Origin of the sequence: Streptococcus penaeicida, assembly GCF_002887775.1 — a bacterium.
Lineage (GTDB): Bacteria > Bacillota > Bacilli > Lactobacillales > Streptococcaceae > Streptococcus > Streptococcus penaeicida.
In genome coordinates, this window is sequence record NZ_LOCM01000023.1 from 1 (window position 1) to 57671 (window position 57671).

At 38.1% G+C, this 57671-nt stretch carries 50 protein-coding genes, 1 tRNA gene and 4 pseudogenes (1 of these 55 running past the window's edge); 12 read left to right on the forward strand and 43 right to left on the reverse strand.

What is annotated here, in order from left to right; all coding sequences use genetic code 11:
• The coding region (locus AT575_RS05730; RefSeq protein ID WP_165778650.1) for a transposase at nt 1–441 on the forward strand (441 nt) is incomplete at its 5' end.
• Between the two features lie 89 nt (nt 442–530).
• On the opposite strand, the gene AT575_RS05735 is transcribed toward AT575_RS05730, so the two are convergent.
• The 10 genes and pseudogenes from AT575_RS05735 to AT575_RS05775 form a co-directional block, all read right to left on the reverse strand.
• Nucleotides 531–1235, reverse strand: coding sequence for a B3/B4 domain-containing protein (locus AT575_RS05735; RefSeq protein WP_102777541.1), 705 nt, complete (start codon nt 1233–1235; stop codon nt 531–533).
• A 30-nt stretch (nt 1236–1265) separates the two neighbouring features.
• Nucleotides 1266–2342, reverse strand: coding sequence for an MmcQ/YjbR family DNA-binding protein (locus AT575_RS05740; protein ID WP_102777542.1), 1077 nt, complete (start codon nt 2340–2342; stop codon nt 1266–1268).
• Between the two features lie 64 nt (nt 2343–2406).
• Nucleotides 2407–3162, reverse strand: coding sequence for a magnesium transporter CorA family protein (locus tag AT575_RS05745; protein ID WP_245871478.1), 756 nt, complete (start codon nt 3160–3162; stop codon nt 2407–2409).
• Between the two features lie 314 nt (nt 3163–3476).
• Nucleotides 3477–4442 carry a Gfo/Idh/MocA family protein gene (locus AT575_RS05750; protein ID WP_102777543.1) on the reverse strand — a complete coding sequence of 322 codons (966 nt, stop codon included), beginning with the start codon at nt 4440–4442 and terminating at the stop codon, nt 3477–3479.
• A gap of 144 nt (nt 4443–4586) precedes the next feature.
• On the reverse strand, nt 4587–4736 hold the full coding sequence (locus AT575_RS10625) for a hypothetical protein (RefSeq protein WP_165778651.1): 150 nt from the start codon (nt 4734–4736) through the stop codon (nt 4587–4589).
• Between the two features lie 150 nt (nt 4737–4886).
• Nucleotides 4887–6550, reverse strand: a pseudogene (locus tag AT575_RS05755) (ABC transporter permease).
• A complete protein-coding gene (locus tag AT575_RS05760; protein WP_102777544.1) occupies nt 6551–7630 on the reverse strand; it encodes an ABC transporter ATP-binding protein in 1080 nt (359 codons plus the stop codon).
• A gap of 9 nt (nt 7631–7639) precedes the next feature.
• Nucleotides 7640–8674, reverse strand: coding sequence for an ABC transporter substrate-binding protein (locus tag AT575_RS05765; protein ID WP_102777545.1), 1035 nt, complete (start codon nt 8672–8674; stop codon nt 7640–7642).
• Between the two features lie 75 nt (nt 8675–8749).
• Entirely contained in the window at nt 8750–9505 is a 756-nt protein-coding gene (locus AT575_RS05770; RefSeq protein ID WP_102777546.1) for a helix-turn-helix domain-containing protein, read from the reverse strand.
• Nucleotides 9493–11163, reverse strand: a complete 1671-nt coding sequence (locus AT575_RS05775) for a sensor histidine kinase (protein WP_102777547.1) — start codon at nt 11161–11163, stop codon at nt 9493–9495. Before AT575_RS05775 ends, AT575_RS05770 begins: the two co-directional genes overlap by 13 nt.
• A 162-nt stretch (nt 11164–11325) precedes the next feature.
• On the opposite strand from AT575_RS05775, the gene AT575_RS05780 reads away from it, so the two are divergent.
• A complete protein-coding gene (locus AT575_RS05780; RefSeq protein WP_102777548.1) occupies nt 11326–11718 on the forward strand; it encodes a (deoxy)nucleoside triphosphate pyrophosphohydrolase in 393 nt (130 codons plus the stop codon).
• A gap of 24 nt (nt 11719–11742) precedes the next feature.
• Here the strand turns inward: AT575_RS05780 and AT575_RS05785 are convergent, their stop codons facing one another.
• Complete coding sequence (locus AT575_RS05785) at nt 11743–14610, reverse strand: DUF3427 domain-containing protein (protein ID WP_102777549.1); 2868 nt, start codon at nt 14608–14610, stop codon at nt 11743–11745.
• Nucleotides 14611–14755: 145 nt separating this feature from the next.
• Here AT575_RS05785 and AT575_RS05790 point away from each other — a divergent pair, with 145 nt between their 5' ends.
• Nucleotides 14756–15271 carry a YcxB family protein gene (locus tag AT575_RS05790; RefSeq protein ID WP_102777550.1) on the forward strand — a complete coding sequence of 172 codons (516 nt, stop codon included), beginning with the start codon at nt 14756–14758 and terminating at the stop codon, nt 15269–15271.
• A gap of 175 nt (nt 15272–15446) precedes the next feature.
• Here the strand turns inward: AT575_RS05790 and AT575_RS05795 are convergent, their stop codons facing one another.
• The 9 genes from AT575_RS05795 to AT575_RS05835 form a co-directional block, all read right to left on the reverse strand.
• Entirely contained in the window at nt 15447–16652 is a 1206-nt protein-coding gene (locus AT575_RS05795; RefSeq protein WP_102777551.1) for an ATP-binding protein, read from the reverse strand.
• Nucleotides 16653–16848: 196 nt separating this feature from the next.
• Nucleotides 16849–17460, reverse strand: coding sequence for a DUF3862 domain-containing protein (locus tag AT575_RS05800; RefSeq protein WP_071792642.1), 612 nt, complete (start codon nt 17458–17460; stop codon nt 16849–16851).
• 334 nt (nt 17461–17794) lie between these two features.
• Nucleotides 17795–20446 (reverse strand): valine--tRNA ligase, encoded by a 2652-nt coding sequence (locus tag AT575_RS05805; RefSeq protein ID WP_102777552.1) that lies wholly within the window; start codon nt 20444–20446, stop codon nt 17795–17797.
• Nucleotides 20447–20664: 218 nt separating this feature from the next.
• Nucleotides 20665–21225, reverse strand: coding sequence for an AAA family ATPase (locus tag AT575_RS05810; protein ID WP_102777553.1), 561 nt, complete (start codon nt 21223–21225; stop codon nt 20665–20667).
• Nucleotides 21222–21839: a DUF1349 domain-containing protein gene (locus AT575_RS05815; protein WP_102777554.1), complete on the reverse strand. Its 618-nt coding sequence runs from the start codon at nt 21837–21839 to the stop codon at nt 21222–21224. The genes AT575_RS05810 and AT575_RS05815 overlap by 4 nt, the downstream gene beginning before the upstream one ends.
• Nucleotides 21826–22416, reverse strand: coding sequence for a GNAT family N-acetyltransferase (locus tag AT575_RS05820; RefSeq protein WP_102777555.1), 591 nt, complete (start codon nt 22414–22416; stop codon nt 21826–21828). The genes AT575_RS05815 and AT575_RS05820 overlap by 14 nt, the downstream gene beginning before the upstream one ends.
• A gap of 8 nt (nt 22417–22424) precedes the next feature.
• Entirely contained in the window at nt 22425–22955 is a 531-nt protein-coding gene (locus AT575_RS05825) for a DapH/DapD/GlmU-related protein (RefSeq protein ID WP_102777556.1), read from the reverse strand.
• A 262-nt stretch (nt 22956–23217) separates the two neighbouring features.
• Complete coding sequence (locus AT575_RS05830; protein ID WP_102777557.1) at nt 23218–23766, reverse strand: helix-hairpin-helix domain-containing protein; 549 nt, start codon at nt 23764–23766, stop codon at nt 23218–23220.
• Between the two features lie 21 nt (nt 23767–23787).
• Entirely contained in the window at nt 23788–24042 is a 255-nt protein-coding gene (locus AT575_RS05835; RefSeq protein ID WP_037593334.1) for a DUF1912 family protein, read from the reverse strand.
• Nucleotides 24043–24295: 253 nt separating this feature from the next.
• On the opposite strand from AT575_RS05835, the gene AT575_RS05840 reads away from it, so the two are divergent.
• Nucleotides 24296–24721, forward strand: coding sequence for a MarR family winged helix-turn-helix transcriptional regulator (locus AT575_RS05840; protein WP_165778652.1), 426 nt, complete (start codon nt 24296–24298; stop codon nt 24719–24721).
• A gap of 15 nt (nt 24722–24736) precedes the next feature.
• Nucleotides 24737–26106 (forward strand): annotated as a pseudogene (locus AT575_RS05845) (MATE family efflux transporter).
• A gap of 90 nt (nt 26107–26196) precedes the next feature.
• Here the strand turns inward: AT575_RS05845 and AT575_RS05850 are convergent.
• Genes AT575_RS05850 through AT575_RS05855 form a run of 3 tightly spaced genes read right to left on the reverse strand, consistent with a single transcriptional unit; the run spans nt 26197 to nt 28235 of the window.
• Nucleotides 26197–27012: an MBL fold metallo-hydrolase gene (locus AT575_RS05850; RefSeq protein WP_102777559.1), complete on the reverse strand. Its 816-nt coding sequence runs from the start codon at nt 27010–27012 to the stop codon at nt 26197–26199.
• A gap of 12 nt (nt 27013–27024) precedes the next feature.
• Nucleotides 27025–27330, reverse strand: a complete 306-nt coding sequence (locus AT575_RS10820) for an MFS transporter (RefSeq protein ID WP_245871480.1) — start codon at nt 27328–27330, stop codon at nt 27025–27027.
• Between the two features lie 14 nt (nt 27331–27344).
• Nucleotides 27345–28235 carry an MFS transporter gene (locus AT575_RS05855; protein ID WP_245871481.1) on the reverse strand — a complete coding sequence of 297 codons (891 nt, stop codon included), beginning with the start codon at nt 28233–28235 and terminating at the stop codon, nt 27345–27347.
• Nucleotides 28236–28472: 237 nt separating this feature from the next.
• On the opposite strand from AT575_RS05855, the gene AT575_RS05860 reads away from it, so the two are divergent.
• Nucleotides 28473–28543 (forward strand) — tRNA-Thr (locus tag AT575_RS05860).
• Nucleotides 28544–28633: 90 nt separating this feature from the next.
• On the opposite strand, the gene AT575_RS05865 is transcribed toward AT575_RS05860, so the two are convergent.
• Together AT575_RS05865 and AT575_RS05870 are read right to left on the reverse strand one after the other, a co-directional pair.
• A complete protein-coding gene (locus AT575_RS05865; protein ID WP_102777560.1) occupies nt 28634–29374 on the reverse strand; it encodes a helix-turn-helix domain-containing protein in 741 nt (246 codons plus the stop codon).
• 259 nt (nt 29375–29633) lie between these two features.
• Nucleotides 29634–30563, reverse strand: a complete 930-nt coding sequence (locus AT575_RS05870; protein ID WP_102777561.1) for an AEC family transporter — start codon at nt 30561–30563, stop codon at nt 29634–29636.
• A gap of 140 nt (nt 30564–30703) precedes the next feature.
• Between AT575_RS05870 and AT575_RS05875 the strand changes: the two genes are divergently transcribed.
• A complete protein-coding gene (locus AT575_RS05875) occupies nt 30704–31150 on the forward strand; it encodes a MerR family transcriptional regulator (protein ID WP_102777562.1) in 447 nt (148 codons plus the stop codon).
• A gap of 62 nt (nt 31151–31212) precedes the next feature.
• Nucleotides 31213–31707, forward strand: a complete 495-nt coding sequence (locus AT575_RS05880) for a GNAT family N-acetyltransferase (RefSeq protein ID WP_102777563.1) — start codon at nt 31213–31215, stop codon at nt 31705–31707.
• Nucleotides 31708–31856: 149 nt separating this feature from the next.
• Here the strand turns inward: AT575_RS05880 and AT575_RS05885 are convergent, their stop codons facing one another.
• The gene (locus AT575_RS05885) at nt 31857–32594 is read right to left on the reverse strand and encodes an HAD-IIB family hydrolase (protein ID WP_102777564.1); all 738 of its coding nucleotides are present in this window, start codon (nt 32592–32594) and stop codon (nt 31857–31859) included.
• Nucleotides 32595–32605: 11 nt separating this feature from the next.
• Nucleotides 32606–33094 carry a prolyl-tRNA synthetase associated domain-containing protein gene (locus tag AT575_RS05890; protein ID WP_102777565.1) on the reverse strand — a complete coding sequence of 163 codons (489 nt, stop codon included), beginning with the start codon at nt 33092–33094 and terminating at the stop codon, nt 32606–32608.
• A 162-nt stretch (nt 33095–33256) separates the two neighbouring features.
• Between AT575_RS05890 and AT575_RS05895 the strand changes: the two genes are divergently transcribed.
• Together AT575_RS05895 and AT575_RS05900 are read left to right on the forward strand one after the other, a co-directional pair.
• The gene (locus AT575_RS05895; RefSeq protein ID WP_102777566.1) at nt 33257–34150 is read left to right on the forward strand and encodes an ABC transporter ATP-binding protein; all 894 of its coding nucleotides are present in this window, start codon (nt 33257–33259) and stop codon (nt 34148–34150) included.
• Entirely contained in the window at nt 34147–35364 is a 1218-nt protein-coding gene (locus AT575_RS05900) for an ABC transporter permease (RefSeq protein WP_102777567.1), read from the forward strand. Before AT575_RS05895 ends, AT575_RS05900 begins: the two co-directional genes overlap by 4 nt.
• Nucleotides 35365–35442: 78 nt before the next feature.
• Here AT575_RS05900 and AT575_RS05905 read toward each other — a convergent pair whose 3' ends face one another.
• The 9 genes and pseudogenes from AT575_RS05905 to AT575_RS05945 form a co-directional block, all read right to left on the reverse strand.
• Nucleotides 35443–36051: a VTT domain-containing protein gene (locus AT575_RS05905; protein ID WP_102777568.1), complete on the reverse strand. Its 609-nt coding sequence runs from the start codon at nt 36049–36051 to the stop codon at nt 35443–35445.
• A gap of 244 nt (nt 36052–36295) precedes the next feature.
• A complete protein-coding gene (locus tag AT575_RS05910; RefSeq protein WP_102777569.1) occupies nt 36296–37204 on the reverse strand; it encodes an AEC family transporter in 909 nt (302 codons plus the stop codon).
• 108 nt (nt 37205–37312) lie between these two features.
• Nucleotides 37313–40219: an NADH-dependent flavin oxidoreductase gene (locus tag AT575_RS05915; RefSeq protein ID WP_102777570.1), complete on the reverse strand. Its 2907-nt coding sequence runs from the start codon at nt 40217–40219 to the stop codon at nt 37313–37315.
• Nucleotides 40220–40233: 14 nt separating this feature from the next.
• On the reverse strand, nt 40234–40989 hold the full coding sequence (gene aroD, locus AT575_RS05920) for a type I 3-dehydroquinate dehydratase (protein WP_102777571.1): 756 nt from the start codon (nt 40987–40989) through the stop codon (nt 40234–40236).
• Nucleotides 40990–41222: 233 nt separating this feature from the next.
• Nucleotides 41223–42106, reverse strand: a pseudogene (locus AT575_RS05925) (shikimate dehydrogenase).
• 12 nt (nt 42107–42118) lie between these two features.
• On the reverse strand, nt 42119–43354 hold the full coding sequence (locus AT575_RS05930; protein ID WP_102777572.1) for an MFS transporter: 1236 nt from the start codon (nt 43352–43354) through the stop codon (nt 42119–42121).
• A 41-nt stretch (nt 43355–43395) separates the two neighbouring features.
• Nucleotides 43396–44673, reverse strand: coding sequence for an MFS transporter (locus AT575_RS05935; RefSeq protein ID WP_102777573.1), 1278 nt, complete (start codon nt 44671–44673; stop codon nt 43396–43398).
• A 39-nt stretch (nt 44674–44712) separates the two neighbouring features.
• Nucleotides 44713–45570 (reverse strand): SDR family NAD(P)-dependent oxidoreductase, encoded by an 858-nt coding sequence (locus tag AT575_RS05940; RefSeq protein ID WP_102777574.1) that lies wholly within the window; start codon nt 45568–45570, stop codon nt 44713–44715.
• A 54-nt stretch (nt 45571–45624) separates the two neighbouring features.
• Nucleotides 45625–46461: a sugar phosphate isomerase/epimerase family protein gene (locus tag AT575_RS05945; protein WP_102777575.1), complete on the reverse strand. Its 837-nt coding sequence runs from the start codon at nt 46459–46461 to the stop codon at nt 45625–45627.
• A 157-nt stretch (nt 46462–46618) separates the two neighbouring features.
• Here AT575_RS05945 and AT575_RS05950 point away from each other — a divergent pair, with 157 nt between their 5' ends.
• Nucleotides 46619–47365 carry a LysR family transcriptional regulator gene (locus AT575_RS05950; protein WP_245871483.1) on the forward strand — a complete coding sequence of 249 codons (747 nt, stop codon included), beginning with the start codon at nt 46619–46621 and terminating at the stop codon, nt 47363–47365.
• A gap of 227 nt (nt 47366–47592) precedes the next feature.
• On the opposite strand, the gene AT575_RS10825 is transcribed toward AT575_RS05950, so the two are convergent.
• From AT575_RS10825 to rlmD, 7 genes and pseudogenes are all read right to left on the reverse strand, one after another.
• Nucleotides 47593–48543, reverse strand: coding sequence for a GDSL-type esterase/lipase family protein (locus AT575_RS10825; RefSeq protein WP_245871485.1), 951 nt, complete (start codon nt 48541–48543; stop codon nt 47593–47595).
• Nucleotides 48527–49099 carry a GNAT family N-acetyltransferase gene (locus tag AT575_RS05965; protein WP_102777576.1) on the reverse strand — a complete coding sequence of 191 codons (573 nt, stop codon included), beginning with the start codon at nt 49097–49099 and terminating at the stop codon, nt 48527–48529. Before AT575_RS05965 ends, AT575_RS10825 begins: the two co-directional genes overlap by 17 nt.
• Nucleotides 49100–49207: 108 nt before the next feature.
• Nucleotides 49208–49879 carry a putative quinol monooxygenase gene (locus tag AT575_RS05970; protein ID WP_102777577.1) on the reverse strand — a complete coding sequence of 224 codons (672 nt, stop codon included), beginning with the start codon at nt 49877–49879 and terminating at the stop codon, nt 49208–49210.
• Nucleotides 49876–50790: an amidohydrolase family protein gene (locus AT575_RS05975; protein ID WP_102777578.1), complete on the reverse strand. Its 915-nt coding sequence runs from the start codon at nt 50788–50790 to the stop codon at nt 49876–49878. Before AT575_RS05975 ends, AT575_RS05970 begins: the two co-directional genes overlap by 4 nt.
• Before the next feature lie 188 nt (nt 50791–50978).
• Nucleotides 50979–54182: a zinc carboxypeptidase gene (locus AT575_RS05980; protein ID WP_102777579.1), complete on the reverse strand. Its 3204-nt coding sequence runs from the start codon at nt 54180–54182 to the stop codon at nt 50979–50981.
• Nucleotides 54183–55126: 944 nt separating this feature from the next.
• Nucleotides 55127–55645, reverse strand: coding sequence for a DinB family protein (locus tag AT575_RS05985; protein WP_165778653.1), 519 nt, complete (start codon nt 55643–55645; stop codon nt 55127–55129).
• 377 nt (nt 55646–56022) lie between these two features.
• A pseudogene (rlmD, locus tag AT575_RS05990) lies at nt 56023–57377 on the reverse strand (23S rRNA (uracil(1939)-C(5))-methyltransferase RlmD).
• A gap of 91 nt (nt 57378–57468) precedes the next feature.
• On the opposite strand from rlmD, the gene recX reads away from it, so the two are divergent.
• Nucleotides 57469–57671: the 5' end (the start) of a recombination regulator RecX gene (gene recX / locus AT575_RS05995; protein ID WP_102777581.1), read on the forward strand. The gene runs 574 nt beyond the window's last position; only the first 203 of its 777 coding nucleotides appear in the window; it begins with the start codon at nt 57469–57471; its stop codon lies off the right edge, out of view.

Genomic DNA, 57671 nt, shown 5'->3' on the forward strand with positions numbered 1-57671 from the left:
CAGAAAAGAAAGCAGAAACAGTCTACAAAGAATCTAGATAATTGGTTTTACGATGAGGTTAGTGATACCTACACGCATCCGGATGGTTGGGATTATCATTTTGACTATATCAAAGAGACTAGAACATCTACTGGATTCCAACAAGAGATCAGAGTTTATAAGGCAGAATATCCTGATTTAGCCCCTCAGAAAGGTCTTTATGTGAATCAGAGATACCAAGAGTTAAAAAGAAAAGAGAGTCAAGCGCTTTTATCTGAAGAAGGCAGTCACATCTTTGCAAAACGAAAGATTGATGTAGAACCTGTCTTTGGTCAGATAAAGGCTTGTTTAGGTTACAAACGTTGTAACCTGAGAGGAAAAGGGAAAGTAAAAATTGATATGGGATTGGTCCTCATGGCCAATAATCTACTGAAATACAATAAGAGAATGATAAGAAATTAAAAACAGAGACTCACATCAAACGTGACTCTCTGTTTTTATTAGTTATGAAGACTTTTGTCCCAGCCTCTTTTTTGATTTCCTATAAATTTTTATAAATCAATACAAGCATTTTCTTGTGTCAGGACAAATTTCTCTGTTTCAGCCCCTAACTGCATCTTAGCATGACCCTCAATGAAATCCAAGGCTTCGACCAGCTGATCAGCTTTACTCGGGTCCAATAATTCTATAATGAGGAAAGCATTTTGGGTATTAGCTGTAATCATGGTCCGTTCTCCATCACGCCAGTTGAGGCAACGACAAACAGCACCAGCATCATCCTTGTAACAAAGTTCATTAGCCAAAGTTGGTGAATTATTCTCATCACCAATCAGATAAAATGGATCATCACCGTCTGTAATTGTTAAGCGCAAATCACCCACAAAGGAATCTAAATCTTCAGCTCCAACAGGTAAAGCATAACGTAGACTAGCAGCATTATAAATGTCCACCAAAGGGTTGATGGAGGGAATCTCATTACCATTAGAAACACGTTTCAAAAGTGCTTCAATACTAGAACGGGCACCCTTTTTGGTCTTAAACTGTTGAAAAGCTTTTCGATAGGTCTGGATAACCTCATTCTCCGCGAAATTATCTTCAGTCAGATATTTTTCCGCTATGGAGTGGCTTTCTTTCAGTAAATCTTTAATCTCTTCAGGCGATTCCCCCGAAGACTGATAATTGCGCAAAAGGACAACTCCTAATTGAGCATCCGGAAACAAATCCCAAAAGGATTGATCAGCTAAAAAACGTGCCATTTGGCTACCTCCTTCATGTAACTACCATTACTACTCTTTAAAATACCCTTTTTCCTGCAAAAATGCAACCAATTGAGGCGGCAAACGCCTTGGTCCCCGAACCGACTTAAGCCCTTGTTCCTGCAATAAGGCCAAAGGTAAGAGCTGGTCCTCATAGTGGTGCATCAACTGCAACTTCATCAAGGTCTCAATCCCATCACGATCCCGATAACCCTGATTGGGAATATTGGCCTCCAGCACCCGACAAGCGTAGCGTAAAGCCTTAGTCGGCGCCGTAATATAAATAAAAACAAAATCTCCAGCCTTAATCGAAGCCTTCTGGGTCCACAAAATCTCCGGATTCGCCGCAAACTCACTGTCAATATCGTAGAACTTGAGATTGGCCGGAATGACCCAATAATCTGACCCATTTGGATTTGGGAGAATAGCTGGCGCGACAAGGGCCCTGCTCCCAAGCAAGAGTTCCCAGATGGCCGAATCAGACAAAGAATCATCCAGAATTAGCGTGACCCAGGATTTTTTCGACATGTGATAAGCCTGGTAAACGCCCTCCAAATCTAGCAAGGCATCCAGCTGCGCAGGCTTAACTTTCAAGTTAACCACCTCAGCCCTCTGCCCCTTGTATTTGTCCCCAATCCCTTCCAACTTGTCTAAGTCCAAAGGGTAAATCAAAGCGTACCACTTGCCCGCAACCCGATAAGATTGGTAGTCAGGGTGCTTGTCAAAAGGCTGATCAAGCAAATCCCCAAACTCCCCTTGCAAGCGGGCGTGTAGGCGATTCATCTGGTCAGAAAGAAAGGGCAGATGGCTGAAACAAGCCACCGCAATCTCTTCCAGCACCTGCCGGTAAGCAGCCTGAACCTGCCGCACATAGGAAGAAGCCGTATTCTCCAAATGGATAGCCAGGTAGTCCTCATCCATGTCCAAATCAAGGACACGGCTGGACAAGTTGCCCCCAGCATCTATAGTCACCTGAACCAGAAAACTGTCATCCATGATTTTAGTCTGATAAACATAAGACTGGTCAGACTTTTTAAGAAAGCCGAAACTTTCTAATTTATCTTTCTCTAAAACTTTTTGTTTAAAAACACTCTCTTCAATCGACATGCACTAACTTTCTAAAGCTTTTTATGGCCACCATTGACAAAACGACGCAAGAAATGCATAGCAATCAAGCAATCACCGTCGTAATGACCAGTATAATCAGCCAAACAATATCCACCTTGGCAAAAGGCAACTTGACATTCATACCGTAAAAACTGGTAACCGTCGTAATTATGGTTAAACCAATGGTTAAAATGGTTAGAGAAGTCACATTATCATTAAGGCGATTACTCAAAACGTTATTATAAGAAGAAGCCATCTGTTCCAAAATCCGCTGGTGCAAGGAACAATTGTTGGACAACTGCTTGACCTCAATCATGGTATCCCGCAAAAGCTCCTTAACCCGGTCACTATAGTTCTCATAACCCGGCAAGTCCTGCCAATCAGCCAACATCTCCCCGTTTTGTTGCGACCCCATCATGACATAAACCGAGCCACTCTGCAGATTAGCCAAGCCCGTCAAACTTTTCTTGGTCGGGCGCTGGCGTAGTTGATTCATCAGATTGTCGCGTTCTTGCCCCATGCCCTCAACCACTTTAAAGTAGCCCTTGGTAAACAAGGTTAAGAGCTGCAAGAGCATTTCCTTTGGATCCTCAGCTGGACTGACCTTGTCCATTGCTTTAGCTAATAGCTGAGCAGTGGCATCCGTATGCAAAATCAGCAACTTATTTTCTCCAGCCACAAAAGTCATTGGCATGATTCTGGGAATGCTGCCGTCACTCAGAGAAACAAGCTTGTCCTCCAATAATTGATAAACCAAAATCAGCCGGCCATCGTCCTCTTTGACGAAGGCCGTTTCGTTGTCATCCTGGGCATAATCCAAAATCTCCTGCCAGATGGGCCAAGCTGCGATAGATTTTCCTGATCATCAGCCGATAAGTGATCGACATTGATAATGGAAATCTTTTTCTTTAAATTCTTATCACTTTCCATAAGCTGACTCCTTCTAGACATTTTCTATATTATCAACTAAATCAGAAAAATGTACAAGTTAAAAGTGTAAGAATATGTCATTTTGCATTAAAGATGTAAAAATATACATTTTTTACAAATACCATTTTATAGAGAAGAATCTCAACTTTTCATAAAAAAATAACCCAAAAGAGTTTAGCTAGGCTAAACTCTTTTATATTATCATTAAATACCTTTCCCCCATGACCGGTAAAGTTCTTCAATAATCTTAATGGTCAAAAGGGTAATCTCTGGTTTCATAATGGGGCTAACCGTCGCCCCTTCTTGAATCATCTGGCTGACATGGTAGGCTTCGGAAGCAAAATCGCTGTCCATCGGAGCCTCCAGCAACTTGCGACTACCGTCCTCATGAATGAGCGTTGCCATAGTCGTCTTCCAAAAGCTCGGAATCTCTAGCGTCCCTTTGGTCCCACGGATAGTCATCTTATGCTTCAACTTCAGTTTAGTCGTCAAGAAAATATCTACCATGACACCATTCTCCAACTGAAGAAGAATCTTGGACTGGCAATCACTCTTTCCTTCAGGAAAGTTAGCCATACCACCAGCTTTTTCAATAGGGCAATCGAAAAGATACTGAAGGTAGGAGAAAGCGTAAGGTGCCATGAAGTGGGCCGTCCCACCACCAGCATCGAGATCAGTGAACCACTCAATATGGTCGATATTGGGATAAGCAGTCGTCGAGCTGATCGAAAGAATTTCCCCCAACTCCCCCTTTTGAATAGTTTTCTTAATGACATCGGTCAAAGGAATGAAAACCGATTTCTGAGCTTCCATCAAGAAACACTCTTTACGGTAGGCCAAATTAAAGAGCTCACGCGCCTCTCCATAAGTCAACGTAAAAGGCTTCTCAACCAAAACATGTTTACCCGCCAAAAGGGCTTTCTTAGCACAATTATAATGATCTTTATTAATAGTCGGCACATAAATGACATCAATATCCGGATCCGCCAACATCTCAGATAACTTACCATAAGCCCTAGGAATTCTATATTTAGAGGCAAAAACACGCGCCTTATCAATCGAACGACTAGAAACAGCAACCACTTCACCATTGCCAGCTAACCGAACCCCTTCAATAAATCGCGGCGCCACCTGCGCAGTTGACACTATCCCATACTTGACCTTTTCCATAGACTTGCCCCATTTCTCGCTATTATAATTTCATTATAGCATTTTGAGCAAAAAATGGCAGAAACTAAGGGCAAAAGTGACCAGAAAAATTCACAAAGTTTTAGACAATTTGAGGCAGTTGAATAATGGAGAAAGAAAAAATAGTTACCCAATAGGATATTCTTTGATACAATTCAATTTTTCTTCCAAAACTTGACGAATAAACTGCGATTTCGTCATACCTAACTGATTTGACCAATAAGACAACTCAGCATCAAGTTCTTCTTCAAAATGAATAACTAAAAAATGAGCCATAAATTCCTCCAAGAATGAAATGTTTTATTAATTAGTTTACAATAACAAATTTAAAGGAACAATGACAAGTTTGTCCACATTAAAGAACAATACTTAAAACATTAAGAAATAACAAAAAAACTTAGCCATTTTATGACTAAGTTTTTCAATTTACATGGTAATACTATCACTCTTAGAGACTTTCATAAAGAGCAAGAGAGACAAGACTGTGAATGCTGTTAAAAGAGTTGATAGGGCTGCAGCAATGCCATAATTACCCCGTAGTACTTCTGTATAGATGGCGACAGTCATCGTTTTAGTATTAATGTTATACAAAAGTATTGAGGTGGATAATTCAGAAATCATAGTGATCCATGAAAGAATAGCTCCGGAAACAATCCCAGATAACATCATTGGAATTGTTATTTTAACAAAAGTATTAAGTCGAGAACTACCTAAACTAGAAGCAGCCTCTTCGATGCTTGGTGATATCTGATGAAGGGATGCTACTGATGAACGAATGGTGTAAGGTAATCTTCTCACAGCTAATGAAATCACCATAATCAATGAGGTCCCAATAATTGCTAAAAAGCCACTTCCACCAATTCCTGTATTAAAAGCTGTAATAAAAGCAATACCCATAACAGTACCCGGTACTATATATGGAATCATACTCATACTGTCAATCAGTGAGGTAAATGGATTACGTTTACGAACACTGAGGTATGAAATAAAGGTTGCAAAGACTAGTACTAAACATAGAGCCATTATGGGAATGCGAAGAGTATTTAAGATACTGTTTCCCATACGGTCAAATGCTTGTTGGTAACTATTAAGTGAGTATCCCGGAACAAAAATCATACCTGACGTTTTTAAGAAGGAAGTATAAATTAAGTAGGTCTGTGGTAAGACTGACAAACCAATAATCCCGTACACCCAAAGATAAACTACTACTTTTTGCCATCCCTTGATTGACTTAGCTTCAATTGGGTGTAAAGAACTCATGCTAAAGCTGTGCTTTTGGGATAAATATTTTTGCACTAAGAAAATCACTAAGGCAATGGTTATCGCAATAATGGCTAGTGCTGATGCAAAAGCAGAGTTCCCCCCAACTTCACTTATAAATTGGGAGTAGACCAAAACTGGAAAGGTGCGATAGCCTTCACCAATAAGCATTGGGGTTCCAAAATCAGAAAATGCTCTCATAAAGACAAGCAAGGCAGCAGCTAAGAGAGTTGGTACCAATAATGGTAATACAATCTTTGTTAATCTTTTACTACCTTTGACCCCCATACTTTCAGCTGCTTCTAGTAAGGAATTATCCATACTCTTTAATGCCCCACTAACATATAAGAATACAAGTGGAAAAAGTTGCAAAGTAAAAACAAGAACAATTCCTGAAAAGCCGTAAATATCTAGTTTGGGTAAACCAAAAGTCATTTGTAGCCATTTAGTAATCACACCATTTCGACCTAGCAAGAGATCCATGAATAGGCTCCGACAAATGGTGCAGACATTGAGGCAATAATAACCAAAATTTGTAAATATTTTTTCCCTTTAAAACGGAACATGGCAAAGCAATATGCTAAAAGTGTTCCAACCACGAGTGAAAGTATCGTCGCTGCGACAGATACTTTAAAACTGTTTAAAAGCGTGTCAAAATAATAGTCTTTAGCGAAGAAGGTCATAAAATTCTGGATAGAAAGGTGACCATCAACAAATAAAGCTTGTTTAAGGATAGTAATAATAGGATAGATCAAAAAGAGCAAGTAGGAAATAAAAATGATAATCGAAGACACAATCCAAATATTCATTTTTTGAAGGTTTTTTATCATCTACTTCACCTCCAGTAAATTCACCTTACCATCAGCTGAGAAGACGTTAATTTTTTGGACATTAATTGCTAAACGGATTGTATCACCGGAACCAAAGTCTTCATCTAAAGTGGATTCTTCAGTCACTTGTAAACGACTGGCAAATGGTGTTTCTACAATATACTCTGTATTTAAACCTAGATAGGTACTATCTTTAATGGTGGCTTCAATCGGTCCATCACTTTGACGTATGAATTCTTCTGGACGGATACTCACTCGTACATCTTGAGCTTCTATATCATTTAAAGGTGGATAGGAGATTGTATACCCATCTTCAAATTGTAGAATGGCTTGACCATCTTGATGTCCTAATTTGGCAGGTACAATATTGGTTCGACCAATAAAAGTAGCCACAAATTCATTACTTGGACGATGATAAAGCTCTTTGGGTTTCCCAATCTGTTGAATGTCACCTAAATTCATAACTGCAATTTGGTCTGAAATAGCCATTGCTTCTTCTTGGTCATGTGTAACATAGACAGTTGTAATCCCAACTTCTTTTTGAATTTCTTTGATGGCTTGACGCATATCAATACGTAACTTTGCATCTAGATTACTCAAAGGTTCATCCATTAATAAGACATCTGGACTAATAGCTAGGGCACGAGCTAATGCTACCCGCTGTTGTTGACCACCACTAAGGTTTTCAGGCTTTCTATCTTTAAACTGATCAATTTGCATCAATTTAAGGTATTTATCAACGGCCTGCTCCATTTTTTCTTTACTAAGTTTTCGCTGTTTTAAACCAAAAGCGACATTATCTTTTACTGATAAATGAGGGAAAATAGCATAGTTTTGGAATACCATTCCTATGTTACGGTGGCTGGGATCCATTTGGTTAATGCGTTGTTCTCCAAAATAGAAATCTCCACCCTCAATGGAATTAAAACCAGCAATCATTCGTAATAAAGTTGTTTTCCCACACCCAGAAGGACCTAATAAAGTAAAGAGGCTTCCATCAGGAATAACCAGATTGAGATTTTCAATAACCGGTGTATCATGATAAACTTTTTTGGCATTTTTTATGGTAATCTGACTCATAGGTGACTCCTATTTAGACTGAATATCAACAAAAATGTCACTGTAATGTTTAACTATATCATCTTTATGTTTAATAACATAATCATAATCTTCAGTGATAGTCTTGATATCTTTCAAAGGCTTCATATTTTTGCTCACTTTAGCATCTTTACGAACCGGACGATTGGTTGTCTCAGTTCCCAAAGCATCTTGAGCTTCCTTAGAAACAATGAAATCTATGAATTTTTGAGCATTTGGCTTATTAGGAGCTTTCTTAATAATGGCTGCACTGGCAGGTAAGAAAACGGAACCCTCAGAAGGGTAAATCACTTTAATATTTGCACCATCGTTTAACAATTTAACACTAGGATCTTCATAAGAAAGCCCAACAGCCATTTCCCCATCAGCTACTGCTTTGTAAACATTGGATGAACTTGAATTAATTTTACCATCAACTAAAGTAAATAATTCTTTAACGTAGTCCCAAGAAGCGTCTTTGTCATATCCGCCAGTGGCTTGCAGCATATTGGTTAACTGAGCGAAAGCGCTAGAAGAATTAGCTGGGTCAGCCGTAGCGATTTTACCTTTAAGCTCAGGATTTAAAAGATCTTTATAACCTTTTATTTTTATGCCTTTCGTTAAATCAGGATTTACAATCAAGACAGAACCATCTAAAGTATAAGGAGTCGAATAACCAGTTGTATTCTGGTAATCTTTAAGAACTTTATCGTTGTCTTTAGCAGTGTATTTTTCAAAAAGTTCTGGATGTTGCGCATACTGAGTATAAGAACCACCAAAGACAATATCCGCTACCGGTTTACTGGATTCACTTTCAATTTTTTTGAACAGCTCGCCAGTACCAGCTTGAATTAATTCTACCTTGATACCATATTTTTCTTCAAAAGCTGGAATCGTGGCATTGATTAAGCCTTCAGAATTTGGAGAATAGACAACTAATTTGTCACTTGCTTTTGCTGCTTTCTTATTTTCAGCTTTTGAACCACAAGCTGACAAGCTTAGAAGTGCCACTGAAGCCATAAAGACTGTTAACCTTTTGTTCCGCATAATCATGCTCCTTTTAATGTTTTGATACTTCAATTCTACAAAAGAAAGCGCTTTAATTATAGGACGATTCTATCCTCAATGAGTAAAATTCTCTTTAAATTCTGTAAAAGTAAGCCCCGTATATCGACGAAAAACCTTGCCAAAATAGTTATAATCAGAGTAACCCACAGCCTCCGAAACCTGATAGACAAGGAGATGAGGCGCCTCTAAGATCAGTTTAATAGCTTGCCTCATACGATAACGATTGAGATAATCTTTAATAGTAATGCCCAACTCTTCTTTAACCTTTTTATATAAATAACTCTCACTATAACCAAACTGGTGAGCAATCGTTTCTGTTGAAAGAGTTTCATTGAAATGATGATGCAAATAAGCAACAACTTGAGCTGACAGTTGTTTATCCTCAACAAGAGGCAGACGAATGTTTGGAAATTGCAGATTCAAGTCTTCTGACCTAGAAGTCTTAGATAAATCCAAACGAATTTGCCAAAGACAGTCGCGAAGTTCATCTGTGTCAAGTGGCTTCTCCAAGAAGTTAATAACACCATATTGCATTGCCCTCTTAGCATTCTTAAAATCACTAAAAGAAGATAAAATGATTTTCTGATAATCATATTTCCTCGTTGCTTCAAACATATCAAAAGCCGTTTTTCGAGGCATCATGATATCGGTCAAAACAATATCCGGATCAAAGGTCATAATAGCCTCAATACCCTCCTGCCCATCACGAACACAAGCTAGCAACTCTATTCCCATCTCTTTATAATCAATCACATGACACAACCAATTTCTGATGAGATGTTCGTCTTCGACAATAATCATTCGTAACATGCTTGTTTCCTTTCAAATTGTATTAAAACACCGTGCAAGGTATCCACCTGGCAGAGCTCAATAGACGTGCTTGGGTATAACATGGCAAATCGACTGTAAGAATTCACTAACCCATGTTCCGTATGGCCCGCTTTCAAATAGGACGAAAAATGATCTTTGAAAGACTGATCAAAACCAGGACCATTATCTAAGACATATACTTGAACATGAGAATTCGTTTCAGAAATCTCCACTTTTAACTGCAAATCATGTCGATACTGCATACCAAATTTAATAGCATTTTCGACTAAGGGCAATAATACCAACTTTGGCACACGTAATAATTTCAAACTTTCCGAAAAAGTAATGGAATAGTCAAGTTCTTCAAAACGAACTTGATTGACTTCTAAATAATTTTCAAGAATCGCTAAATCAGAAGATAAGGTCGCATATTCATGTTGAGAGGAAATGCTATACCTTAAAACCCTATTCAAGGCTAAAATCATTTGTTCTGCTTTTTGAGGATTAAAATGAACTAAAATCTTAATCGATTCTAAAGAGTTGTAGAGAAAATGGGGATTAAATTGAGCTTCTAAAAGTTTGCGTTGAACCGTGGTTTTCTCCTGTTCCAAAGTTAACATCTGTCGGAATAGACGGTCTAAGGTATCAATCAAACTATTAATTTTTTGAGCCAAATAACCAAATTCATCCTGAGACCTCACCACAACTTTATCTTGGTAACCACCAACAATTAAATCTAAATCCTTAACTAAAAGAGCAACACTATCACTACTATGACTCGAAATACGTTCTGAAAGATTCCGAGCTAAGGCAATTAAAAGGAGCATGATAATCAAAACAAAAAAGCAAATAAAGAATAAAAGATAAGATAAAGGAACAGCAATAATGGAACTATATAAATAGAGGCCTTTACTAAGGTGAGCCCATTTTTTTAAGACAATATTCCCATGACGAATGCTGATAGGGTTTCTCATATCAGTCGGATCAACCTTCTGCCAGGACAAAGTTGTATCCTGGAAACTATTAGAGGTGAACAAGTGATCATATTGGTCTGCAATCATATATTGGGTCGCATCAACCTTAAGACCAGACTCAAAATCATTCCCGTCAATGTAGAGCACCAAATAGCCGATCTTAACCCCATTTGACCAAACAGCACTCATTTTTAAGAGAAAAGGATTCCCCTGATAATCTTTCATCAAACGATACTCAGATCTCTTTTGAATATGAGGCAAAGCAATTTTAACAAAAGCATCATCACGAAGCCCATCCCGATTTGGCAAACGCGTACTCAAAAGCAAATCTCCACTTGGCTTATAAATAGAAATTGCCGAGCGAAAAGGCAAGCGACTCGATTCTTGATAGACCTGTCTGAACATTTCGCGCTCACTCAGGTGCCCCGACAAGAATTGACGAAGACTACGCTTCTCAAGATTACTAAAAAGCCGATTGCTTTTTAAATGGATCGTATCAAAATATGACACAGTCCCCCTATGACCTTGAATCAGCTGACTATATTGCACTAAAAGAATAAACAAAGTCAGTACCAAAACATAACTCAAACCAATAACCAAAGCCGTCTTCTTAAAACCAGCCAAAATCTCAAGCCGCAACTTCTCTTTAAAAGTAAGCCCAGCCTTATGATCAACAATACCCATCACAAAAACCTCGCAAAAAAAGCATGTTACCATGCTTTTAATTATGAAATGATTATATCAAGATGAGAAAGGAATGTAAACGGTGACAAAATTGATTATTTAAAATAGTAATCCTAAAATATGTTATGATAGATAAGAATAATTCAAATTGAGGAGAAGAAAATGTCCCAAAAGACGATCAATGTCGTTGCTGCTGCCATAGTAAAAGACGGTAAAATATTTTGTGCTCAAAGACCAGAAGATAAATCACTTGGTGGGTATTGGGAATTTCCTGGTGGTAAACTTGAAGCTGGTGAATCACCTGAAACTGCATTAAAACGTGAAATTATGGAAGAATTTAATGCAACTATTGAAGTCAAAGAATTTATGAATGAAGCCTCATATGATTATGAGTTCGGTACAGTTGTGATGAAAACCTATCTTTCTGAACTGGTTTCAGATAAACTCGAATTATTGGAGCATCAAGATTCGAAGTGGCTCTATCCATCAGAACTCCATACACTTAATTGGGCTCCAGTTGATATCCCAGCTGTTGAACTATTAATAAAAAAATAAAGATTCAAATGAATCTTTATTTTTTTATTTTGTTAAGTAATCATATAAAGTCCGTTCAATCGGATGTTCAAGCTGAAAGTGCATCCTTACAACTGGTTTTTCTGAAATAACTTCTTCAACCGCTGAAGATTCAATATAAGTCATGTTTCCAAGATAGTAAAAGTCACTTCCTTCTCCATCATCCTTTTTGACAAAAAGAGGTAGTTGCATTTCTTTATATAAAGAACTCATTATACTCTTCACATCAGGAGAAGTCAGCCTCCTATTATTTTTCGAGAACCATTTTAATACTGACTCACTTAAAAATTCGTCATCATATTTAGTTGTTTCAGAAATTTCATCTGATTTATGGTAAGTGATAAAGATTGGACAAGCTTTTGCTTTTTTATCTACTACATAACCACCTATATTTTGAGGGGTATTATCTTTTTCAAAATTTAATAGTTTCAAAGCATCTCTTCGAGAATATTTTTGACCAATTGTCAAAATCTCAGGGTATTGAACTGATTTTTCAAGACCACTTAAGACGATATCACTTACTAATTTTTTAAAATCACTATTACTATTAAATGATTTAATAATATCTTTGTTTAGAACATATTCATTTTCAATTAAATCAACTAAAGAAACATCTCCAAATCGTTTCAATTCTTGACCTTTCAGAAAGGTCAAATTTAATATCCTTTCTACAGACGATATCAATGGTTCTGAAATATCTAGTTTTTCAGTTACTAGGTAATTCAGGAACAATGACTTGGTAATTTTGCCATTATTTTCAAGTAATAATTTCAGTAAAAGTAAGTCATGTTTTCTCTTTCCGTTGAGACATTCAAAAGTCAGAAATTCTAGCATTGATTTCTCTAAAGTTGATAACACAATATTCTTATCTGCAAACTTATTCAACACATCTACATAAGATCTGAATTGGATATTTTCAAAAAACACCAATGGATCAAAGCTACCATATTTTAGAAAATCAATTAAATAAGGAGTCTTACCTAACTTATTTTTCAGTTCAACAAAACTATCATTCAATATTTTCATACTGGATAAAGTAGTATTTGTGATTGAATCAAAAATTTGTTTTTTAGCGATTTCTTCGAAATTAATAGTTGTCAAACCTGAAAGCAAACTTTCTGAACGAACATCACGTCTCAGATTGTCTTTATTCATTGACTGGTCACCATACAATGCAATTGGAATCAAATAATTATTTTTATAGTTACCAATAAAATCAATAATAGTAACAAATTCTTTACTAGAGTGTTTACGAAGTCCTCTTCCTAATTGCTGAATAAAAATGATACTAGATTGGGTATTTCTTAGCATAACAACCTGGTTAACACTTGGAATGTCAATTCCTTCGTTAAAAATATCAACTGTAAGTAAATAATCAAGCTGACCTGATTCTAGTGCTTTTACCGCTTCTTCCCTAACTTTTTGGTTATCATCTCCAGTTAGTGCCTTTGTTTTCAAACCTTGAAGATTAAATTGAATAGATAATTCACGCGCCTCATCTTTACTCGAACAGAAAATCAAGCCCCTAACTTTTTGACCATCATGACCATAATATTCGATTTTATCTAGAATATGTTTTACGCGTTCATTTGAAATTAATTTAGAAAACGTAGCATTCTCATCAATTAACTTTCCATCAATAATGAGATCAGTGACACCAAAATAAAGAAAAGGACATAAAAGTTCATTATCTAATGCTTCCTGTAGCCTAATCTCATATGCTAAATTATAATCAAAGAGTTCATAGATGTTTTGACCATCTGTTCTTTCTGGTGTCGCAGTCATCCCCAATAAAAATTGTGGGGTAAAATAATCCATGACAATTTTGTATGTATTAGCTCCTGCTTTGTGGACTTCATCAATTAATATGTAATCAAACCAGTCTTTTTCAAACTTAGCTAGATTTTCAGCTTTTGAGATTGTTTGTATCGTGGCAAAAACATATTTCTTTTGAGAAATATCCATTCCTGATTTAAAAATACAAGCATCTTTTCCATCAAATCCCAATACTCTTTGAAAACTCTCCAGAGACTTTGTTAGAATCTGCTCTCTGTGAACGATAAATAGAACTCTTTCAGGGTTAACTTGTTGGACATCGAAGGCTGAAAGAAATGTTTTCCCTGTACCAGTAGCACTCACAACGATAGCTTTTTTTGCTCCATTTTCTCTGACATTATTTAATCCTGCCAAAGCATTTTCCTGCATTGCATTTGGTTTAATTTTTGAAGAAAATTCAATTTGTGTTTCTTCTTCAAAAATAATTTCTTTAACAAGTGGACTTCTTCGTAATGAATAGTTACTTATCCAATCTTCATTTAAAATCGATGATTTTTGCCAAACCCTTTCAAATTCACGTTTTGTTTCTGAAATAATATTTCCGTTGTCAGTAGACGTTAATTTGATATTCCACTCATAATTTTTCTTTAAAGCATTTCCTGTTAAATTGGAACTTCCTGAAATAAGAACTTGTTTTTGTCCTTGTTCAAATAAATAAAATTTTGAATGCAATTGAATTTCACTTGGAGATACTCTAACCTCAACATTTTTTAACTTTAGAAGTTCCTTCATTGCCAAGGGATCATTAAAATCTAAATAAGGGGATATCAGAATTTTTCCAAATACATTTTTTGCCTTTAAATCTGCCAATTGACTCTTAATTAAGGCAATTCCAGATTGGGTGACGAAAGCGACAGAAAAATAAAACCCTGTGGATTGAATTAATTCCTGATGAATATCTGATAATACAAATTGATTATTTTCTGGGTTATTAATAACTATTTTAGGAGAATAATTTCCCACTTCAACGGTTGATTGATTAATAAAACCGTAATGTAACGATTCTTTCAGCTGATTCTCAAAGTCAGACCTTATCATAAAATTACCTCTATATTTAATAATTCTATTATCTCCCGAAAAGATCATATGATCAAGTGCATATTTTTTATTCTTCCTAATATTATTTTATCCTTTCACCAAACTATGCTAAAATACTCTTGAGAATATCTTATTTGGAGGCAGTATGGACAGTCAAATTCCTTTGTTTGAGGCTAGGGCTCAGATTACTCTAGAGACTTATTTAGCTATGAACCGCACTCTTTTTGTGATGAAAGTGAGAAAATATCGTCTTTGGTATTGTCTCTTTTTGGGTTCTGTTATACTCTTACTATTTCTATCCAAAGCTTATGGTTCTTTCCTATTTCTTCTTCTCTTTGCAATTACTTTTCCTTTTATCATGAAGGGGATGGTTAGTTGGAGAGCAAAAAAATATTATCTTCAAACGAAAAGTATCCAAAACGAAGAGATTCACTATTCTTTTTTTCAAGATCACTTTAAGACAGTTCAATCTAAAGGGTCTGCTTCTTATCGCTATTCAGATGTTTTTAGAATGAACATTACGGATACTACTATTTATCTCTTTATCAATGATATTCAAGCCTTTATTATTGAAGGTGAGTCGGTTAGCCCTGAGTTACTTGATTTTTTAAAGAAGCAGAGTAAAGAATTTTCTGCAAAAAAGAATAAAGTTATCGAATAAGTTCATCTTCTTCTACTTCAAATAATCATCAAAAAAGCCACGTGTGTGGCTTTTAATTTTTCTCCAATTTCCTACACCTTCAGCAACAAAATATTGGCTGTCAAGCCGGCTGCGGCGCCCTTTCAGACGATACGGCTTGGATAACCTACCTTAATTGAATTTAAGATTTCATATCTCATAATAACCAATCAACAAGATTTACTTTCTCAATTCCTTCATAATTGGCTTGGCTTTGAATCTGATCTAATGTCAATAGGTATTTGGGATACTGATCTTTGATAGCTTGTAATGGTCTCAATTCTCTTTCCAAAGTTGCTGAATCTAAGGTTGTAAGACTGACTTGATAATAGGCATATTCCCCAAGGTCTGTCACAGCAACGAAATCAACTTCATATTTATCAATATTGCCCACATAAACTTTATGGTAACGTCTCTTTAATTCTAGAAAAACAATGGTTTCAATCATATGACCTAAATCTTCTTGGTGATCAGGTAACAATAAATTTCTAAATCCTAAATCGACGGGATAATACTTTTCTAGTCTTTGTAATAATGACCGACCTTTAACATCAAAGCGTGGTACCGCATAAAAAAGCAAACTGTCTGTTAAGGTGTCCAAATAGTTATCCAATGCATGATGGGAAATTTGTGTTTGCTGACTGATAAGGGTGTTTCTGATTTTATTGGTTGAAACTTGACTACCAATACTGCTTAATAGTGTCCGGACAATTTTTTCAATCAACATCGGACTTGGACTGCCTATTCTTGGAACAATATCATGTAAGAGGATTGAATTATAAATCCCTTGTAGATAGTCAATTCTTTCCTGATAAGTTTCAGTCTGTAAGAGGTAAGGGAAAGCACTAAATAAGTATGTATTAAAGAGTTCTGTTTTACTCAATTGACTTCCTTGAAGCCCCATTCCGGCAACAAACTCACTAAATGATAAAGGCAAAACTTCTAACTGCACATAACGCCCCGTCAAGTTTGTCGCTAATTGACTGGACATAAAATAGGCATTTGAACCTGTTAAATAAAGATCAACATTATTTTTTATGAAAAGACTATCAGCAACCAACTCAAACTGGTCGACATGTTGAACTTCATCGAGAAAGACATAATTCATTTCATCTTCAGATAATCGATCCACAATATAATCATTGAGTACTTTAAAATCACGTAAATCAAAATAGGCTAAATCTTCAAAATTGATTGCAATAATCTGTTCTGGTTTTACACCAGAGGCTAAGAGTTGGTCTTTATAGAGTTGGAAAAGTACCGATTTACCTGCACGTCTAACACCACTTACCACTTTAATTACTTGTTTCTCACGATGCCTATTTAAAAAGGCTTGATAGCTTGGTCTTTTAATATATTTCATTCGATTCACCTCAAAAACATTATATCACACTGCGAGACTATTTGCATGATTGTGCAAATAATTGTGATTTTTACTAACTATTTGCATGATTGTGCAAATAATTTTTTCTTAGACAGAAAAAAACCGCCCCTAGGGGCGGTATAATGTTATTTTGAAATTTTGTTAATACGAAAAAAAGTAATAATATTACTGAATACTAATCTTTCAAATTAGCTTGTGCTTTTCCTGTGAGTGCATTATCTGTAAATGTTAATACCATATCAGAACCAAATCCACCTTTAACACCTGTAACCCAAGTTGCCATTGTTGATTTTGAACCCATGATAATCGTTTCAGTAATACTATCTGGCTGTTTAAATTGTGAAACAACTTGTTCATAGCTTGTACCATCTGCTAATGCATTATATTCTTTAAGTCCAATGACATCTTTTCTAAGATATTGGAAACCAGTAATTGATCGAGCAACTGCTTTATTTTCTATAAATTGAATTGTAATTGTAATACCTGATTTACTCCAAGTAAGGTCTTGTGAATTTACACCGTCAATTTGACTAGTACTAGTTGAATTTGGTTCACCAAACATTTTCTTAAGCTCATCTACTGTGCTTCCACCTTCACCCATATTTGCCATATCTCCAACAATAATTTTGTCAAAATTATTTCTAACTTTTTGCTTCTTACTAACTTTTTTCTTTTTAGCAGCGTAAACAATTTGGTTTTGGTTTTGACCTACTATCGCTAAATCAGATAAAGTTGCTACTGAAAACAAGGCCAGGGCACCAATGACAATAAAATTTTTTCTTTTCATAAGAATCTCCTTTTTCCTAATAATTATATTATACAACTATTTCATCCTTTTGAAAGCGTTTTTATAAAATTACATTTTTTAAAAGTTGTTTTTTATCTCAATAATCACCCATTTGAGAACATTAGTACTTCTAATTTGTATTACTGACATTCCATCAGCAGTTGAGACGAGGCAGTCCGATGCAGCAGTACTAATGGTAGGGCAAGTATCGCTCATTTTTTTCATAAGATTATTAAGTTAAATCAGTTAAAATCATTTCAATACGACAAAGAGCCCTGTCACATAGACTGATGGTCTAGCGACAGGGCTCTGAGGAAGTAGTGAATGGTTTTAACTATTTAACAAGTTTCTTCATCTCTTCGATACGCTCTTGAGTCGCATCAAATTTAGCTCGATAGTCAGCTTCCTTTTCGCGCTCTTTAGCTACGACTTCTGGTTTGGCGTTGGCGATGAAGCGTTCGTTGCCAAGTTTTTTGCCAACCATGTCTAGTTCTTTTTGCCATTTGGCAAATTCTTTGTCCAGGCGAGCTAACTCTTCGTCCACGTTGAGGAGGTCTGCTAGTGGCAGGTAGATTTCTGCGCCGGTGATGATGCTGGTCATGGCCTTGTCTGGGGCTTGGAGGTCAGCTGAGATGTCTAATTTTTCAGGGTTTGTAAAACGTCGGATGTAGTTTTCGTTGGCTTTGAAAAAGTCCTCTAGCTCTTTGTCTGACGTTTTAATCAAGATGGTGATGGCCTTGCTTGGTGCAACGTTCACCTCTGCACGCGCATTGCGGACAGCACGGATCAGGTCTTTCAAGCTCTCAACCCCGCGGTGGGCCACCTCATTCTCAAAAGAATCATTAGCGACTGGGTAAGCTGCTGTAACAATTGAGCCTTGGGCATATTGAGCGTAGATTTCTTCGGTTACGAAAGGCATGATTGGATGAAGGAGGCGCAAGATTTTGTCCAAGGTGTAAAGAAGGACTGAGCGGGTCATGACTTTTTCGTCTTCATTGTCGGAATAAAGCACTTCCTTAGTTAGCTCAACATACCAGTTGGCGAACTCTTCCCAAATGAAGTTGTACAAGATGTGGCCGGCAACACCGAACTCGAACTTGTCAAAGTTTTCGGTAACTTTGACGATAGTCTCATTGAGGTTGTGAAGAATCCATCTATCGGTCACATTTCCAGCTTCTGAGCTAGCGACTTTAGCCACATTGCTTTCTGCTTCTGCTAGTGTCAAACCTTCATTGTTCATGAGGATGTAACGGGAAATGTTCCATATCTTGTTAATGAAGTTCCATGAAGCGTCCATTTTTTCGTAAGAGAAACGAACGTCTTGTCCTGGGGCAGAGCCGTTTGAAAGGAACCAACGGAGAGCATCTGCACCATATTTTTCAACCACGTCCATTGGGTCAATGCCGTTGCCCAATGATTTAGACATTTTGCGACCTTCTTCGTCACGGATGAGACCATGAATGAGAACGTTTTGGAATGGGCGTTCATTTGTGAATTCAAGGGATTGGAAAATCATCCGTGAAACCCAGAAGAAGATGATATCGTAACCTGTTACCAATGTAGATGTTGGGAAGTAACGTTTGAAGTCTTCAGCATCTGTATCAGGCCAACCCATAGTTGAAAATGGCCATAGGGCAGATGAGAACCAAGTGTCAAGAACATCTTCGTCTTGTTTCCAACCGTCGCCAGCTGGGGCTTCTTCGCCAACATAAATGTCACCCTCCGCATTGTACCATGCTGGGATTTGGTGTCCCCACCATAATTGGCGTGAAATAACCCAGTCATGGACATTTTCCATCCAGCTCATGAAAGTATCATTGAAGCGTGGTGGGTAGAAATCAACGCGGTTTTCAGTGTCTTGGTTATCCATGGCTTGTTTAGCAAGTTCATCCATTTTAACAAACCATTGGGTTGATAAACGAGGCTCAACCACTGCGCCAGAGCGTTCTGAGTGACCTACTGAGTGAACACGTTTTTCGATGTTTACAAGGGCACCGAGTTCTTCTAATTTAGCAACGGTTGCTTTACGGGCTTCAAAACGGTCCATGCCAGCAAATTCGCCAGCTAACTCGTTCATTGTGCCATCATCATTCATAACATTGACTTGTGGTAAGTTATGGCGTTGACCAACTAAGAAGTCGTTCGGGTCATGGGCAGGCGTGATTTTAACAACACCTGTTCCAAATTCAGGGTCAGCATGTTCGTCACCGACGATTGGAATGAGTTTATTCACGATTGGTAAAACAACATTTTTACCGATCAAATCTTTATAACGAGGATCTTCCGGGTTAACGGCAACAGCCACGTCTCCAAACATGGTTTCTGGTCGAGTGGTTGCCACTTGTAAGCCGCGCGAGCCATCTTCCAACATATAAGTCATATGGTAAAAGGCACCTTCGACGTCTTTATGGATTACTTCGATGTCGGACAAAGCTGTGCGGGCAGCAGGATCCCAGTTGATAATAAACTCACCACGGTAAATCCAGCCTTTTTTGTATAAGTCAACGAAAACCTTGCGTACCGCTTTAGAGAGGCCGTCGTCTAGGGTGAAACGTTCACGTGAATAATCCACGGAAATCCCCATCTTGCCCCATTGCTCTTTAATAGTCGCTGCATATTCGTCTTTCCATTCCCAAACCTTGTCTAGGAATTTTTCGCGACCAAGATCATAACGGGTGATGCCTTGTTCACGCAGACGCTCTTCAACTTTTGCTTGCGTCGCAATTCCCGCATGGTCCATACCAGGCAACCAAAGGGTATCAAAGCCTTGCATCCGTTTTTGGCGGATAATAATATCTTGAAGGGTTGTGTCCCAAGCATGACCAAGGTGGAGTTTACCAGTAACGTTTGGTGGTGGGATTACGATGGAATAAGGTTTAGCTGTTTTATCGCCTGATGGCTTGAAAACATCTTCTTCTAACCATTTGTCGTAGCGACCTGCTTCAACTTCGGTTGGGTTGTATTTTGGTGATAGTTCTTTTGACATAATTGTCCTTTCATAATTCTTAAAAATTAAAACTTTAATTTGTATATTTTTGATTTTGATACTTTCCTGAAGTGGTGCGGAAAGTATCGATGCTAGCTGCGCTGTGAAGTTAATTTTTAGAAAATATCATAATAAACATGACATTTTTGCTAAATTAACCTTTTTTAGTTCTAGGTACTAATTTTGATTAGCAATTTAGAAAATAAGAATGCTTTTCTCTAATTTTCTATTTTCTTCATCTCTTCCACTATTTCCAATGCCACTTCTTGGGCACTTTTGTGAGTATTATTGATTTTGTAGTAATGGGTAAGATTTTCTGGTGCAACTTCACTATTAAAAGTGACATAATCCATTGTCGTTAAGATATCCTTTTCCGACCAGGCAATATCTCTTTTAAAGGGTTTGTGTTTGAGTCGGTTTTCCGTTTTATTGCGGACAAGGCGTTCTTCTAGAGAGGTTTCTAATTCTACAAAGAGGACCTTCTGTTTTTCTGCTTCAAAAGTTCCTTGAAGAGCATCTAAGAAGGCTACTTCATTTGGATTGCTGAAATCGATGACGATGGTAAAAATCATTGGCTGTCCTATTTTTGCAAAAGTCTCAAAAAAGTCAAAACGGATTTTAGAAATCAAATCTGTAGCATCTTGGGACCAGGGCATAAACTTGAGGACGAAGTCAATGGTTTCATGATTATGAAACAGGGTCATCCCGGTCAGTTTAGCGACTTCTTGGCCGATGGTCATTTTGCCAGAAGCTTGCGCTCCAATAATGACTAAATTCATTCAACTGCCTCATCCGGTGCCTGTCCGTCGTGAGATGGCCATTGGCATTCCATCACTTCTAGCTCAGTGAAGCGAGCGGTGAAGGAAGAATCCTCAGGGCTGCAGGCATAGATACCGCATTGGATGGGACCTGTGGCTTTGGCCATGTGGCAAATCCGCATTTGTTTGAAGGTCTGACCATCTTGTGAACACTCCAGGCGGAAATCATTTTCTCTGCGGCTGAGGCGGTACCACATTTCTTTGATTGAGGCATCGATTTCGGTAGTTGCCCAATCTGAGTAACCCTGATTGGTGACGACTGATCCTAAATGTTGGAAGTCTTCATTTTCATACTCGATAGAGGCTTTTATCCAATTTTCGGAATCCAGATACAGGACTAGTCCACATTGATCGAAGCGGTGTTTGCTGTCAAAACTAGTTTTGACCACAAAGGAGAAATAATCTTCTTCAATGGTCATCTGCAAAACGGGTGCATTATCATTTTGAAAATGGTAATAAGTCCGCTGCCACAAATCGGTGTGTGGTAAGGTTTCAATGACAATTTCCTGATCAGAAATGGTGTATGATTTGGGCTGGCGTGTCCAAGTTAATTCTTTGGTATCAAATGTTTTCATGCTTTTTCTCCCATTCTGTCTTGAGTAATCCGTAGCGTAAATCATCACAACGTTTGTCTTGGGCATCTTTTCTATCACGCACTCTTGCTTCTAGAGTGAAGCCAAGTTTATCAGCGACCGCCTGACTTTGCTTGTTGTAACTGTAACAGCCTAATTCAATTTTGTGCAAGTTAAGTTTGGTGAAACCATATTCTAAAAGAGCTTGAGCCGCTTCAGGTACGATTCCTTGTCCCCAATAATCTGGGTGCAAGAGATAGCCTATTTCAAAGACATCGTCCTCATGGCGGTGATTAAAATCAACAGAGCCAATGACCTTATCTTGATCCTTGAGCGTGATGCCGTAACCGGATGGGAGTTTTTCTTTTTTGAGATTTTCTGGGTAAATGGTGTCCAGATAGTGAATTTCGTCTTCAATAGTCGCAACGGGTGGAAAACCAGCGGGATATGAGACCTCTGCCAACTTTGCAAAAGCAAAGATAGCTTCAGCATCTGACAAGCGACGACCCCGAAGAATTAACCTCTCCGTCTCGATATCTGGGAGTTGATTATTTTCAATGTCACCTTTTATTTTGATCATCCTCCACCTCAACTTTCTGGGTCTACTTTTTTAAGGACTTTGGCTGGGACGCCACCGACGACGGTATAAGCTGGGACATCTTTGGTGACGACGGCTGAGGCCGCGATGACTGCCCAATCGCCGATGGTTACTCCAGGGAGGATGGTGGCGTTGGAGCCAATCCAGACATGTTTGCCGATGACGATGGAGTCGTATGAATTCTTGCGTTTCTGGCTTGGTTCTATGGCGTGATTAACGGTTGCCAGTACCACATTGTGGCCAATTAGACTACCTTCACCAATATGTATCCCACCTTGATCCTGGAAATGACAGCCCGAATTCAGAAAAACATTCTCTTCAAAGGTCGTGTTTTTGCCAAAATCAGTATAGAAAGGGGGAAAGACTCGGAGACTGTCCGGCACTTTTTGCCCTGTCACTTGTGACATCAGGTTTCTGATTTCTTCTGGTGTATGATAGTGGCTGTTGATTTCCATGGTTAAGGCGATAGCTTCTTCAAACAAAGCAGGATCCTTAAAACTGGTATAGCGACGTTCAATCATCTCTTTCCCTCCTCTTTCAAATACAAAAAATCCCCATCTAGCAAGAGCTAGACAGGGACGAATATGCTTATCCGCGGTACCACCCAGATTCACATATCCTTGATATGTGCAACTTTGTTATTGATGATGTTAGCCTCAGCAACACCTTCTGACATCTGTGCGGGTTTCTCAATACTGCCGCTTCCTGTAACAGACAAACTCATTAGGACTCTGATTACTGTTATTCTATCAGATTAGCAGCTTTTAGGCAATCATGGATAGCTTATTTTTTAAATTTAACGCCATTTTCAACTAATTTATCAATGGTTCCTTGACCAATTCCGTTGATATCAAGAACTTCTTGTTCTGTCCATTGTTTGAAATCAGCTTTCGATTTGATACCTTCATGGTAGAGCATTTCGACCAAGTCTGAACGGATTTCTTTCACCTCTTTAAGGTTTGAGAAGTCTTCAAGGCTCAACTTGCCATCAATACCAACATTTTCACTTAAGGTTTCAACTGTTGCTGGACCTACACCTTTGACATCAAGCAAGTCATCTTCTGACATGTCTTTTAACTCGTCAGTAGATGTGACACCCTTGTCGTAAATGTTTTCGACAGCGTCTGAGCGAACACCTTCTAATTCTGGTGTTTCAGCAAATTCTGTTAAACTTGGTTTCTCAGTAATGGTTACTGTTTCAGCATCAGTAGGGATTGCTGTAATATCGGTATTTGCATCAAGGGAAATTACTTTTGGATGTTCTTGACCAATAATACCTTGACGTTTTAATTCTTGTTTCAATTCTTTTTTACGATTTTTTACTTTAGCCATAATTCTTTCCTACTTTCTATTTTAATAGTTTCGTTTTCCAAATAAATCATCCGGCATGTCGTGGAAGGATTTACCATTGTGATAATTGTCAAATTTGCCTAAAAGAAATTGATAGGCGTCTAATTTACTTTCATAACGAATGAAAGCATCTTTAGCACGCTCGTCTCCATCTTCCTGAGCAATTTGTTGACTTGTCGTCATTGCGACTTGATTGACTTGAATCTGCGTTTGGACCCATTCTTCAAAGTCTTTTATAAATTCTTTTTCGAAAGACATAAAACCTTCCTTCCTCAATTGATAGACAAATTATATCATAAGTAGGCAGAGTGTGCTATTGTTAGCCATTGGAAAGGCTTACATGGATACTTGTGTCTTTTTCTGTATCTATAAGAAACCCACTTGTATCAATATATGTGTGGTCACTTTACAAAAATAAAATTTTTTCACATTTTTAGTGATTTCTATCAAAAAAGATAGGAAGCTATGTTATAATAAGACTATCATTTAGATAGGAAGCTATGCAATTATCATGTACAAAGACCATATTGGAATCTTAATCAAAAAAACCAGTCAAGCTTTTGATAAGACTGCTAGTCAGGTTTTAACGCCAAAAGGCTTGACACCTAGTCAATTTAAACTCTTAAAATACGTTACTTTAAGACCTGAAGCCAGCGTCCGACAGATTGATATTGAAAATTACTTTTCTATGTCAAACCCAACTGTCACTGGTATTCTTCAAAATCTTGAGAAGAATCAATGGATTTATCGACAAAGTCACGCTGAGGATAAACGTTCAAAGGTCATCATCTTAACCGACAAGGCTAAAAATGCTAGTCTTTTTATTTTGGAAACAAGTGATCAGATTGAAGAAAGCTTCACTGCTGCTCTGACTGATTCGGAAAAAGAGACCTTACGCCACTTATTAAACAAATTACAGGAAAATCATCAGGAATAGAATAGAGAGGTACCCATGCAAGCAAACGATTTTCAACTAAAACCCATTCCCCAACTCCTTTTTAAAATGGCTATGCCGGCTATCACAGCAATTTAGTCAACTCCCTCTATAATATTGTCGACCAAATTTTTATTGGGCACAGCGTTGGCTATTTAGGTAATGCGGCAACCAGTGTGGCTTTTCCCTTAACCATTCTTTGCTTAGCCTTTGGCTTAACCTTCGGTCTAGGTGGAGCTGCTAACTTCAACCTCTCTTTAGGTCGCGGTCAAATGAACAAAGCTAGTAAAGTTGTCGGCAATGCCGTATCTCTTTCTGTCCTCTCAGGTGTTATTATTGCTGCTTTGATTATCATCTTTTTGAAACCATTGCTGATCATTTTTGGGGCCACAGATGCAACTATGGCCTATGCCCAAGACTACACTTCCATTACCGCTTTTGGCATGCCCTTCTTGCTTTTCACCTTTAGTCTTAACCCTCTGATCCGAGCTGACGGCAGTCCCAACCATTCTATGTTAGCCATTATCTTTGGGGCTGTCCTCAATACTATTTTGGTACCCATTTTTATCTTTGTTTTTGATTGGGGAATCAAAGGGGCAGCCTTTGCAACTTTAATCAGTCAAATCCTCTCTGCCCTCTATATGGCCTTCTATTTCCGTCATTTCAAATCTGTTAAATTGGTCGCCAATGACTTTAAAATAAGGGCTGACATCTTCAAGGCTATTGTTTCTGTGGGTTCTTCTTCATTTATCTTCCAGTCTTCTATGTTACTGATTCAAATTGTCAGCAATAACATGTTGCGTCGCTTTGGTGCCGAGTCCATTTATGGTAGCGATATCGCAATCGCTGTGGCTGGTATTGTCATGAAAATTAATAGCTTATTTATTGCCATCATTATCGGACTGGTCCAAGGGGCTCAGCCGATTATCGGATACAACTACGGGGCTAAAAATCTTGAGCGCGTTAAAGAAACAACTGTCTTGCTTCTCAAAACAGCAACCATCATTTCTGTTATTGCTTTCTTCAGTTTTGAAGTTTTCACCCGACCATTCTTAGAACTCTTTGGAACTGGATCCAAACTTTATTTTCAGTTTGGCATCATGTATTTACGTGTTTTCCTCTTCTTTGTTTTTGTCAATGGTATCCAAATTGCATCAACGACCTTCTTCCAAGCCATTGGTAAAGCCAGAATTGGTGCCTTTCTATCCTTGATGAAACAGGTCATCGTTCTTCTACCATTACTCTTCATTCTGCCGCATTTTATGGGAGTTGAAGGGGTCATGTATGCTGCTCCAATTTCTGACTTTATTGCCTTTGTTTCAGCCTTTTATTTCTTAAGACGAGAATTCAAGCGGATGCCTCATGACTTAAGAGCTGATGAAGTCTAATCATAAAACCAAATCAACTAACAAAAAATCCAAACTCTTTTTAAAGAGCTTGGATTTTTTAGTGAATGTCATTTTAAGATTTAAAAAGTTTTACTTTTTAACTAAGTCTAAGCCTTCACCAACATTCAAGGCATGAATACGGTCTGGGTTAACGACATCTTGACGCAACTGTTCTGGGTTACCATTAAAGGTATTCCAATCTGGTGCATCAATAGATCCCCAGTGAATAGTCACTAAATCCGAATCTGGATAAGTATTTGCTTCTTTGATGGCACCATCATAAGTGATATGCCAGTCGTTATCACTGAAATCAAAGAGAATCATATCTGCCTGAGGCATTTCTAAGTGTTCTGGCATCAATTTTGTATCAGATGGCAACCAGATGGTACCGTCTGCTGTTTCAATCCAGAAGCCCACATACTCTTCTTCTTTCCACTCACGGTAATTGTACTTAGACATGCTATTTTGCCAGTTATGACGTGTTGGCGTTGTGGTAATCTTAATATCATCGACCATGAATGTTGCGCCGACAGCATGTTCTTCTGTCGCGAAGCCTTTCTCACTCATGACTCCTGCCACGTGTGTTGGGGCATGGTAAGTTTTTGTAACTGCTTTGCAATTTTCCAAAGTCTCAAAACTCAAATGATCATTGTCGATGTGCGAAATCAAGAGCCCGTCGACTTTGGGAATGGTTTTGGAATCAATTGGCATGTCAATTAACAAAGGCATGTCAAAACTATCAAGGATTGGGTCAATCAGTAAGATGGTTCCCCGACTATTGATCATAATAGAGGCATTGCCTAACCAATAGACTTTTGTACCTTCAATTTTGTCGAAGGCTGAAAGGGGGAGATTGACGGTTTTTTCAGGCATTGCTTGACCTGCTGGGCTAAATGTTACTGACATAGGATTCTCCTTTTAGGCTTTGCCTTTCTTGTTGGCATAGATAACTGCAAAGCTACCAATGGCAATTAAGGCGAGGAATAGAAATAGACTTGGATAATAAGACTTGGTGAAGTCGTAGATGAAACCAATGGCTGAGAAGGCGATGGCTGCACCAAGGTTTGAGGCGAAACCAATTAATGGGTAAGCTTTACCGTAATCATTGACACCATAGATATGGCGCGTGATTAGCGGAGTGGCTACGGCTAGAATACCGAAACTTGCACCGAGTAAGAATGCTCCTGGCATTAAGAGACTTGGTGTTTTGCCGATGATCAGCAATAGAATACCAAGGGTTAGGGCAAAGATAAGGACAAAGTTGGCTTGATAGCTCCTATTTTATCAGAAAGGAAACCAACTGCCAATTTTGAAAGGATATTGCCAAGCATGGCCATTGACAGTAAACTTGCTCCAACAGTGACATCTAAGTTGAGGGTTTCTGCAAAACCTGGGAAATGCTGAGCCATACTGGTAATAAAGCTTAAGCTAACACCGAAGATAATCATGGCAATTAAGGTACTGTTGATAGCGAAGTGACTGGTTGGTTCAAGGTCTGTTAACTCATCAACCACTTCTTCTTTTTCTTTAAAACCATAAGCTGTCAGCCCTTCTTGTCTAGGGTCTAGTTTGAAAGGAAATAGCAGAGCAGGCAGACAAAAGGCCAAGAAAATTAAAGCTTGAACCAAGAAGGCAAATTGCCAACCTTGACTTTGTATCACTTTTGCCAGGACAGGCGATATTAGTGCGCCAATGATACCACTGAAGCTTAAGGTGATACTGGTCGCTAGACCATTTTTCTCATTAAACCAGTAGTTAATGATATAAGTCAAAGTCATGATAGAAAACATCCCCGTGCTAAAGCCACGTAGGAAGCTGAGCAAATAAAATTGCCATAATTGCGTGGCCATGCCCATCAAAGCTGTTGAGGCAAAACCTACAGCAATTGAGACCCACATCAACAACTTGAAGGGAACCTTTTCCAAAAGTTTGATGACAAAGAGTCCCGCAATGGCTGTGACGATTGAAAAGATGGTCATATGAAAGGCAAATGAACCACGATAAATGCCTAATGCTTCCGACACAACTCCATAAAAAACACCAGAAGTGTTAATGGAAACACCAATTGTCGCGGCTGATAAACCACATAATGTTACTAAGACCTTCCAGGCTTTATGTCCAGATGTCATATGTTTTCCTCCTGATTGACCATCCTTTTTTGAAGGAGGATGGCTTTTTTCTTTTACTTTACCATAATTAAAATGCCTAAACAATTTGATTTCCCTCAATTTGTAACCAAATTTCACAAATCCAGCATTTTCCTCAAAAGTGTGAAATTGAATTTCAAAAAAAAGCATTTTTGTGGATGACTTTTTGAAAAAATAGTCTTGCACCCAAGTTCAATTTATAGTAATATAGATAGAGTAGCCGCTATAGTTAAATGGTATAATAAAGCAATGGTAATGCTTCGTTCCGAGTTCGATTCTCGGTGGTGGCAAAGTAAAAGCAACCCTGAAAATGGGTTGCTTTTTGTGTTTTGATAAATAGTTAAATAACCTGTTGATAGCCCCCTTATATTTGAAAGACTTTATTTATTTACGGTTTGCCAAACACTATCTAGGGTATGGTACTCTTGATTAAAGGAACTTTGATTGGATTTAATAAAAGCCTTGGCTTTTTTCGCACTGATACTTCCCTCATAATGTTCAAATTCTAAATCGTTAATAGAATCTTTTTTCATTTTCGCCATAAAGTGAAAATCTTTAGGTGGATTTATGCTACTACCACCTTTTTCTTTAGCATTAGTTTTAAAGACTAGAACATAAAGACTATCTCCCTTCAAAATCATTTTAAATGGAGCCTGGTTTTGTGTAGATATAACAATATTTCTTTGTGTTAATGCTCTAAGATAATCGATTTTTTGTGCTGAAAAGGTGTAATCATTTTTTGTCATAACATAACCCGATTCTGTTACCTGCCAGTTAGACAACTTTTGATTTTTAGGATGTATGGTTACTAACCAAAAAAGATGATATACGCATAAGATCGCAACAAGACCCATCGCTATTTTCTTAATCAGAAGATAGTGTTTGAGACGTTTACGTTCGGTTTTGATATTTTCCATAATTCGAGGTTCCTCTCTTAATAATTGATCTAAGGAAACATGGCAGAGATCCGAAAGGTTAATTATTTTTTCAATATCAGGAAAGGTTCTTCCAGTCTCCCAACTAGAAACCGTTGCCCGAGATACTTGGATCTTATTTGCCACCTCCTCTTGTGTGAAACCACTATTTTTCCGATAGGCTTTTAATAACTCACCAATGTTCATTCTACTGCTCCTTACTCTTATCTTATAGAAAATATTATTGACTTCCTAGAAATGCTTTGTAGCACCATCATTAGTAACAATTCGTCACGTCAAACAACCATTCTATTATCTCAAATCCCACTTTATTTACAATCAAAAGGTGATACTTTTTTTGCTACAAATTGTTGCAAAAGCTTTAGTATGAGGAGCTACAGTCTGTATCATCTAAAGTTACAAAAAAAGTAGCACCTAAAATGGTGATACTTTCCAAAAAAACTTATTATGCTATAAAAATGACTACTATCGTATAAACAAAAAGAGTTACCAACATAAATAAGGAAATATAGGTGGCAGCATAATGACGGTCATCATCTGTCTTGTATAGGTTTTCAATCAATAGTGGCATGGCAAATCCAGTTGGACTCATAAAGTAAATGAGTACACCGATCATGTAGCTTTTTTCAGCCATTAATTGAGGAAAAAGAAGGAAGAACCCTGTAATGACGAATAGGTAAAAAAGAATTCTGACAACTATTAAGCTCATCATTGAACCTAAAGTTTTAAAATTTATTGAAAAATCAAATCCTAAGACAAAGAGGATAATTCCTAAAATTGGTCCCGTAACGGTTGCTAGAGTTGCTTGATATAAATCAGCAAAGGTTGATTGCATTATCCAACTATAGATTCCAGTTAGATTAACAACTAAACCCAAAATAATAGCAATGACAAAAGGATGACCCAAAATATCTTTTACTAGTTGTGATTTGGATTGACCATTATTAGTTTTCTTAGCAACTAAAATGGGAACGACTAAGAAAGCAATGATGGCACCTGCTAGGTCATAAATAACTGTATTACTTGACTTACCCACAATTGATAAATAAAGTGGCAAGGCGACAGCACCACCTTCAACTGAAGTCAGTAGAAAATGAGAAAAATGACTTTTATCCTTACCTGTGAACATATGTAGCTTTTGTCCCAGGAAAATGGCTAAGGCAAAGGCCACAGTCACATATAAAATAATACCAATCGTTTCAAGTTGCAACTGCGCACTCGCTAAAAGACTAAAAACAAGTATTGGAAATAAAATAGAAAATACTAATGTATTGGCACCTGCTTTTTGTTCATTAGTTAACCATCCTTTTACTTTTGTCAGGAAGCCTAGTCCTAACATAAAAAATACGGGAAATAAAGTGTTTAATGCTTGCATGATATACTCCTATGTAAACTAATTTTAATGAAAGATGATAGTTTTTCTTGCAGTTTTACTTGCCTATTAGTATACTAACATTAAAGTTAACTTTAAAGTCAATCTAAAACCGACAATAACTGATTAAACAGAGGTACTATATGAAATTTACCATTGCTCAAGTCTCTAAAGCCCTTGATATTCCAACTTCTACACTTCGCTACTACGACAAGGAAGGTCTCCTTCCTTCTCTTGAACGGAAAGCGTCCGGCTACAGACTCTTCTCCAGTCAAGAAATTGAAATGCTTGGTGTCATTGAATGCTTAAAAGCGACTGGGATGTCTATCAAGGATATCAAAAGTTACGCCAAACTAACCGAATTGGGTGACCAAAGCCTAAATGATCGTTATCAAATGTTTTTAACTCAAAAAGCTCTTTTAGAAGAAGAAATGCAAAAGCTACAAAGCGCCATGGAAATGGTGAACCATAAATGTTGGTACTATGAAACAGCGATTGAAGCCGGCACAGAAAAAATTCATTTCCCAATAGAAATGTCTTTAAAGAATAAGGAACGGTTTGAGAAATTGTTGTCTAAGAAGTCTTCTTAAGATCAATGGACAACTAATTCTTTCACACTAAACCTAATGACTATCCAAGATTTGAGGTAAAGATGCATCTAGAAAAATATTCAATTGATTGTCAAACTCTGATTGATGGCTATCAGCTATCTAAAGAGCAACTGCGATTTGTCAAAAGACCCCAAGAAAACGTGGAGACAGCTAACAATGATTCCAATCGAATGCCAGTTCTTGCTTTGGCGGATTCTGGGGAATGCCTTGGCTTTTTTGTCCTTCATGAGCATAGTGAATTTGAGGATTGCTTTAACTTAGATAATAGTATTTATGTTCGCTCTTTTTCCATTGATCAGCGTCATTTACGGCAGGGATATGCCGGCGAGATTTTATTAAAGATGCCTGAATTTGTTGAGAAACACTTTCCTCATATTGAATACATCACCTTGCTAGTTGATCAACCTAATCCGATTGCTCGGGATATGTATCTGAAGGCAGGATTTGAGTTAAGACAGCTGATTCAAGGTGTACGCTACCCCGCTTATACTATGGTTAAAAAATTAAATAAATTTGAAAGTTACCGACATTGCTGAAAATTCTTTCAGGAAACAAAAAATGAATAGGCATTAACTTGTTAATAAAGTATAAAACAGTCAAAAAACCAAGAAAATGTTCTCTTGGTTTTTTTGTTCCTTTAGTTTCTGTAGTGGATTAGGTGATTACAATATTTTAATAGTCTCTTTCATTTCGTTACCCATTTATCTAAATCATCTACCACGTCTTCAACTGCTATCGATTGGTATTTTTCCGATGCTATCAAATTTCCTATGACAATGGCCTGCTTAGCATGATTAAGCATCATGATGTCATTATGATCATTGCCAAAAGCGTAGTAATCCTCTTGGCCAATCAAAGCTTGCAAGGCCGAATATTTATTGATGTCTTTTGCGGTGATAACCAGCTCTTTTTCTGCTTGGTGATAGAGAACCGTTGAATCTGGCATTGATTCCAGGAGCTGAGCTTCTTCTGCTTCAACATTGAAGAGAATTATTTTGCTCACATTTTCTTCTGTTAGTGCAACTTGTTGAGCTAAATGTCCTGGATCTAATTTTCCTAAAATATGATGCTGGGGATTCGTAATTTTTGCACTATAGTCCCAGTCATAATCCACAATATAATCCAAGTTTTCGGTCTCAATCAATTGGAAACAGGTCTTAATAGTATTAGTATTAAGATATTTTGTCAGATGAATCTGTTGATTCTGCCGGTACATAGCTCCATTAGCCCCGATAAGATCACAATTTGGGAAATCTTCCAAAAGGGGCAACATATCGCGAATGGGACGAGCGGAAGCAAAGATCAAAGTGGACTTTTTCTGTAATGCTAATAATTTTTCTTTTATCTTTGGCTCAATTGCTCGGCAATTAAACACAATAGTGCCATCTAAATCGAAAACAAAAATATTGGTTGTAGGTGTCAATAAATCTCCTTTTATAGGTTAACCTTGTGTACTTCAAATCCCAAGTCTTCAATAAAGCGCAGAACATCTTCGGTTTTGACAAAGATGGTCTTTGTATTGTCGTTAGGATGGAAGGTTTGAATGGGCTGATCCAAAATTTCAGTATCAAAATAAACGTGAATGTCTTTTTCACTGTTATTAATTAGGCCAAAGGGGGAAACAACCCCAGGGCTTAAGCCCATTTTCTCCTCTAGACTCTGAGGAGAAGCCATTCTAATCCGATTGGCATGGACTAAGTCTTTGAAAGAATCCATATCCAATGGTTTGCTATCATCCATGATTACAAGATAGTAAGCTGTTTTTTTCTTATTGGTCAGAAACATGGATTTTGTTCGGACACCTTCATGACCCTCAATGTAAGCATCAGCTTCTTCTGTAGTGAAAGCTGCAGGATGTTCAACCATATCATAAGAAATGTTCTTTTTAGCTAATGCTTTGGCTAATTCTTCAAAAGCAGACATAATATTAATCCTTCTTTCATTTTTAATAATATTGTATGAAAATAAAGACTCTTGGTCAAATTTTTGCTAAAAATGACAAAATCATTTGACAAAAAATGTAAAGTTGCTTATACTATTTTTGTAAAGCAACCTTTACTAAAATGAGAAAGATGGAGATTGACTATGCTGACTGTAGAACATTTGACCAAATCCTATGGTAATACTCCCGTTTTGAAAGATTTGTCCTTTGACATTCAATCAGGAAGTATTTGTGGCTTTGTTGGGAAAAATGGGGCCGGGAAAACAACTTTTTTCCATTCCTTACTGCACTTTGTCACTTATCAAGGACACATTAGCCTCGATGGGGAAAAAATAACCAAAAAGACCTATCCTAAAATTGGCTACTTACCTGAGGAACGCAGTTTAATGCCTAAACTGAGTGTCTTTCAACAAGTTTCTTACTTAGCTCGTTTAAAGGGAATGACTGACGCCCAAATCAAAAAAGAACTTCCACTTTGGATGGAACGGTTAGAAGTGAAAGGCAAGCCAAGTGATAAAATCAAAAGTTTATCAAAAGGCAATCAACAAAAAATTCAATTGATTATTACCCTTATCCATAAACCTGATTTAATTATTCTCGATGAGCCCTTTTCTGGATTAGACCCTGTTAATACAGCTATTCTTAAAAATGTTATCTTTGAAGAAAAAGAACGTGGGGCAACCATCATTTTCTCTGACCATGTCATGACCAATGTTGAAGAATTGTGTGACCAACTGATTATGATTCAAGATGGCCAAATTGCCCTTAATGGTAGCATTTCCGACATTCGCAATAGTTTTGGCAAAACCAGACTCTATTTATCACCTGAAGTTGCTATTGATAGTTTAAAAGATATTCCTGAGATCCTAGAAATCAAAAAAACAAATCAAGGACAATGGCGTCTCATTTTGGCCAATGAAGAAATCGGTAAAGAAATCTTTAATCGTGTCTCTGCTGGCCATTATCTATCAACTTTTGACCAACAAGCCCCATCTATTGATGATATCTTTAAACTGAAGTCAGGAGCTCTCTCATGAAAGAAATACTAATCGTTTGTAAAGAAACCTTTTTAAGACAAGTTAAATCTTGGTCTTTCTTACTCATGGTCATCTCACCCTTTATCTTTATCGCCTTTTCAATGGGAGTCGGTTATATCAGTGGCAATTCAGCTTCAAAAAATGATAAAATAGCTATTGTTGTTCCAGATAAAGCAATGGAGAAAGCCTTTCAAAACATTGAAGATAAAACCTTTTCATATAAGAGTGAAACAACTGCAGCCAAAGCTCTTAAAAATGAAAAGATTTCAGCCTATTTGATTGTTGAAGCAAAAGATGCTCAAATTCAAGGCCGCTATAAAAGTAATGACAGCTTAGGATCTAGTCAAAAAGTTATGTTAGAACAGAGTTTAGGACTGCTCCAAAATCAAATCAATATTCAACAAGCACAGATTTCATCTGATCAATTAAAAACCTTAAGTCAAGAGCCACAACTAAAAGTTGAGACCGAGAAAAAGAACCAATACAATGCTATCAGTAAGTATATCTCTTTCTTCGGCGTCATCTTTATTATGTATTTTATTATTCTGATTTATGCCTCTCAAACTGCACAAGAAATTGCCAGTGAAAAAGGGACTAAAATCATGGAAGTTATCTTTTCCAGTGTTTCCGCTGAAAATTATTTCTACGGTCGTATCCTAGGTATCTTTGCCGTTATTCTAACCCATGTCTCTATTTATGTGATTGGTGGTTTAGTGACCCATCATTTGGCTAATAAGATGGACAATATGAAAGCCATGATTGCTGGAAGTAAACCCTTAATTGAAAGCGTCTTTAAGCATTTAGACTGGTCCATTCTAGCCTTTGGTGTTCTTGGTATCCTCATTTATGTTATCTTAGCAGCCCTTTGCGGTTCACTGGTTGTAAGACCTGAACAAGCCCAACAAGCAGCTCAACCAGTCATGTACCTGGTTATCGCCGGTTTTGTCGGCTCCTTCCTCTTTGGACAAGAAGGCAGTGATGTGCTTCTCCTCAAAATTGGCTCCTACATTCCCTTTATTTCAACCTTCTTTATGCCCATTCGTTTAATTAATGGCTATGCTGATCTAACTCAAAGTCTGATTTCCTTAGCTATTTTAGCTCTTAGTGCTTTCTTATTAACCAACTTTATCGGAAAATCATACTCTGGATTAATTCTCCAAACAGACGATATCGGTTTCTTTAAAGGACTCAAAAAAGGACTTGCCCATAAATAAGAAGATTATATAAAAAAAAGCCTAGGATTAAGCTATCCTAGGCTTTTGATTGATCAAAAAGAGACCTACTGGTCTCTTTTATTTGCTTTTTAATTGTCGTTTAACTGCTACGAAAATAATTGGTAATGCCGAAACAAAGATGATTCCCAACATGATCAGTTCAAAGTGAGCTTGAACAAAAGGGATACTACCAAAGAAAAATCCTGCTAAAATCCCAACGATGACCCAAGCAAGTCCACCGATGATATTATAATGCAAGAATTTCTTAGCATCCATTCGTCCGATTCCAGAAATAAATGGAATAAAAGTTCTCACGATGGGAACAAATCGGCCTAGTGAGATTGCAATATTACCATATTTTACAAAAAATTGTTCCGTTTCAGCAATATGACTATCTTTAATAAATTTACCGAAAAAAGGTACTCTTCTCAGAGCTAGCCCATATCTTTTCCCTAAAGAGTAGTTAACATAATCCCCAATAATAGCTGCTATTGCTAGGATAAAAATAAAAATAATGGGATTGTAGGCACTTTTGGCAATAGAGGCACCGGTCATAAACAAAAGCGAATCCCCAGGTAGGAAGGGAAAAAAGACCAAGCCAGTTTCCACAAAAATAATGACAAAGATAATTGCAAATGCATAAAGACCATAATTGGTCAAAATCATATTAATAAAATCAGTAAACATAATATTCCTTTAGTTTTTCTTTTTTCTAAGTAATAGCATAGCAGAAAAAAAGGGCTATTACCAGAAAAGGTTATTTCCAAATCTGTCAGTTAAGCTTTCCTTAAGCTTTGCTGGCAGAATCAGCTCCACTTGCCAAAGATTAAATGGCTAGAAATAATATGTAATCAAGAAGTTTGTATTTTCAATTTAGATGATGTCTGTAGATTAATAAAATGTGAGAAAAAATTCGTCATTTCAGATCACTTTAAGCTTGTATCATAATAAAAAGTGTTATTAAGATAATGCTTGTAATAATAGTCAATGAATTGATGGTCGCTGGAATAGGGCTTTTACTCCCCAGTTCACGCGCAAAGAGCGGGGAAACAACAGCTACTGGCGCTAAGAGACAAATGGTTAACATATCTCTAACTATTGCAGATACTGGCAATAAATAGACTAAGGCAATCATGATTCCTGACCCCAATAAACGAAGTCCTAGGAGACGACCAATTTCGACAACTTCTTCTCTATTCATCCGAAGATCTACCATAATCCCTAAGACCAACATAGCCATAAAAGGATTAGCATCAGCACCAATTTTTGCAATGGTTAGGACGGCCGAAGGTAACTCTAGGTGTAGTAAGGCTAGACAGAAACAGAAAAGATAAGTGCAAAAGGGAACGGAATGGAACAGTTTAGCCAAAAATTTCTTCAAGGTCATGCGTCCGTCCAATTTGGCTAAACCACTAGCCATGGAGACATTGCCACCAAAGACCATAATAGCATTCCCAATATCAAAAAGTATAACCGTTAGCAAATAAGAGGCGGGGAAGAAACTTTGAACAAAAGGAAATGCAAAATTTCCCACATTATAGCCAGCTAACTGAATAATTTCTTGCGAAGCTGCAACGGACTCTTTCCCTCGACTTTTGAGATAGCCAATCAAAAGCATGACAAAATTTGCTAAAAGGGCAATGAGCATGGGAATAATCAATTGGTTTGTAATGGTGATGGCTTTTGCGGAAATCAATAAAGCACAGGGAAGGGTCACATTCATAACCACTTTGGCCATGGCTCTGCCTTCCTTATCCGAGATAATGCCTCCGATTTTAAATAAATAACCTAGCAGGACCACCAGTACAAAAGCGCTAGCTTTGATGAGAATATCTAACATTTTAACTCCTTTTTTACCTTTACTAGTATACCACATTCTCAGCTCGGCCATTGAACCAATCAAAAAGCCAAATGATCACTCACCTGAGCTTTTGCTAGAGGAAATTCTTTAGATTTTGGCTGCCAGACTTTCGGCTGCTAATTTACCTGAAGTAAGGGCCCAAGCATTGTTTGCCCCTGATGGCGAGTCTGTTCCCATAACCCCACCAACGACTTCTCCGGCCGCATAGAGACCTGAAATAACATGGCCTTTACTGTTTTCAACTTCCAGCTTATCGTTAACCACAAGTCCACCCATGGTTGTGGCAAAACGTGGACGTTGCTCAATCATGTAGTAAGGACCTTGGCCGACTTTTTCTTGTAAAAAGCGGAGCTCACGGTGGAAGTCTTGGTCTTGACCAGCTTCAACAAAGCCGTTGTAACGAGTTACCGTTTCAGCAAGGCTAGTAGCATCCATTCCTGCCAATTCAGCTAATTCTTCAAGGGTATCAGCGTGGAAGAGATATGGCGTTGTTTGGCCGTTAGCTGCTAACCATGATTCAACTTCAGCTTCTGAGATACCACCTTCAGCAATTTCTTTACGAAAGACATCAAAATGACTTTGATCTAGAAGAAGGTACAATAATTTAGCTTTTTGTTCCATCAGCACCTCTAGGATGTCATGGTTACTTGCACGTTCATTAACCACGCGCTGACCGTCGGTGTTGACTAAGAGACCATTTTGTTTAAGTACAACTAAGTTACCACCAATGGTTGATTTAGCATAACCTGGTGCTACTTCGACCCCATTTGGATAGATTTTACCAAATTCCATCAGACGACTTGCGGCATCAATCTCTGGGACTTGCGCCATCATTAAACCTTCACCCATTGATGAGCTTGTTCCGTAGAAGAGAACACCCTTAAGTTCATCTGTAAGAAGGGCCTTGTTATTACCGTAACCACCTGTTGTTAAGATAACCCCTTTGGTTTGGATGCGGTGGGTTTTACCTGTTTCTTCTACCGCTACTAAGCCTGTTACATTCCCTTGGCCGTCATGTAAGAGTTTCTCTGCTTTTGTTTGTAATAGTAAGGTCACGCCTGATGCTGCCATTTTTGAACGGACTGTATCTGCGAAGCCATGTCCCCCATGGGCATAAGCCAATTCACGGTCTTTACGATACTCGGCTAAGATATGCAAGCCTTTGTCATACTGAACACCGATATAATCGTGAACCCAGTCTGTTGCTTGGCCAACATTTTCGGTTAATAGGCTAAGCAATTCTGGGACGTTTTTATGGTTACCATTGGCCATGAAGTCTTCGTACATAAGTTCTGGACTGTCATCTTGAACGCCTTCTTCAAGTTGTAAACGTGAACCCATAACCACTTGGTTACCACCGGATACGGAGATGGCACCACCGATAAAGCTGAGTTTTTCAACGAGGGTAACTTTTAAGCCCAACTCATCAGCTCTAAGGGCAGCAGCAATTCCAGCTGCCCCACCACCAACGACAACAAGGTCAGCAGCTTCTTCAACCACTTCTGTTGAACGGACCACTGTTGGTTTTGGACGCGCTTTTAAGACATCAACGGCATCTTGTCCACTGGCTTCAAGAACGGCATCAGATACCCCATCAATAACCCCTTGGCTAGTTGAGGATGCTCCAGAAACGGCATCAACATTAAGGGTTTGGAAATCAATGATTTGTTTTGGCATTTTTTCAAAGACCAAATCAGAAAGTCCAGCTGATTCACCAGCACTGTCAATTTCAATTGCTGTGATAGCTGAATCACTAAAGGTAACTTTCATTGGCAACTCACTGTTATGTCCATGAGCCATGACACGATACTCACCAGCTTTATATTCCAATGGTTTAGTCATCAATTCTTTGAGACGCTCCGCTTTTTTAGCTTCTGCAACTGTGTCTTTCACCAAGAAGAAGGTGTCATCCATAAATTTCCACAATGGGGTAGGGATAACTAATTTTTCCCGGTCATGTATATCAGCATATGCAGGAACTTGTTGGTCAGCTATGGTGGCTTGGGCCCAATCATTCTCTACCAGGTATCCTTTTGCGATAGCTACTAAGTCGTAACCTGCTGCTAAGGCATCTTCAGCATCGGCTTTTTGTAAGATGCCGCCAACGCCCATGACTGGAACTTGGGATAATTTTTCTGATTTGAGGCTGTGGTATTTGGCGATGGTTGGCTCTAAGTCATTGGTATCAACGATTGATGTTCTGAGATAGGCTCCCATTGAGAAGTGAACATAGTCAAGTCCTTCTTCTGCCAAAGTATTGAGCAGGTACATGCTGTCTTCGAAGTGAATACCTGGTTCTTCCAATTCTTCTGGTGAAAAACGGTATCCGATAATGAAGTTGTCTACTCCTTCTTCTTTAACGGCTTGGTGGGCTGCTTTTAATACTTCCAAGGGGAATTTAGCTCGTTTTTCTCGGCTGCCACCCCAAGCATCTTGTCGACGGTTAGAATGTGGCGAAAAGAATTGTTGTAAAAGATAGGTATTTGCACCATGGAGTTCGACACCATCAAAGCCTGCTTTAATAGCACGTCGAACAGCTTCTTTAAAGTTGGCAACCATTTCCAAGACTTCTTGGTGAGTCATTTCGGTTGGTACTGGTGCATTTGGACGAAGGGCTGCTACTGCTGAGGCAGAAATAGGGTTAGCACCGCCATTCATCTCTGGCCAAGCCATACGTCCGGCGTGATAGATTTGAATTAAGGCTTTTGATCCTTTATTTTTGATGGCTTGTGTGAGACGACTTAAGCCTTCAATTTTATCATCATGGTCAATACCTAGTGCACCGAAGAAACCACGGCCTTTGTCTTCAACAAAAGCACTTTCAACGATGATTGTTCCTGCTGTACCAGAACGTTCTGCGTAATATTTAATCAATTCTTCAGTGATAGAACCGTCAAAATAAGCTGATTGTGTCGTCATAGGTGCCATGGCGATGCGATTTTTTAAAGACTGTCCATTTGGTAATGTTAGCTGATCAAGTAATTCTTTGGTCATATCTCTTCCTTTTCCTAGTTCAATTTAAAGGTTGTCAAAATTTGGCGTAATAAGGCAACTGGAACCTGTCCTGGAGCTGATGCCTCTTGTGCGGCACCAAAGGTTGCGGCAGAGCCAAAAGCCTCTCCAGAAACACGTGTTACCATTCCCAGTGAGCCCATCGACATAGTAATCAAGGGTTGTTCAAGTTTTTGTCTTGCTTGGGCTGTTGCGGCCATTAAGGTCAAAACATCTTGATTGCTTTGTGGCATCACCGCAATCTTACAGATGTCAGCACCCTTTTCTTCCATCAAAGTTAGGCGTTCAACAATGGTTTCTTGACTTGGTGTTTTATCGAAATCATGGTTACACATAATGATTTTGATCTCTTTTTCATGTGCTTTTGTGATTAAGTCTGCGACTCCAGCTTCTGGCATAAAGAGTTCCACGTCTAATAAATCAAGACTACCATTCTCAATTAATTCTTGATAGAGTTGGAAATAGGATTCATCAGATAAGGGACAAACGCCACCTTCCTTGTGTGTTCTAAAGGTCACCAGAAGGGGTTTAGCTAATGTTGCTTTAACTTGTTTTGACAAACGAGCCACTTCTGCAAAGTCTTGGACTTTTTCAAAATGATCAATCCGCCATTCCACAAAATCACAATCAATCTGACTTATTTCTTCGGCAGCTTGGATAATAGCCTCTGTATTTTTGGCGACGATGGGTACGATAATTTTAGGTTGACCTTGGCCAATGACCAAATCTCCAATTGTTACTGTTTTTACCATATCTTTAATACCTTTCCTATTCTCATGAAAGCTTCTGGACCACATTCTACCAACTAACAAAATCAGCCGATGATAAATGTGATACTTTTCACTAATAGTATAGCATGAGGAATTTTTAAAATCTAATGCATCTTTTTTTGTGAATCAATAGATAATTTTTATAGATTACATGGACCAAAATTTCTGAAAGATAAACAAAAACAGCATGACTAAGCATGCTGTTCTTCTTATCTTTAGTTTTCTTCCTTAAAAAGTAAGTCTTTAATGTAATCTACTGGCATATCTTCACCTGTAAAGAGTTTGAAGGCTTCAGCACCTTGATAGAGCATCATACCTAGACCATTAATGCTTTTTTAGCGCCATGTTCTTTAGCAAATTTCAAAAGTTTTGTTTCTGCTGGGCTGTAAACCACATCAAAGACAACTAAATCAGGACGAATCACTTCTGGATCATTGATTAAACTTAAATCTTCCAATGGTTTCATCCCAACACCAGTAGCATCGATATAAATAGATGATTCAGCGATGGATTGTTTAAAGGCAGCATCATCAGCTAAATCGGTTACGCTAGCTTTAGTATTTGTTCTACTGTTAATTTTTTCAACAGTTTTTTCAGCATTGGCATAAGCAGCATCCTTAGGATTAAAGATACGGACTTCTTTAGCCCCATCCAAACCAAGTTGAACAGCAATGGCTGTACCTGCACCACCTGCACCAGCAAGGGTAATAATTTGGTCTTTAATGTCCACCCCTTCTTCAGCAAGGGCACGTACAGCACCTGTACCATCAGTAACATGACCAACCAAGTGACCTTTACCATCTTTGTTCACAACTGTATTAACAGCACCAACAAGCTCAGCTGCTGGTGAGATTTCATCCAAATAAGGAATGATGGCTTGTTTATTAGGCATGGAGACATTTGAACCACGGATTCCTAAAGCTCGGATTCCTTGAACAGCATCTTTTAATTCTTCGTTACCAACTTCAAATGCAAGATAAGCATAGTCTAGTCCGAGTTTGGCAAATGCTTCATTGTGCATCTTTGGTGATAAACTATGGCGAATTGGTGTCGCAATTAACGAAATAAGTAAAGTGTGACCTGATAAACGTTCTGACATAATAATACCTCTCTATTGATTAAGACTGATAATGTTAGTTTCTGATAAGAAAACTTTTTTATAACGATAAGCAACAATTGATAGAACACAAGTTCCAAGTAGTGCTAAGCCAACAACTAGATAAAAGACCAAGCGAATATTATTTTCGGCCAAGATACCCGTAATATAGGGTGAACCCATAACAGAAACTGATGTCGCTAATGAATAGTAACTGGTCACCAGACCTCTTCTTTGTGGGAAAAAGTCTAATAAAGTCGCTAGCCCCAATTGCCAGATACCACCAGCAGCAAAGAAACCAATGGCAAACGTAGCAAAAATTAAGGTGTAAATTGTTGGAAAGACCAACATAGCTGTTAAAGCAAGTGCTGAAATAGTGGTACAAAAGATCATGTAAGCCACAACATTAACACCACGTTTAACAACGGCTGATGTGATAAAGACTGAAACGAAAGAAAAGATACTATAAAGACTGACAAACATTAAGCTATCCGTTCTGGCAATACCAACAACACTCTCTGCAAAGGTCGGAATCCAAATAATAAAAATATTAAATAGAGAAACTGAAACTAGAGAAAAGACTAGTAAACAAACCCCTTCAATAGCAAATTGTGATTGGTTCCATAAAGGTTTGGCAGAAGCCAATAGCTCAGCTTCGGAGACCACTTCTTTATTTGTATCTTTTTGCAATTTAGGAAATGGTAATTTCAAGAGTAATAAGGCATTGCCTGCTAAAAAGAGAGCAGCAGCAATGAAAGTCCAGCCAAAATAGAAATGATTGCGAAGTAAAAAGCTGGTCACTAGAGGCAGTAAAAATTGTCCTACGGAGATAAAGGCTTTATTAAGAACTGAAAGGGCACTGTTACTATTATGCTCCTCGAAAGCCTCAACGACAACCGGATATGTGGCAGTATCTAAGAAAGAATTACCAATACCGGCAAAGATTGCAAAAACAAATGCCATCATGTAGTTGGTTGAAAAAATTAATCCTAAATAGAAAATGATGTAAGATAAAACACCTAACAAAACTGCCTTACGGCGACCCAGAGCATCAGAAATTAAACCAGCCAAGTTAACACTCAAAACACGACCAAAGCCGATGGCACTAATGACTAAGGTAATTTGACTGATAGACGCTTGCCATCTACCTTCTAAGATAACCATATTTTGAGAAATAATAATGGCGGCAATTCCTTGAAAAATATAGTTGATATAAAGTGCCCCAATGGTCGGCACATACTTATTTTTCATTGAATGATACTCCTTGCATAATATTCTTTAAACGTTATGTCTTAGTCTTTTTTTGAATTGGAGAAGACTGGAACACCAAAGATATGGCCGTAACGTTTACCAGCAACCATCATTAAAGCTGCTGAAGCAAAGCCACATACTGATACGAATAACATGATTAAATCTGCACGGTTAGCAGCAATTAATTTAGAAGCTAACATCGGTACAATGTATGATCCAAGTGCCATAACAAAGTAATAGATACTTGTATTACGACCTTTATTTTTATCAAAGAATTGGTTAAGAACAGCATTCCCCATTTGTAATAAGCCACCTGCAGCGAAGAAACCAATGATAATACCTGCAAAAGTTAAGGTTGCTGCTGTTGGAACAAAGTATACTAGTAATCCAGCAAGGCCAGCAAAGATTGGACTGATAACAAGCAAGGCAATATCGCGAATACCACGCGCCATTAAGAAGGCAAAGACGATTGTGGCAATTAAACCACCCAATTGGTAGTAAGAAGTAACAGCTGCTGCTCCTGTTTCTGACATGTGAATAACATTCTGTGCATACAATTTAGATGCCTGTTGGAATAAGTAGAACGTTGAGTAAATGGTAAAAGCAAAAGCTGATAAGATAACACCATCAATAGCAAAGTTAGCAGAATTTTGACGACTAGCTGTTTGGTTAGTTGTTGTTTGCGCTGTACTTTGTTTGGCTTCGAGAATTTTGATGGCTTCACGAGCTGAAACATTTTGTTCTTTGCGAATATCATTATCAGGGAAACGAGCGATTAAGACACCTACTAAAACGACAATACTAAGGATGAAAGGAACCATGATTCCAATTTCAGTAGCCATTTTATGACTAACTAAGTAAGCTACAAATAATGGGTAAAGCATTGATGATACTGAGATGAAAGCTTTACTGAAGATTGAAGCTGTTGATTTGTTTTCAGGGTACATTTCAAACAAAGCTGGGTTAATGGCACCATCATAAAGAGATGTCATCGCACCACCGATAAAGGCTAAGATATTGGCCATCATTAAGTTTGTTGCAATTAAGAAAGAACCAAACATAATCACATAACCAATAAGACCTAAAACGATAAGGGGTTTACGACCAACTTTATCTGATAAAGCACCAGAGAATGTCAGGAAGGAAATCTTACCTAAACCTGTCCAAGCAATAACCGCAAAAACGGCTGCGGCAGCAACACCCCATTTATGAGCGAAGAAATCTGCATTTTGTGAAATAATGATGGCTTGAATCCCATGACAGAAATAAGTCATCCATAATAGGATCGCTGTAAAATTGTACTTGTTGTTCTTAAACATCTTTTCTCCTTTGCAAGCCTGACTAAGCAGACTCCTTAATTACTTGTTAGCTTTGATGCGCTCTAGGTAGGCGTTGTGCTCTTTTTCAGCATATTCACGACGTCCACCAGGTTTTGGTGTTTGGTCACCCATCATAATGCCGAAGCCACCTTCAACACGTAACTCATGACCATTTGTATAGTCTGAACGATCACTTGCTAGATAAAGAACAGCATTAGCAATATCCATAGTGTTACCAATACGTTTATTGGCTGTTAAAGCTTTGCGTCCTTTTTCAACTTCAGGATCCGCATAGAAAGCTTCTGATAGTGGTGTTTTTACAAAACATGGTTGAATACAGTTACTGCGAACACCAAATTGCCCCCACTCAGCAGCCATTTGACGAGACATCATATTAACGCCTGCTTTAGTGGAACTATAAGCTGCAGAATAAGTTTCTGGGAAGACAGAAGCGATGGTTGAGACATGAACCATGTTTCCTTTGCCTTGTTTAATCATTTGACGACCAAAACGTTGAGATACCAAGAAATAACCTGTTAAGTTGATATCTACTGTTTGCCGCCATTCTTCCAAGGGTAAATCTTCTAAAGGACAGGCACGAAGCATTGCTGCCGTATTAACCAAAATGTCAACCTGACCAAATGTTTCCACAGATTTAGCAACTGCATTGTCAACAGCTTCTTCTGACGTTGAGTTAGTGACAATTGCTAGTGTTTCAACACCGTAAGTGTCTGAAATTTCTTTAGCGTAAGCATTAAGCTCTTCTTCTTTGATATCAAGAAGGACGATTTTAACCCCTTGCTTAGCAAATTCTTGAACGATTGTTTTTCCCATACCGCCGACAGCTCCTGTAACTGCTGCGACTTTACCTTCCAAACCTAACCATTGTTCTGTCATGATATTACCTGTCTTTCTATTATAGCTTATTTTAGAGTAATTGCCGATAGCCTTTTAAACCAACTGTTCTGGCCAAGCTTCCTTGAGCACCTTAACCGTATTGTCATATGTATGTTGACTAGCATAATCTAAGCCTTGAGCCAAGATAGCATCTGAAATCACTTCAACACCAATCACCTTAGGTTTAATTCCCGCTTCCTTGATCATCTTAACAAAACCAAGAGTGTCCTTAGCCCCTGTTCCTGGAGCCAAACGGTCATGCATTGATTCGTCTCGGAGAATGGCTGCCGCATATGGGCGATCATAAGCATCATTGATTTGAATCGAGATAACCTTAGCGGCTTGCTCAGCTGTAAGCTGACGATAAGGTTGGTCAGCACGGACCCAGTGCCAAGTGTCAAGAATTAACATGGCATTATCACAGCCAGAGGCGTCTACCACCGCATAGGCTTTGTCAAAATCTGGGAGACCACTGTAAGGCATTGGTTCAACACCAATAATTAAATCACCAGCACGTCCACAAAGTTCTTTTAATTTTTGAGCAGTATACTCAATGGAATAGTTTTCCATCAAGCCACAATTGATGTGACCAACATTGAAAAGACGACACATATGGAAACACATTTGTTCTTTGTATTTTTGTTCATAAGAACGATGTTCCTCAGCCCACTGAACAATATACTCTACTTCAGTGACTTTAATGTCATATTTTGCTAAGATAGCCAAGATATCTTGGTCTGTTAAACCTTCATTTAAGGCATCGACATAAGTTTCTGCACGAAGGCCAATCCCTTCGTAACCTGCTTCTTTTGCAGCTTTGACACGATCTTCAAAGAGACATGTTTCTCCTAGTGTCCAAGAGCTAATGGTGATAGGTGATTCTTTTGACATGATAAGTCCTCCAAAAGTTTGTTAATCTTTTAACATTCATTTACAAATTTATTATAAGTTAAAAAAATCACAAAATCCAATTGATTTTTGAAAAGCTTTCCATAGAAAAAATTTATGGTTTTTGTTAAAATAGAATTATGAACTGAAGGAGTTGCTTATGAATTTACAACACTTACGCTATTTCATCACACTTGCCAATTTGGAACATTACACAAAAGCTGCTCAGCAGCTACACATTACGCAACCAACATTAAGTCATGCCATCAATATGATTGAAACTGAGCTAGGACAACCACTCTTTGAAAAACAAGGGCGAAATATGGTCTTAACAGCCAATGGCCGGGAGTTTGCGAAAGATATTCAAAAAGCGCTCAATATTATTGATAAAAGTGTCTCAAAACTGCAATCGCTTGACCAAGATCAATTAGATATTAATATTGCCTTGTTGAGAATCCTCAGTCATCGGATCGTCCCAAATTTAACAAGACGATTCTTAACCAAGCACCCTCATTCTCCCGCTAATTTTATCTTCTATAATGATAGCGGAATGACAACAGACCTATTAAAAGGTTTAATAGATGGCAAGTATGATTTAGCCTTCTGTTCAAAAATCGATACCGACCCACAAATCACATTTGTTCCAATTGCTATCCAGGATATGGTCATTGTGGTGCCCAAAGGACATGAACTTAGTCAATTAGAAAAAGTGACTTTGGAAGATACCCTAGCTTATTCTCAAATCTGGTTCTCCAAAAAAAGTGGGGTTCGCCCAGTTGTCGAAGAGCTTTATAAAGACTATAAAAACCAAATCAACATTACCTTTGAAGTTGAAGAGGATGAAACCATCGCCGGCTTAGTATCACAAAACTTTGGCATTGCCTCCTACCAAAAATGGATTTCTTAAAGACGATTGATGTTGACATCATAGAAGTAGACGCTCTCAAAAATTCACGCTACTACTACCTAGCTTATCTCAACAACAAGACACAGGCCCCAGCAATCCAAGACTTTATTGACTATGTCTCTAAACAATATCAAATCGAACAAATGAGCCAATCTTAAGGATTGGCTTTTTTACATCTTGATTTCTTCCTGAATGTAAGTAAAAAAAGCTTATGGAATCATAAGCTTTTAGTTTAGAGCTTGATAAATGGTCTTTGCCAATATATGATAACCCTTACGACCAAAATGAAGGCCATCATCCTTGACACCAATCAGCAATTGGTCTAGTGGGACTTCTTTAGTGGCGGCATCTCTGAAAGCTTGGTTCAAATCAAGGGCTTGACAGCCTTTACGTTGACAAACCTCAACAATGGTATGCCCATATGCAGCAATATTGGCATTCGTTCTTAGATGCATTTTACTCTCATCTACTGGTGGCGGTAAAAGAAAATGAATATGCTTCCGTGGATAACGGGTTTCAAAGATTTCAATCAGACGTTCCAGATTGGCCTCAAATTCATCAATAGCAATATCTCGGTCAGTCGATAAATCATTTGTCCCCACTAAAACAAAGAGGTAATCTGATTCTTCTTCTAAAATCATATCCTGATAGCGGGCTAACAAATCTCGAGTTGAGTTGCCAGAAATGGCTGTGTTATGAATGACTAAATTCTCATCAAGAGCATGGAGCATGAGGTTGACCATGGGTTGATCTGCATCTTCATGCCTAGCCATTAAGCTGTCCCCAGTTAAATGAATTTTTTTGACGACTTTAACTTCAGACAAGGATTGGCAATAAGCAATCCACTTTTCCTGATAATCTTGGTCGTCTAAAATTCTATCTTTTAAGTCAAGGACACTGTTTATCCCTTGACGCACTGCTTCTTCTGCACAAGTTTGGTAATGCGGCCACTGATCTTGCTCATCATATTGGGCAGGAATGGTCTGCCAGCCTTTTTGATAGGCTACAAATGCTCGGCTATGACCATCAAGAATCGTATCCTGACCATTAATTTTTCGGATAATGATTGGTTCATTTAGAGAGTCCGGATCTTCGGTCAGCCACTCTTCGATGGCTTTTAATTTCCGCTCTGATAAGTAGAACTGACTGACTTTCAAACTGCTAATAGGCTTTTCCATTATTTACTACCTCATGTATCGGTCGGGGCGGCTCAAGACCTTGTTTGTGCTCACCCAAGCATTTTTCCATCCAAATCATATCAAACCACTGGTCAAATTTATAACCCGACCCATGGAATTTACCAACGAAACGATAGCCCATCTTTTCATGAAAGACTTGACTGATATTACTTAAAAATAGCGTCTCATTAGGTGCTGTCGCAATGCAGGCATTACAATTTAAAATCCCTTGCGCTGACAAGTAGCCCTCCAAAGCCTGATAGAGTTTGGGACCAAGCCCCTTACCGCGAGCATTCATGGCGACATAAATACTGACCTCACAAGACCAAGCGTAAGCTGCGCGTGAGTGAAAGCTTGTGGCGTAGGCATAGGCCAAAATCTTTCCGTCCTCTTCATAGACAAGATAAGGATAGAAGGTCTGGATTTGTACCATCCTTACCTGAAATTCCTCAACTGTAGGAATGTCATATTCAAAGGTAATAGCTGTTTGGGTCACATAAGGACTGTAAATCGCTAAGAGTTGCTCGGCATCAGCAGAACTCGCAAATCGTATCATAAAAGACTCCTTAGAATTTTAGTATAAAATAAAAAAGCTTTGAGGTCAAAAATTCTCCTCAAAGCTTTGTCAATAATAAGACGAAGTCTGTCTTTTGAAGCCTGTCCTTTATAGAATGTAGTGTGCTGTCCCTTGACTGACAAAGGTCATACCATTTAGAACTTCTAGCTCTTTATCTTGAACAATGGCTTTTGAAGTCTCAATATATTTCTTAAAGTGGGGACTTGTTATATGTTTGTCATAAGCATCTTGGTCCTGATAAACTTCAAAGAAATACCATTGACTGAGATCTTCTAAATTGCGACCGCAAAATAGGGCCAAAACCCCTTCTTCTTTAGCAATCGAAGTGGCCATTTCTTCACTAAGAATGCCTTTAAAGGTCGCCGCATCTTCAGGGTCTAAGCTAATTTTGGCCAAACGAATATTCAATGATGAGGCATCTTCAAAGACTTTTTTAGTTGCCTTTTCAAAAAGTAATTCCGCTTGTAAGATAATAACCTTGCGACTTTTAAGGCCATCTGTCGCATAATCTAAGAAGGTTTTAAAGTGGTCAGACTGGATGTGTTCCCGATAAGAAGCCTCGTCTTGATAAAGTTCAAAAACCAACTGTTGCTCTGGATTATCATGGTGGCAAGAGGCCATGACTAGAGTTCCCTCTTCATTTTCAATAGATTGCAACAAATTATTTTTACCCACTTTTTGGAAAGTCTCCAAAGTTGACGGGATAGGTTCTAGCTCAAAGAGGCGCATGATTGGGGCTTGTTTTTCTGGATTGGTCATACTTGTCTCCCTATTAGTTTTAAGAAATTGTTTTGGAAAATGTCTGCTGTCGCTGATTCTGGCAGTTCCATCTGAGTAATTGCTTGGATAATTTCCTTTGTTGCGCCAGCTGGGGCAATGCCTAATGGTGCGTCTGTCCCAAAGAGGACATGATCAGGTCCGAAATAATCAATGGCTAGCTCTAGAGCTTTGCTATTGCCCAAAAGGGCAGTATCCACATAGAACTTACGGAAATCTTTGGCTAGTTCCGGTGCAAGGATATGATCTATGCGTCCTGCAAAATAAGGAGCCATGGCACCTGCATGATGGACGATGATTTTTAGGTCTGGGTATTTTTGAAAATAGCCAGCTTGAACTAGCTGTAACATGGCCTGTGTTTGTTCATATTCCCAAGAGAAAATAATATTATTATCAGGTTTACGTTCATCAAAGACAGGGTGTAGCCATAATGGAATTTCCCTTTGTGCACAGGCCTCAATGACAGGAGCAAATACTGGGTCAGCTATGGATTTACCTAAATGTCTGGTAAAAATCTGCAGGCCTAAGGCCTCTTTCTGATTAACAACTCTTTCAATAATCTTTAAGCAAGCCGGAATGTTATTCATGGGTAACATGAGAACAGCACCATAAAAGATATCCTGATTTGCTGTCACTAATGCCAATAATTCATGATTAGCAGCTTCAACCATGGTTGCAGCTTGCTCTGGTTCTAAATAATCCTCTGGATTGGTATTTACATATGACAGAACTTGCTTAACATGGTCTTGTGCTGCTTGACGTCGAGCTTCCATGTTAGCTAATAAAGGATGTTGGACAAAAGGCATTTTTTCAGGGATACTAGGGGCTATTTTTAAGATAGCATCTTTAAATTGGGGTAATAAGACATGGGCAAAGACATCAATTTTTTCCATAAAAGCTCTCTTTCCACTTATTTTCTCCATTATAGCAGAAATGAGATAATAGTCACTCTAAAAAAACATGCCTTAGGAAATCAAAAATTAGAAATGATACTGTCTTATCCAGAACGAATCATTCTCAGCAAAAGAAGCTAAGGTTTCCCTTAGCTTCTTACTGCGTCTTATCAGATTTTTTTGACATCTTATTCTTCTTCTTCACGACGTTTTAATGCTGCGAAGAGTCCACCACTTGCAACGAGAAGGCCAGTAACCCAGAAGATTTGACTTTCTTTCTTGCTGCTGTTTCCGTCAGCAAGTTCTGGTAAACCTGCTGCTTTTTCAGCTACTGGAGCTTCTTGTCCGTAAGCAACTTGTTGGTAAACTTGGACTTGTTGTCCATTATGGTCTACTGTTACAACTGTGTTATTGTCAGTTGCAGGTTTATGGCAATCACCTTCTACAAATTCAGTTAAGTTTGTACCGAAGATAGCGTTACTAACCCAACGGTAGAAGTTAATGGTATGTGTTTTGTTGACTGGGTTTCCAGCAAAGATGAACATTGGTTGTCCTTGGAAAATTCCGCTGACAGCAACTGTTTTATTTGCTAACCCTTCATGTTGTGGCCACCAACCTGATACATAGAAGTCACTTGCCTCGATATTTGCTAAACTCATAAATCCTGCCGGAATTCCTTGAATCCAAGAACCAGAATTTGCATAGTAGAGGGCATCAGAACCATATCCACTTGTGTAAGGGCTATTAGTATCAAGGTCAATCTTCATTAAGCCTTCGTAGCTATAACCTTCATCTTCATTTGTCATAGCTGCATCGAAACCTGGAAGTACACCTAGACTTTCAAGTTTAGCCATGGCAACACCACCAAGTACGATAATTGGTTTTTTACCAAGAATACTTGCATCAAATTCGTCATTATCAAGTACAATAACATCTGCTTGGTCTGCTGAATCAACAACATTAAAGCCCATTTGTGCTAAGGCAAGACTAACTTCAGCCGGTGAATCAAAGCCAAGTGAAGCATTTGGATTACCAGGTGCATAAACATTCATTGCTTTAAGGGTTTGTCCAACTGGCACCATACATGTTGGTTTAGCATATAGTGGATAGGTAGCAATAACACTTTCATATGTTGCTTTATCCATTACATAACCATCGTCAGTTAAATAAACATTTTTGCCTGCTATAAGAGCGGCATTAACGGCTTGGACTGCAGCCAGTGAGTTATTTGATACAATATAGTATTGTTTGTCGGTTGCTGCTGTACGAGGTGCACTTGTTAAGGTTACGTTACCAAGTTTTCCTGCGAAAAGACTTTCTTGATAGATAGCATCAGCTTTGAAACCACGCATTGCTGGGAAATTCATTACTAATTCTGCATACATTGCTGGCCATTCTGACTCATTAGCTCCTTGGTAAAGAACGTGGTTGGCATATCCTCTCTTAGCTTGTGCCATGTCAATGACTAAATCACCAGCTTTGTAGCCTGCTACGTCTTGTGTTAATTGGTTAAGAATAACACCATTACGACGGAAGTAATCAATCATCTTAAAGGCTTGGTCTGTATCACTTTCTGTTGATAGTGTCATTGGAATGACATAATAATCTGGGAAGAAGGTTGGGTTCCCATTTGTTGGTCTTCCTTTAACAGAACCATCAACAGTGACTAATTCGTTAGCGGCAGCCTCTACTTCAGCTTTATGAATACCACGAGAATAGAATTCCAAACGTTTCTTCATTAACTGGTCACTATTTTCTAAATCATAATTAATCCCTGCTAATACTGCATAGTATCCTGCTTTATAGGACTCTTGGTTTGTTCCAGGTACTTCGATGGTATGTCCTAAAATTCCTTGATATAAACCATAAACAGCTGTGTAACCTGAGAAGGAATCATCCCATCCTGAACCATAGTCGAACATTGGTATGATGTAGCTGTCATATTGGGAGTTAGTGATTCCAGCATTACCCATGGCTTGTGCGCCAGCAACTAGATTATCCTTAAAGAGATCATATTCAAAGTTAGGATCATGTGGAGGTGTACATGGTTCAATCAAGAATTCTTTTACAAATCCGTGAACATCAAAGATAGCAATTGGGTTCCATTTGTTGATTTGTTCAACAATAGCACGTGTTTCTGGATTGGTTTGATAACCTGTATCACGGTTAGGATCAAGTCCATTGTCCAAAGCGCGTGTATTGGCGATATCTCCATCTGGATTTTCAGTAAAATCAAAGAGTAGGATAACTTTTTCCAATAATTTTGGAATATCCAATGTTACTGTCATTGGAGTATTGTTAGCGTCAACAGTTTGATAGTCAATCACTGTTTGTCTTGAGAAAGCTTCAAATAATCCCCTTACAATATCAATACCAGGTTGTTCATCAGCATGGGTATTATTGATGAGAATCGGTAATTTATAATTAAATTGACCTTGAGCCAAAAGTTTTAAAGCTTGGTCAGGATTTAGTAACATTGATGGGGTTGTATTATTAAGGTAATTATCAAGACTTGCTTGATCTTTAGCAACAATACCCATTTTAATATCATTGCCCAATGCACTTTGACCAATTGTTTCTACTTTAACTAAACGGTCAGTAGCATGGTTTGCTGCAACATCATCTAGTGTATTTAGGAGTTCTTCATGTGTTTGATAGTCTTCGTAAGGTCGAAGAATTAATTCTTTTGTAATAACTGTTAAACCATCTTGGCTTACACCTTGAAGGGTATAAGTACCTATGTAGTCCCGATAAGTTCTTCTGATGTTATTTGGCCAACGTAAGCTAAGATCTGGACCAAATAGTGGGACAATATCAATTTGATAGTCTGTTCCAGTCGCCGTTTTTGTTTCAGTCACAGTATATGAAGGCGCACCTGTAAACGTACCTGTTTTAATATCGTAAGTATTAGTAGGTAGGTTTGGAATCGTCCAAGTTATTGGGCTTGTTGTTGGAGCAGAGATGGTCACTTTATTAGTAACATCCATGTAAACTGTTTGACTTACTTCTTCTGTAACAGTTGGAGTTGCTGTTGCTTTAGGTGTAACAGCTGTTGTAGCCGGTGCTGATGCTACTGTTGTTGTTTGGTCAGCTGTTGCATCTACTGTAGTTGTTGTTGCATCGGTTGTTTCTGGAGCAACAGGTGCAGTAACACTAGTGTCAGTAGTTGTTGCTGGAGCTGGTGCTTCAACAACTGGGGCAACAGTTGTTGTAGCTGTTGGGGCAACTGCTACAGTTTGTGTTGTTGTTGGAGCAGTTGGAGCTACTGTTGTAACATCTTCTGCTTGTGCTTGTTGTGCTAAAGCAAGTGTTGCAAGAAGTAAGCATGAAGCTGATAAACCTTTAACAACTCTATCAGCGTAAGTAGAATGACTAGAATAAGATTTAGCCATGACAGACCTCCTAATTTAGAGTTTTGTACTCATTTATTTCTTTATTTCGCCCTCATTTTATCACAAGGAATGTCAGTTTGCAACCGCTTTCAAAGTCTTTGGAGTATTCAAAAAAATAGAATTATTGTAATTATTTTAATCTTATTCACATGCTATTTAGTTGTAAAATAATTAGCTAAAATCAAATATTTTATAATTTTTTATAATAAAGTTTAAAATTTATAATTATAATAACTATCCTTTAATTTTTTTTGTATTTATTCAAAAACAACACCTTTTATATATATTTTTTCGTATCCTCTGAAATTACTAAAAAATCTTTTTTTATGTCCTTATAAGAATATTTATTCTTAAAATATAAAAAGAAAAAGCACAATTGTGCTAATCTCCATATTTTGTTATTTTTATCTATTTCTATTGATATGAAATCTTGAAAATAATTGAAAACAAAGTCGTTTTTTCACGACTTATCATCTGTTTGGGCCGTAGAACTTTGTATGCCTCTTCTTGTGACTTTTTCTGTCTAAACTAACAAACTCCCTTTGGAAAGAAATAAGGAAAAACTAGATAAACACAGTCTTTCCCAAAACACTTGAAGGATGAACTTTCTCCAAATCCCCAACCTAATTTTCAATATACCTGCTTTAGAACATCATTCTTCAAATCACCAACGATAGAGTCATTAACTTACCAATGGGTTAAATCAACTTCAAAGAGTTCCTATCCATCTCTTTCTATTATGTCGAGTACCATGTCGTGAATTCTTTTACAAGCTGCCATCTTTACTCAAAAGTCCGTTAAATGAAGTATATTGTGCACCCATAGAACTATCTCAACTTGAAATCAGTAAATACATTGAATCCTATTACAATCCAAAACGACATCATTAAGGATTTAGATTTCAGTCAGAAATAAACATTGAAATAATAGTCTCTAATTAACTCTTAATCCACCAATCCCAGCAAGCGCCGTGCATAAAAGACCTGACCTGAGTGCATGGTGATATCATCCAACGTTGAGACTAAGCGCACACCTAAGGTTACGGCTGGCGTCCAAGACTCGTCCACTATTTCGTCAAGATCGTCTTCTGTTAAACTATTAATATATGAAACTGCCTGGTCTCGGGCTGCTACAAAGTAGGCAAATAGGTTATCTAAATTATCTACTGTGATTGTTTGTGCATCTTCTAATGTGTGAAGCCAGCTGGGGTTTTTTGCCTTATTTTCTGGTAATTTTTCTTTCCATCCTTGCTTGTAAAGACTCTCGGTCTCAGCCAACTCTGCAATCTGGATGTCTAGGACCAAGGCCGTATGCCAGAGAAGCCAAGTCATGGACTTAATTTGCGGGGCAGATTCCGCAACTGGAAAGGCATTCGCTTGGTCAACGGTTACCCCTTCAAAAGCCCGTTCAAAGCGTTCGTAAGCGCGGTTTAAATCATCAATTAGTAAATCTTTGTAAGTGATACTCATTATATACTCCTCCAATCTTTTTTGCTAATTGTACGACAAGCACATCTGTGAAAAGAACAAATTTAGCAATTTGTTCAATATACAAGTTGCCAGTATTAAGAATACTACTTTTATAGTACAAATTTTTTTACCATCTTTTCAAATTCAGATAATTACATTATGATATCATTACTTTCTTACTTGATAATAATATCATAATGTATAACTTATCGTTAGCATCAAGTCAAAACTGAAATTGGAAAAGCGAGGAGATATTACTACTTGCGGAGCAACTTAACTACAGCTTCAGTTCTAGATGTATGCGGAAGTTTAGCTGTCCAGTGGACAGCTAAAGACTGAGCTTTTGAAATTGGAAAAGCGAGGAGGTATTACTACTTGCGGAGCAACTTAACTACAGCTTCTGTACGGGAAGTGTGCGGAAACATATCCACCGACTGGATATACTCGACTTGATAAACTTTTGCTAATTGTACTAGGTCTCTTGCTAAGGTTGAGGTGTTACAAGAGACATAAACCATTTTTGCTGGTTTATATGTTAAGATGGTTTTTAGTAATTTTTCATCCAAGCCGGTTCGAGGTGGATCGACAATGATGGCATCTGCACGATAGCCTTCTTGATACCATTTGGGAATCAGGTCTTCTGCTTTACCTGCTTCATAATAGGTGTTTGTGAAACCTAATCGTTCTGCATTGCTTTTGGCATCGGCAATGGCTTCTGGGATGATATCCATTCCTCGTAAACTCTTGACCTGCTTGGCAAAAGCAAAACCAATGGTTCCCACACCACAATAAGCATCAATGATATGATCTTCTTCAGAGATATCTAAGGCTTTGACAACTTGGGCATAGAGTACCTGTGTTTGTTGGGGATTGAGCTGGTAAAAGGCTCTTGGGGAAAGGGCAAATTGAGAATCCAAAACTTCTTCTTCAATGCTTTCTTGGCCCCAGATGATTTCAGTTTCCTCGCCATAAATCTGACTACTTTTACTTTTATTAATATTGATTGCAATTGACTTGATATCTTGATGCATGCTGACCAAGTCTTTGATTAGTGGGGCAAGTCGTATTTCACAACTACTAACAAATATTACTTGCACTTGGCCACTACTTTGGCCCCGTCTAATCATGACGGTGCGTAATCCTGCAATTTGACGTTCATTGTAAATTGGCAATTTATGCCGATCTAATAATTTTACAATATCATTGATAATGGTTTGTGTTGTCTTGTCTTGAACCATACAGTCTTCAATCGTAACCAAGCGGTGACTGCCCTCTGCGAATAAGCCCGCATGGACTTTACCTGCAAAGGCTCTAGTCTGAAATTGTAGTTTGGCACGGTAGTGCCAAGGGTGATCCATGCCAATGTTTTTCTCACTTGATAAGATTCATACCCTGCCGGTTTAAACTTTTTCAGACTTTGTCGGATAATATCCTCTTTGTAATCCAATTGTTTGGGATAGGCTAAGTGCATTATCTGACAGCCGCCACATTCTTCATAAATAGGACATTTGGGCTCAACACGATCTTTTGAAGCCTTGAGGATAGTCACTAATTTCGCTGTCATAAAGCGAGGTTTTACGGCTGTAATTTGGCAGAGCACCTCCTCACCGGTCAAGGTGCCTGTGACAAAAACTAAGGTTTTCTGATAATAGCCAATGCCCTCCCCGTTAATGCCCATGCGCTTGATTTTTAGTTTGATTCGTTGTTTCTCTTTTATGTATGGCATCTTTTCCCTTTTCACGTTTTCTTAGAAATTTCTATCGATTACAATTTACTCTTACCATCTATTTTACCATTTATTTGTTATAATGATTAGTATGAAAATAAGCAAAATCGAAAAGAAAAAACGTCTTTATTTATTGGAAATCGATGACTCAGAGAGGCTGTATGTTACCGAAGATACCATCGTTAAATACATGCTGTCAAAAGATAAGGAGTTAAGTGCTGATGAATTAGCTGAAATCAGGGAATTTGCCCAATTTTCTTACGGTAAAAATCTAGCTCTTTATTTCATTTCTTT

Coding starts and splice junctions, on each gene's coding strand:
- AT575_RS05980 (WP_102777579.1), bottom strand. CDS start 54,182: ATGGCTAAATCTTATTCTAGTCATTCTACTTACGCTGATAGAGTTGTT.
- AT575_RS05760 (WP_102777544.1), bottom strand. CDS start 7,630: ATGAGTCAGATTACCATAAAAAATGCCAAAAAAGTTTATCATGATACA.
- AT575_RS10825 (WP_245871485.1), bottom strand. CDS start 48,543: ATGGAAAAGCCTATTAGCAGTTTGAAAGTCAGTCAGTTCTACTTATCA.
- AT575_RS05740 (WP_102777542.1), bottom strand. CDS start 2,342: ATGTCGATTGAAGAGAGTGTTTTTAAACAAAAAGTTTTAGAGAAAGAT.
- AT575_RS05855 (WP_245871481.1), bottom strand. CDS start 28,235: ATGACATCTGGACATAAAGCCTGGAAGGTCTTAGTAACATTATGTGGT.
- AT575_RS05815 (WP_102777554.1), bottom strand. CDS start 21,839: ATGAAAACATTTGATACCAAAGAATTAACTTGGACACGCCAGCCCAAA.
- AT575_RS05945 (WP_102777575.1), bottom strand. CDS start 46,461: ATGTCAAAAGAATCACCTATCACCATTAGCTCTTGGACACTAGGAGAA.
- AT575_RS05965 (WP_102777576.1), bottom strand. CDS start 49,099: ATGATACGATTTGCGAGTTCTGCTGATGCCGAGCAACTCTTAGCGATT.
- AT575_RS05915 (WP_102777570.1), bottom strand. CDS start 40,219: ATGACCAAAGAATTACTTGATCAGCTAACATTACCAAATGGACAGTCT.
- AT575_RS05805 (WP_102777552.1), bottom strand. CDS start 20,446: ATGTCAAAAGAACTATCACCAAAATACAACCCAACCGAAGTTGAAGCA.
- AT575_RS05820 (WP_102777555.1), bottom strand. CDS start 22,416: ATGATCAAAATAAAAGGTGACATTGAAAATAATCAACTCCCAGATATC.
- AT575_RS05775 (WP_102777547.1), bottom strand. CDS start 11,163: ATGGGTATTGTTGATCATAAGGCTGGGCTTACTTTTAAAGAGAAGTTG.
- AT575_RS05830 (WP_102777557.1), bottom strand. CDS start 23,766: ATGGCTAAAGTAAAAAATCGTAAAAAAGAATTGAAACAAGAATTAAAA.
- AT575_RS05970 (WP_102777577.1), bottom strand. CDS start 49,879: ATGACCAATCCAGAAAAACAAGCCCCAATCATGCGCCTCTTTGAGCTA.
- AT575_RS10625 (WP_165778651.1), bottom strand. CDS start 4,736: ATGGCTCATTTTTTAGTTATTCATTTTGAAGAAGAACTTGATGCTGAG.
- AT575_RS05940 (WP_102777574.1), bottom strand. CDS start 45,570: ATGACAGAACAATGGTTAGGTTTGGAAGGTAAAGTCGCAGCAGTTACA.
- AT575_RS05765 (WP_102777545.1), bottom strand. CDS start 8,674: ATGCGGAACAAAAGGTTAACAGTCTTTATGGCTTCAGTGGCACTTCTA.
- AT575_RS05935 (WP_102777573.1), bottom strand. CDS start 44,673: ATGTTTAAGAACAACAAGTACAATTTTACAGCGATCCTATTATGGATG.
- AT575_RS05810 (WP_102777553.1), bottom strand. CDS start 21,225: ATGAATTTAGTCATTATTGGAGCGCAAGCTTCTGGCAAAATGACCATC.
- AT575_RS05790 (WP_102777550.1), top strand. CDS start 14,756: ATGGACAGTCAAATTCCTTTGTTTGAGGCTAGGGCTCAGATTACTCTA.
- AT575_RS05890 (WP_102777565.1), bottom strand. CDS start 33,094: ATGTCTGCTTTTGAAGAATTAGCCAAAGCATTAGCTAAAAAGAACATT.
- AT575_RS05910 (WP_102777569.1), bottom strand. CDS start 37,204: ATGTTAGATATTCTCATCAAAGCTAGCGCTTTTGTACTGGTGGTCCTG.
- AT575_RS05905 (WP_102777568.1), bottom strand. CDS start 36,051: ATGTTTACTGATTTTATTAATATGATTTTGACCAATTATGGTCTTTAT.
- AT575_RS05800 (WP_071792642.1), bottom strand. CDS start 17,460: ATGAAAAGAAAAAATTTTATTGTCATTGGTGCCCTGGCCTTGTTTTCA.
- AT575_RS05840 (WP_165778652.1), top strand. CDS start 24,296: ATGTACAAAGACCATATTGGAATCTTAATCAAAAAAACCAGTCAAGCT.
- AT575_RS05975 (WP_102777578.1), bottom strand. CDS start 50,790: ATGGAAAAAATTGATGTCTTTGCCCATGTCTTATTACCCCAATTTAAA.
- AT575_RS05870 (WP_102777561.1), bottom strand. CDS start 30,563: ATGCAAGCATTAAACACTTTATTTCCCGTATTTTTTATGTTAGGACTA.
- AT575_RS05850 (WP_102777559.1), bottom strand. CDS start 27,012: ATGTCAGTAACATTTAGCCCAGCAGGTCAAGCAATGCCTGAAAAAACC.
- AT575_RS05930 (WP_102777572.1), bottom strand. CDS start 43,354: ATGAAAAATAAGTATGTGCCGACCATTGGGGCACTTTATATCAACTAT.
- AT575_RS05880 (WP_102777563.1), top strand. CDS start 31,213: ATGCATCTAGAAAAATATTCAATTGATTGTCAAACTCTGATTGATGGC.
- AT575_RS05900 (WP_102777567.1), top strand. CDS start 34,147: ATGAAAGAAATACTAATCGTTTGTAAAGAAACCTTTTTAAGACAAGTT.
- AT575_RS05770 (WP_102777546.1), bottom strand. CDS start 9,505: ATGTTACGAATGATTATTGTCGAAGACGAACATCTCATCAGAAATTGG.
- AT575_RS05950 (WP_245871483.1), top strand. CDS start 46,619: ATGAATTTACAACACTTACGCTATTTCATCACACTTGCCAATTTGGAA.
- AT575_RS05895 (WP_102777566.1), top strand. CDS start 33,257: ATGCTGACTGTAGAACATTTGACCAAATCCTATGGTAATACTCCCGTT.
- AT575_RS05750 (WP_102777543.1), bottom strand. CDS start 4,442: ATGGAAAAGGTCAAGTATGGGATAGTGTCAACTGCGCAGGTGGCGCCG.
- AT575_RS05835 (WP_037593334.1), bottom strand. CDS start 24,042: ATGTCTTTCGAAAAAGAATTTATAAAAGACTTTGAAGAATGGGTCCAA.
- AT575_RS05795 (WP_102777551.1), bottom strand. CDS start 16,652: ATGAAATATATTAAAAGACCAAGCTATCAAGCCTTTTTAAATAGGCAT.
- AT575_RS05865 (WP_102777560.1), bottom strand. CDS start 29,374: ATGAACATTGGTGAGTTATTAAAAGCCTATCGGAAAAATAGTGGTTTC.
- AT575_RS05735 (WP_102777541.1), bottom strand. CDS start 1,235: ATGGCACGTTTTTTAGCTGATCAATCCTTTTGGGATTTGTTTCCGGAT.
- AT575_RS05875 (WP_102777562.1), top strand. CDS start 30,704: ATGAAATTTACCATTGCTCAAGTCTCTAAAGCCCTTGATATTCCAACT.
- AT575_RS05825 (WP_102777556.1), bottom strand. CDS start 22,955: ATGATTGAACGTCGCTATACCAGTTTTAAGGATCCTGCTTTGTTTGAA.
- aroD (WP_102777571.1), bottom strand. CDS start 40,989: ATGGTAAAAACAGTAACAATTGGAGATTTGGTCATTGGCCAAGGTCAA.
- AT575_RS05785 (WP_102777549.1), bottom strand. CDS start 14,610: ATGATAAGGTCTGACTTTGAGAATCAGCTGAAAGAATCGTTACATTAC.
- AT575_RS05780 (WP_102777548.1), top strand. CDS start 11,326: ATGTCCCAAAAGACGATCAATGTCGTTGCTGCTGCCATAGTAAAAGAC.